The sequence below is a fragment of the Aquimarina mycalae genome, assembly GCF_029906345.1.
Taxonomy (GTDB): Bacteria; Bacteroidota; Bacteroidia; order Flavobacteriales; family Flavobacteriaceae; genus Aquimarina.
On the sequence record NZ_JARYGY010000007.1, the window covers coordinates 288358 to 346028 of the forward strand.

Sequence of the window (57671 nt, forward strand, 5' to 3'; positions counted from 1 at the left end):
AACGGTATTGTTTTCATTTGCCATTTCGGCAGCTTCAAATTGATCTCGGTTCCAAAAGCCCCAAGTCGGAGCAGGAGTGGGAACTGCAGCAATGGCTTGATCAATAAGTGAATCAACAAGTGCAGATGGATCGTTTTGAGTTAAAGCATTTAATACTTCGGTCTTAGTCGCTCCAAAAGCAACTCGGCGGTATAAATGATTTATTCTACTTACATTCCAAGGGTTCTCAGCGGTTGGAACATAGGGGTCTAACGATGCTAAGTTACAAGAAGTATCAGAGATCATAGGCAATAGGTTTTATTAGTGTGTAAAAGGGACGAATTTCACTGTAATATAATAGTTTAGAACGAAAACATTTGTTATTTAGTATTTTAAAATGAAAAAATAAGAAATGTTAACACCAGTTTTTGTAAAAAAAGGGGATAGAATCGCCATAGTTTCCACAGCAAGAAAGATTGTTAAAAAAGAAATTGATGAAGCAATTAAGATATTAGAGCAGTGGGGCTTAGTTCCAGTTATTGGTGCTACAATAGGATTAGAAAAAAATCAATTTGCTGGTACTGATGAAGAAAGAAGGTTGGATTTTCAAAACATGTTAGATGACGAAATGATCAAGGCTATATGGTGTGCTCGTGGTGGATACGGAACTGTTAGAATAATAGATCAACTTGATTTTTCTAATTTTAAAAAGCAACCTAAATGGATTATAGGATATTCTGATATTACGGTATTACATGCACATATTCATAATTTTAATATAGCAACCATTCATGCAGCGATGCCTGTTGATATTCATAAAGGAACTAAGGATGCGATACAATCCTTAAGAGGTATTTTGTTTGGTAAAACGATGAGTTATACTATTCCTGTTTCAAAAGAGAATAGACAAGGAAATTGCAAGGGAAAACTTATCGGAGGTAACTTGTCTATTTTATATTCACTATGTGGATCTGTCTCTTCATTAGATACAAAAGGTAAAATTTTATGTATCGAGGATTTAGATGAGTATCTATACCATATTGATAGAATCCTGCAGAACCTAAAGAGAAATGAATATTTCAATGATTTATCGGGATTGATTGTAGGTGGAATGACCAAAATGCATGATAATAACATACCTTTTGGTAAAAATGCAAAGGAGATTATTCTAGATGTTGTAAAAGAATATGATTTTCCTGTAGTTTTTGATTTTCCGATGGGACATATAGAAGATAATAGAGCTTTAATAATGGGAACTGAGGTTTCTATAGAAATGAATAAGAAAGAAGTTACAGTAACATATAGTTAATAATGGCAGTACATAATACACTTGGAAAAGAAGGAGAAAAACTGGCAGTTGATTTTTTGAAGAAATCTGGATATTCTATCTTAGAACAGAATTACAGATATCTTAAAGCTGAAATTGATATTATTGCAAAAAAAGAAGATGTCATTATTGTAGTTGAAGTAAAAACACGAAGTACTCCTGACTTTGGGAATCCACAAGATTTTGTTAAACCTAAACAAATACAATTGTTGGTAAAAGCAATTGATCATTATGTAGTAGAAAATGACCTGGATGTTGATGTTCGTTTTGATATTGTTGCAATTATAAAGAATAAACAAGGAACTAAAATTGAACATCTGGAGGATGCATTTTATCATTTCTAATAAGATCACCTACATTAAATTAGCTTGTATATATGAAGTATCGTCAACTTGGTAATTCTGAATTAAAAATTAGTGAAATATCCTTTGGGTGTATGTCTTTAAAAGACAATTCCAATACGAATCGAAATCTTATACAAATAGCTATCGACAAAGGAATCAATTATTTTGATACAGCGGATATATATCAAAATGGTCAAAATGAAATAATGCTTGGTCAAGCTGTTAAAGCCGTCCGTGATAAAGTAGTTTTAGGTACCAAAGTAGGAAATCAACCTCGACAAGATGGAAAAGGTTGGGATTGGAACCCGAGTAAGAAATATATTATACAATCGGTTGAGAAGAGTTTAAGCAGATTACAAACAGATTATATCGACCTATATCAATTACACGGCGGAACCATTGATGATCCTATGGATGAAACTATAGACGCTTTTGAAATCTTAAAAAAAGAAGGAAAAATAAGATATTATGGGATTTCATCTATACGGCCTAATGTGATTAGAGAGTTTATAAAACGATCTAATATTTCAAGTGTAATGATGCAATATAGTCTTTTGGATAGGAGACCAGAAGAATCTTGTTTAGAGTTACTAAAAAATAATAATATAGGCGTTCTAACAAGAGGAGCTATAGCCAAAGGATTACTAGCTGGTAAACCTGAAACGGATTATTTAAATTATTCTAAATCCGAAGTGTCAAAAACACTCCACACAGTGAAAGCGATTTCTGCTAAACAAAGAACTATGTGTCAAACTTCTATTGGATTTGTACTAGCACAACCCGCAGTTACATCATCTGTAATGGGTGTCAGGACCGAAGAACAGTTTTTGGAATGCTTAGGGACATTTAATAATAAGCTGTTATCTGATATAGAATTAAAATTACTTCGCCAGAGTAATACACCAGATGTATATATTAAACATCGATGAAATATCTAATCTAAAAAAGCAAATAAAAAGTATTAGTATATCCATTCGGTCGAAAAAAGCACTATTTTAAACTAGCTTTACGAATTAACTCAATATCATTCTATGCTTTCTTTCGAATTTATAGACCTTATTTTATTTCTGGGAATAAGTCAGGGAATTTTTTTAGCAATCACAATTCAGGTGATTCAGAATAAAAACAAACCAGCAAATAAAATACTTAGTATTATTCTTCTGATTTCGGTATTAATGTTAATAGGGAGAATGATCTTTTTAAAGTACCTAACGATTTCTTTATTTCTATATACCATTCTTATTGATTCAGTGATTTTTATCTTTGGACCGCTATGCAATATATATATTAGAAGATTGACCTTGTATGAAGTTAAGAACTACGAACTTCCCTGGTTTCATTATATTCCTTTAGTACTTCATTTGTTTTTCTTTGTTTATATAGCATCTTTCAGTTCTGAAATGTTTGCAAAAAAAGTAACGGATGGAGATTTTAATATACATTTTATTATTATTGAAGGAGCAGGGATTGTTTCGAACCTAGTATACTGGTTTTTAAATGTGAAGCTGTTACAAAAGTACGTTCGAGCAGAAAAACAGAATGTTTCTTTTAGCCAAAATTTAGTTACCTTTCTAAAATACTTTTATGTATCCGTAGGGATTTTTCTAGGTCTTTGGGTGATTAGCTTTATCTCTGCTAAATTCTTTGATCACTCATTATATCCAATAGGCTATGATTGGCTTTGGGTAGGAATTTCGGTTTTTATATTCGTGGTAGGTTATTATAGTCTAAAGGAACCAGAGCTTTTCAGGATTCCATTATCTAATGAAAAGCAGAAGATAAAACGTTTACCCGAAAGTGAGATTTTTTCTATTGGAAATCAACTGAAACATTTGATGGAAAAAGAAAAAATATTCTTAAAATCAGATCTTACACTTCGTGAACTTTCAGAAAAATTAGATACTTCTACTCATAATATTTCCTGGTTTCTGAATAACATTGTAAAGAGCAGTTTTTACGACTATGTAAACCATTATAGAATCAAAGAGTTTTTACAAAAAGTAGCGCAAGGAGCACATCTGCAACATACGATTCTTGCCATTTCTATGGAAGTTGGATTTAATTCAAAATCGACTTTTAATAAAGCTTTTAAGTTGGAAATGAAGGAAACACCCAGTAATTATATAAAAAGGGAAAAAGTAGCTTAGAGATCCCTTTAAAATAAGTTCGAATTTATCCAAAACGTCGATTTTTTAGCATTCTGAATATACTTTTCGGAAAACTTTAAAAATCATACAAATGAAAAAATTTATTAAGAATGCAAGAATTAAAGTGATTACACTTTTTACATTACTAGGGGTTTCTGCAGTATTAATTTCCTGTTATGGAGATGGGTTGGATCCAGACTTAGAAGTAGAGACGTTAGTGTCAGATTTTGCTGGGAATGATGCAATTACTGTAGATAAACAAGGAAATGTTTACGTCTCAGAATATGGACAATTTGTGAATACTGGAGGAAATGGAACCAGAGTTTTTAAAGTATCACGGAATGGAGATGTAACAACATTTTTATCTAATCTATCAGGGCCTTTAGGAAATGTAATTGATCATCAAGGTAATTTCTATGTTAATAATGCAAATAATACAGTAACAGGAGAGGTGCTAAAAGTAGCTCCTGATGGAACGAGAACTGTGTTAGCTGTAATAGATGGTTGGCCATCAGGATTAGCATTAGACAAGCATAATAATGTATATGTTTCTAATTTTTTGTCACCTACAGTGCATAAGATTACCCAAGAAGGAGAAGTAACGGTGTATGCCACTGATCCAAGATTAGCAGGTGGAGTGGGAATCGATTTTGATCGTAAAGGAAATTTAATTGTCGGAAATTTTAGCACCGCCGATATTTTGACCATTGATAAAAATGGAAATGTCTCTTTAGTAGCAAATATACCAGATGTTGTGGTAAATGGTTTTGGAATCGGATACATTACGGTAGTAGGTAATACAGTTTTTGCCACAGGAATTGCAGTGAATAAAATCTTTAAAGTATCTCTAAATGGAGAAGTAGAAGTATTTGCAGGAAATGGTAATGCAGTTTCTGCTGATGGAACATTATTAGAAGCTTCTTTTAATGGACCAAATGGTATTACCTCGGATAAGTATACAAAGTCTCTTTATATATCTGAGTTTGGTGGAACAGGAGCAGTAAGAAAGATTAAATTAAAATATTAATTTCATTTAACGGGGAATTTTCCTCTTTTATTTGTACTTTGATAGTTTAAAAAATTAATCTTAAAACCTAATAGTATGTTACAAACAATTTTAAATCATCAAGGAGTACAACCACTTAACAAAGATCAACAACAATCTATCAATGGAGGAGGAGGATTAAATTCTTTTTGCCATTCTGGAGATGATTGTGATTATCCATATGTTTGCGCAGGATGTATTTGCAGACCAGTAGGTGGACCTGTTTAGTATTAATATATAATTTGAAAGGCTAATTCAAATAATAAAAAGATCGGAGCAATTAATACTCCGATCTTTTTTGTTACTATTCGTTATGATAATGACTTGATCCTAGTATTTTTTCAGAACTATAATTAATCCAAAGCTCAGGTTTGATAGATGTGTCTTTTGATAATCCACTATGTACAATATCATAACCCAAACTATAACCGCCCCACATTGGAAACCTATCAGAACCAAAAATAACTTCAGCCTGAAAAGCAAAATCCTGACTATCTAGATGAGGTTGTAGATTTTTCCATAATGCTTGTTTTTTTTCCTTTGTTAATGCTTCAGTCCATTTTGTTTCAACCTTAGGATATAATAATTTCGCGAAATAATCTCCTCTTCCCTCAAAAACTAAATAATCCAGAAGTGTCCATTTTGTTATACCAGCTAGGTTTTCTTTAGTCCAATACGTATGGTTATATTCATGCGCAATTGCATAAGATAGCGTTTCTTCCCAACCATTAACTGTGGTGTCAATATTAATTAGAATTTGTTTGCTTCCAGCTGTAAATCCGAAAACGCCGTTCATATCCTCACTCATCATTTGTAACTCAGAACTAGGTGGTAAAACATATACTGTGATTCCATCATTTTTAAGCAACTTGTTGGATTTTTCCAATGCTTTTAAAATCTTCTTTTCAATTTGTTTTTTATTAGATGTAATTCCTTCCAACGTTTTTTGAAGATAAGAAATGTCTAATGATGGCCTGGCTAAATCTTCATATACAAAAGGAGCATATTCACTTTTCATAAAGAATTTATTAAAAATAGGTGTTCTTACTTTTTCAAGATAAAGATCTTTTAGGTTTTCATTATTTGCTTTGGCTGCGGTAATGTATTCATTAAAGTATTCTTCCATAAAAACAACTTTATGGTTTTTTTCTTGGGCAATTACCGATGAACAAATCAGTAATGTGATGTAGGTGTAAATAATGTGATTTTTCATGTATTAATTTTTTAAAATTAGACAAAGGATTCCTAGTCATTGAGTATTAACTCAATGATATTTTTAGAGCATTAAATAAAGTTTAGACTAAGAGGTCAATAGTGTTTTTTCTTTAGCTTTGATCATTTCACAAACCTTAAAGAGAAGAATAATTTCTAATAAAATGGTTGGGGTAAGAAATACTAGACCAACAATCGAAAGAAGGATAGTGGTCAAGAATGCATAGGTTATAATTTCGAAAACCGCAGTGACTGTTGCAATGGTTCCCAAAGCATTCTGAAGTCTAAAAACTGATATTCCGAACAAGATTCCTATAATTCCATAGGTCATAGATTCAGCTCCAATTATGATACGATAATCAAAGTCACCAACATATAGAGATATGATGTCAAAACTATAAAATAGTATAGTAACGAATATAAACATGAATGCTGTGATTTTAAGTAAGTAGTTGTTGAAAATTTTTCCTGTAAGCACAAATCCACGCGTAAAAAGCACTATTGCAACTAGTAATGTTATTTTTAGGAAAACATATGCAAATTGATTTATAATCATTTGATCTTCCTCATATCTGTAATAATCTGCAACAATTTCAACAAAACCAAGTAGAAAATATATAATGCCACTAATCCAGGCTATATTGAGTTGTCTTGTTAAAAAACCAGCTTCTTTTTCATCATCTATTTCGAGCAGGAATAACTTTTTGAATTCTTTTGTAATTTTAGGTTCTTCTGTGGAAATTTTTTCGAGATCATAATCTAGAACAGATAGAATTGTTTTTATAGTATAGCTTCTTGGCATTACTTCTCCTGCTTCAATTCGTTGTATCGTTCTTACACTGATATTACATTGTTCTACCAGCTCTTCTTGCGTGAGTCCTTTCGATTTTCTGATTTCAGAAATTTTCTGTCCTAGTTCTGGCTGTTTCATGATTTTACTTGTTTTCATTTTGTTCAGCAATATTAGTTTTCAGAATTAAGTTCTCAAATTTTTTAGTTTGTATTTAACCCGACATTTGCCCGACAAACCAGTAATAGTAATGGTTTTACAAGAATCGTTACTTATTTAAAAATGTATAGATTTCAGATAAATATTCTTCTTTTTTATCTAACCAACCATAATGTCCGCATTCATCTAATAGTACTAATGTAGAATTAGGAAATATTTGATGTGCTTTTATAGCTGTTTTTTGATCGATAATATCTTGTTTTCCTTGAATAATAAGAACTGGCTTTTGAAATGATTTTAGAACTTCAGTGCAGTCATACTTAATACTACGCAAGTTTTGAAAAACCAACATATTGATAGTGCTGTTTCCTTGTGTTAATCGTTCTGCAATGGTAGGAACATGTGTTTTGTCAACTACGTATGCAGGAGCTAATGCTTTTCCTCTTTGTAAACGAGCGGTATAAGTAGTGTCTCCCTGATTAATTTTTTGTGTCCATTTCTGAAGGTTTTTAGTTTCTTCTTTGGAGAGTTTATCTGCTATATTTTGTCCTACATAGTTAAGTAATTCTAAATCTAAACCGCCAGAAGCAGAGAGGATTAATTTATTAATTCTATTTGGATGTTTTGATGTATAATAGGAGGCGAGAATACCTCCGAAAGAATGTCCCATTACTGTCCAATTTTCTAATCGTAAATATTTCCTTAATTTTTCTATATCCTCTATCATCAAATCCATTGTAATGGTTTCACTAGAAACGGATTTTAAACTTGAATCCCCAGTTCCTCTTTGATCGTAAATAATGGTTTGATGATTTTTAGAAAGTAATGTTGCAATCGCTCTAAAACCTCTACTATTCATTCCTGGACCACCATTTATGATAAGTAGCGGGTCTCCTTCTCCAAAAGTTTCATAATAAATCTTAGAAGAATGATTGTCGACATATCCATTGTTTTGAGCTAATAAAACAATCGAATTGAATATTGACAGTACTATAAAAACTAGGTTTTTCATCTATTGTATGTTGAAATACTACCTAAAAATACCAAAAAAAGATATAGTGTTAACCTATAACAACAGGATCTTATTTAGAGCAAGTACGATATCCACCTTGTCGATATTGAATTGTTTTACTTTTTGAATCTGCCCAAACCAATGTTACTGTTTTTCCATCTCCACAGATTGAAATAGGATTATCTGGAACGATATTAACATCATTCATAGACTCTTCCTTTGTCCATCCAGCTTGATCTAATGTTCCATATCCATTTGAAAGTTCATTTGTCGCCGAATAAATTCCTGTGAGACCAAAAACTTCGGTATAAGCATTTGTTATATCTGCATAACCTCCTCCGTGTACTAAATGTATTTCTCCAGATACCGTTGCCATGGTCATTTGCCCAATATTTTGGTATTTATTTCCCAAACTAGCCATTTTTTTTGAAAAATTTCCAACGGGATAATCTGTAACAGACCATTGATGTAACGAAGTATTGTTTTCTGGTGCTGGATTGCCTTGAAAATCTACAGCGTCAAATGCATTGAATGCTCCTACGTTATAAGAAGTCATTCGCATATAACGGGTATTTCTCTCTTTATAGACTAAAAAAAGAGATGCACCTAGTTGTCCTAATGTCATGGGACCATCTGTTAACTGATTTACGGAAATAACGCTATTAGAAAAACCATTTGCATTTCCTTGCATAGATTGTATAAACCCATCAGACGAAACCCAACATAGCATCAATTTATGAGTAGCATCTACCATATCATAATAGGTAGTAATCGCAAAACCTCCTGATGTTTTTTGTTGTAATGATTCCGTCTTTGACCATTTCTTTTTAGAGTAGTTATAGCAGTTTGATAAGATTTCGCCATCGATTCCTGTATGAATCAATACAGTAATATTATCTATAGTAGTCAATGCTATTGTTCCTTTTGTTGTTATTTCTAAAGGATTAGGCTGACTCCAGCCAGATGAGGTAAAAAAACTATCAAATAGTTCACCATTACTATTAGAAAACATCATATGTAAGCCAGTTGTTCCTTGTGTAATTGCTAATGCGTTTCCAGTAGGGAAATCAGTGGCAGTAGGTGGATTCCATTTAAAAGATTCTCCCCAAAGAAAACGAAACCAATTCGCACCATAATCATTCTTATATAATGATTCTAACTGAAAATTCTCTTGTACTGTACGTATGAGGTTGTAGTGATTGTAAGGAGTAGATATTACAGTTCCTGGTGTAATCATATCTCCTAGAAGTACTGTGTATATTTGATTAGGGCCATCATAATTGGTGTCATATCCAACCGCATTAAAATCGGCCTCATCAAAAGTAATAACGATCAATGTTCCTTTAGGTACATTAGATGCTGCCCATGCTTTTTTTGGATCAGTTAGGAGAAGATCTATGTCTAGATTTAAACCCAAAGAATCTAATCCTGTTGAAGTTCCTTCCTGGATATCAGTGGTAGCAATATTGCCTAGAAACACGTGTTCTAACCAGGCAGATAGTTGAGGTACTAATTGTGTACGTGGATCGGTATCAATATGAGTATTATATAGATAATGTCCATCGTTCCATATATCAGGAGTGAACCAACTGTATTCAGGTAGAGATTGATTGGATACATCCTTCCAAAAATCAATATCGCTTACAATCTTATTCCATCTTCTTTCTTTTTTTTGAATTGTATGAAAAGAAGCAAAAGCATTATGCTTACGATAATATCGAGACAATTGTTTGGCTCCTTTTGGTGGATATTGATTGATTGGTTGTTCTTTTTCAGGATATGTAGATTTTGACCATTCTTTTTTCCAAGGTTCACCTGGATAAGCTTCCATATAGGCTTTCCAGGATATATTTTTGGCTTCTAATACATCTACTAGTGTTTGTTGCATTAAGGGAGTCGAAGGAGGTGTGTCATTGGTGACATTGCAGATTTCGCCTGCCAATGAAGCTATGTAATTAGTTTGAGATGGATGAAATGCACCAAAATAATTGGACATTTCTGCTCCTACTTTTGCTAATTTCTTTAAAAAAGGATTTTGCATTACATAGCTTCTGTATTGATTTTCAAACATTACGGTAATGATACGATCAAAAGGTTTTTTCATAGGATTGGTTATTAGCTACTAATTTTATGCTGTTACGACCTTTAATAATTACACATACATATCGGAATGCATATATTATTTAGAATAAAACATACAATAGTTCTCCTATGTGAATTTCAAAATTGTGATTGCGAAGTTCACTTTAGAGAAACCATAAACGTCTATCGTTTAAGCTCAATTATGTACTTGAGATATGGTGGGAGTAAGTTATGCTAAGCTATAAAAATTATCTGAAATTTAAGGTGTGGGGATTAAGTTTTTTAGCTATTTTTTCCCTATAAATTATCTCTTAAATTTATAGAAGTGAGACTTTAATTGTTTCTCTAATTACTTAATCATTTAGCAAACCTTAACAAGAAGAAAGATTATCTACAGATTCATTATTTTGAGTTAAAATGGACAATAGAATTCATGAAAATAATCAGAATACTTATCTTTTTCATTTTGAATAGATTTAGAAAAAGGTTGGAGAATTTGTTTTTTACTTCAATATTTACAAAATGAAACTAACAATAGATCAAACTAATTTTTTAAAAGGGATAGGCATCTTATTAATAATGTTTCATAATTTTTTTCATTTACTGCCTCCATTTATTGGCGAGAATGAATTTGATTGGGATGCTACAAGGGTGTATAAGTTAGGTACTACTTTATTTAATTCACCTTCTGCTTTTTTCAATATTGCCTTTAGTTATTTTGGCCATTATGGAGTGCAAATATTTATTGTATTGAGCGGTTATGGCTTAAGCATGAAATATCTTCAGAATAATGAAAAAATTAAACTAGTTCCTTTTATGATTAATCGAGTTAGTAAATTATATCCAGTATACGTGCTATCAATTATTTTTTTAATAATAACCTTTTTATTAAGAGATTCTAGGGTTTTAAATGTTTACGAGATGCGTGATTTGCTTTTTAATCTTTCTTTCGTGAATAATTTTCTTCCAAACAAAGCACTTAATATTAATGGACCATGGTGGTTTTTCTCTCTTATCGTTCAATTATATGCTGTTTTTCCTTTATTCTTTTTCCTTTTGAAGGAGAAAAAAATGAAGTATGTACATGGAATAATTTTCCTAATCTTATTTTATTTAATATTTGTTTTTCTTCAACCCTTATTACTAAAATATGATTTAAATATTCTTTTTTTATTTCTAGGTCATTTACCAGAATTTGTTTTAGGAATGGTATTGGCTTTTAAACCAGAATTCTATAGAAAAAAATATTTTTTAATACTTCTTTCTATAGCCCTTTTTGTTTTGGGTAATTTTATAGAGTTTTTATTTCCGTTAACCTTTATAAGTATTTCTTTTTTTCTTGTTCGGAGTTTAATTTGGTTGGAGAACTATATTCATAATGCTATTAGAAGAAATATAATAACACTTGGTGAAATAAGTCTATATGTATTTGCTTTTCATGGCTTTTTACGACAACCATTTGCCCAATATAGTCAAGAGGCTTCGGAAACTATTAAAATAGTTTATGCAATTTTATTTTCTATAATAAGCCTACTAATTGCTTTGTTTGGAAAAAGAATAATTTTATTCATTAAAGCAAGAATTAAAATTAACAATAACGAATAACAATTAATTATTCTGTTTGTTATTAAAGATTTTCTCGAATTTTTTATTTTTTTGAATTACCCTAGGTCTTTCAGTAAATTCTGAATTGAAAATACTTCTTCTCTTTTCGAAACGATCAAAAGAGATGTTAATTAGATCAGAAATTGAATGAATTAGATCATCGTTCATATATGGGTATGAGAGATCAAGTTTTAAGTTTTTACGTTCTTGATACTTGGGAGAAGTCCATAAAAGAAACGGTATTTCATACATAGGTTTCGTAGGATTATCTTCAGAGTGACCGAAAAAGTCATTATCCTGATATACTTCTTCCCCATGATCTGAAAAATATAAAACACATGAAGCAATATTCTTAACACGTATTTTTTCTATTATTTCTCTTAGTATAAAATCATTGTACAATACCGCATTATCGTATTGAGCAATTATTTGTTCCTTAGCACTGTTATTATTTTTAAAATGATTGAATTCTTTAGGATATCGTTTATCATAACTTACATGGGTTCCAGCAAGATGAATGAAAATTGCTTTTTTAGAAATGCTATCATTCAAAATTTTTTGAAAAGGAATAATTAGTTCTTCGTCAAAAGGTGTAGTATCTGTATCTATAGCAATATTTATAAACGTACTATAATCAGCAGCAGAGGAAATTTTGGTAATTAAGTTTTCATGGAATCCAACAGGTCTTTGATTTGAGATCCAATAGGTTTTAAAACCTGCTGCATTCATAAGTTGGATTATACTACCATTACTAGTATCAACTTCATTTTCATAATTAAGGAGTGTTAGCGTTTTAGTTAGAGATTCTATTGTAGCGGTATGTGGACTTATTACGTTCTGGAAGACAAAAAGCTCGTTTTTAATTTTATTCAGTCTTGGATTGGTATCTTTTTCATACCCATATAGACTCATTTTGTTTTTTGTAGTCGATTCTCCGATAACAAAGATATATGTTTCCTCTTCGGCAATTTGATTTCTTTGTACGTTGGTAAAAGAACCATTTTGAGTATTCAGTTTAAAATGATCAAATTTTTTGGTTTCTTGTTGATATTGAACCGTTGCTTTTATAAGACGATAGGGAACATTATAAATAATTAATTTGGTGAGTTTTAAGAATACTAGTGACACTAGTAAAATACCAAAGAAACTCCCTAGTCTACGAGTTGTACTAAATTTAGGTAGAAAATTGTAATCATTGACGGTTTCTTTAGTTTTGATATAGCAAAATAATATGGTAACCGAAATTAACAAAGAAAAGCTCACAATGATTTTATCTAAATATGCGGCTATATACTCAGAGGTTTCAATTTGATTTGTTTCAAACAAAATGTATACAGCAGAGGCATTAAAATTAACACTATATAGATAATAAAATACACTCTCAAACCAGACGAATATTCCAAGAATAATATATGCTAACAAAAGAAGTATTTCTTTTGTTTTACTACTTCTGAAAAGACCAAGTATTAGTAATATAAGCGTGTAGAAGATTAAATTTTCAATTAAGTTATATACTCTGCTAATGCTGAATTCCTGAAATATAATTTCAAAAAATAAAGCGAGTACAGCAGGAAAGAAATAAATAATTAAATAAAAATATTTTTTCATTCGCTATGTTGCTTGTTAGTAGATAAAAAACGAAAAGGTTCTAAAGCTTTCATTGCCTTGTTTACTGAATCAATATTTTCGAAGGTTAATAGTAATCTCAATCCATTTCTTGTGTTTTTTTCTTTCATTTTACAAGTACCTGGATTTTGCTGCACGAATTGCAAGACCTTAGTGAAAGCAGGACTTTGATAAAAGCTGGATTGTTGATCACTTATAAAATATCCTATTAATTTATGCTGTTTCATTATGATCTTTTCAAGACCAATAGATGTTGCAATCCATTTTATTCTAACAGAATTCATAAGATCGACAGCTTGATCTGGTAATTCACCAAAACGATCCATTAACCTTTTTTCATAAGCTTGTAATCCATCTTCTTCTTTAATCGTATTGAGTTCAGTATATAGATTAAGACGTTCTGTAATATTATTGATATAACTGTCTGGAAATAATAACTCAAAATCAGTATCAATTTGAGTATCTTTTAAATACACCTTTTCTTTTTTCTCATCTTCATATAATGTTGCAAACTCATTTTCCTTTAGTTCTTCGATTGCTTCATTCAGTATTTTTTGATAGGTATCAAAACCAATTTCATTGATAAAACCACTCTGTTCACCACCTAATAAATCACCAGCTCCACGAATTTCTAAATCTTTCATTGCAATATTAAATCCACTACCAAGTTCAGAAAACTGTTCTAGGGCGGTAATCCGTTTTCTGGCATCTTCTGTCATTGCAGAATAAGGAGGAGTAATAAAATAACAGAAAGCTTTTTTATTACTTCTACCAACTCGACCGCGCATTTGATGTAGATCAGAAAGCCCGAAGTTGTTAGCATTATTAATAAAAATTGTATTGGCATTGGGTACATCCAATCCACTTTCTACAATAGTTGTAGAAATAAGCACGTCAAACTCGCCATTCATAAAAGAAAGCATAAGACTTTCTAACTTTTTACCTTCCATCTGTCCATGACCAATACCAATCTTAGCATCAGGAACAAGTCTTTGTACCATTCCTGCAACTTCTTTAATATTCTCTATTCGGTTATGAATAAAGAAAATCTGTCCACCTCGCTGAATTTCATAGCTTACCGCATCTCTAATAGTTTCTTCACTGAATCGAATTACATTGGTTTCAATTGGATATCGATTTGGTGGAGGAGTAGTGATGGTAGATAAATCTCGTGCTGCCATTAAACTAAATTGCAATGTTCTTGGGATTGGAGTAGCTGTTAACGTTAATGTATCTACGTTTTCTTTGATAGTTTTTAGTTTATCTTTTACAGAAACTCCAAATTTTTGTTCTTCATCAATAACCAGTAACCCCAAATCTTTGAACTTTACATTTTTGTTGACTAATTGATGTGTTCCTATAATAATATCAACTTTACCTGAAGCTAAATCTTCAAGGGTTTCTCTTTTTTGTTTTGCAGTTCTGAAACGGTTTACATAATCCACAACTACAGGGAAATCCTTCAATCGTTCTCTAAACGTTTTTGCATGTTGAAAAGCCAGAATTGTAGTTGGAACAAGTACTGCAACTTGTTTTCCGTTATCTACAGCTTTAAAAGCTGCTCTAATGGCTACTTCGGTTTTACCAAAACCAACATCACCACAGATTAATCGATCCATCGGTCTTTCACTTTCCATATCAGCTTTTACAGCTTCTGTAGCAGTACTTTGATCTGGTGTGTCTTCATAAATAAAAGAAGCTTCTAATTCATGTTGTAAATAGCTATCAGGATTGTATTGAAATCCTTTTTGTAGCTTTCGTTTTGCATATAATTGAATGAGATTAAAAGCAATATGCTTTACTCTTGCTTTGGTTTTTTGCTTTAATGTTTTCCACGCCTTCGAACCTAGTTTGTATATCTGAGGTGGTTTTCCATCTTTACCATTAAATTTAGAAATTTTATGTAGTGAATGAATACTTAGATAAAGAACATCTCTTTCTCCATAAATTAATTTAATGGCCTCTTGTTTTTTGCCTTCAACGTCTATTTTTTGTAATCCACCGAATTTACCAATTCCATGATCGATATGTGTCACATAATCCCCAACTTCTAGATTCGTAAGTTCTTTAAGGGTAATGGCTTGTTTTTTAGCATACCCACTTTTTAAATTGAATTTATGGTATCGTTCAAAAATTTGATGATCCGTATAGCATACGATATTACGATCATGATCAATAAATCCTTGAAATGCTGAAAAAACAATGGTTTCATATTGTTTTACATCAAGATCCGCATCATCAAAAATATCATGAAAACGTTTAGCTTGCTGTTCACTTACGCAAAAGATGTAATTTTTATACCCATTTGCATAGTTTTCATTGAGGTTTTTAATGAGTAAATCAAATTGTTTATTAAAAGAAGGTTGAGGTTTAGTGTCAAATTTAATTGCATAATCAGCTTTGGTCAGTGGTCGATTGCCAATTTCTACTAAGGTAAAATCCAGAAGTTGCTTTTTTATCAATGCTGAATTGGCAAAAAGCTCTTCTGGCGTTCCGTGTTTAATATCTTCAGAAAGTGTTTTAAAAGCCTCTTTGGCTTTTTCAAAATTTTTATCAATTCTTGCAGATAGTAAATCAATGTCTTTGGCAAAAACTACAGTTTTTGCATGAATATATTTTAGGAAACTTTCTCGTGTTTCCTGCATTGCTTTGTTTTCTACATTAGGGATAATAGCAATCTTTTTAATTTGATCAGTAGACAATTGAGTTTCTACATCAAAAGTTCTGATGCTATCCACTTCATCTCCAAAAAACTCTACACGATATGGTTCATCATTGCTAAAAGAAAAAACATCTACAATACCACCTCTTACAGAAAATTCTCCTGGTTCGGTTACAAAATCAACTCTTTGGAAATGATATTCGAACAGTACTTCATTTACAAAATCCAATGATAAAGTGTCACCAATTGTAATTTTTAGAGTATTTTTTTCAAGCTCTTTTCTGGTAACTACTTTCTCGAATAAAGCATCTGGATAGGTTATAATCAGTGCTGGTTTTTTTCTAGAATTGATTCGATTCAATACTTCGGCACGTAATAAAACATTTGCATTATCGGTTTCTTCGATCTGATAAGGTCTACGATAACTACCAGGATAAAAAAGAACATTTTTATCGCCCAATAATTGCTCTAGGTCATTGAGGTAATAAGCCGCCTCTTCTTTATCATTAAAAACACATAAAAATGGTTTTTCTGCTTGGTTAAAGGCATCTTCGATCACAAAGGATAATGAAGATCCAACAAGTCCCTGAAGATGCGTTTTTGTTTCAGATTGGGCAATAGCTTTCCCTAGTTTCTGTAATTGCAGAGACTGTGCAAAAGTTTGCGTGATTACTGTTTTACTCACGTAACAAAGATTTTAAGGGCAAATATAACAGCTATCTAATTGTATCCAAAAGGAGTATGTGATTAATTAAGAGAATTGAGCTATTAATTTCTCGAAATCAATTGAAGTATTATAAACATTACAAGAAACGCGCATCGCATTTCCTCTAAATGAAACAAAAATTTGCTCATCTTTGAGCTTGGTTTTTAACTTTTCTAAATTTAGATGCTCAGGAAGATAAATTCCAAAAAGATGATGTGCTCTGTAGTTGTCATCTTCAATAAAACAATCTAACTCCCTAAGTTTTTTAATAGCATTTTGTGAGATGGTTGAACAGTATTTCTGAATGTTTTCAGGTTGCCATGTAATCAATTGCTCTATGGCTCTGATCATCATTGGAGTTAGTACAAAGTTGCTAGATTCTCCAACTGAGTATCGCGCTGCTTTTTCTTGATATCGATCTTCATATGTTGTGAGACCAGAAAAATCTTCACTATTATATCGATTCATCCAATTATGTTCTATAGGAGTTCCGTTATTAAACGCATCACTGTAATAGGCCATTCCTATTGAATATGGACCAAGAAGCCATTTGTATCCTCCACAGATAAGCGCATCGGGCTCAATTTCTGTTATTGAAAAAGGGAAAGCACCCACACTTTGGGTTCCATCAATAACGAGCATAGCTTGTACCTCTTTGGTTTTTTCTCTAATGGCTTTAAGGTTAAATAAAGTTCCATCTGCCCAATGCACTTGCGGCATCGCTACAACAGCCGTTTTTTTAGTAATTGCGTTTAGAATATTTTCGTTCCATAGCTTTCCTCTGTTCGGTAATTCGACGGGAGGTTTAATAACTTTGATGATCGCATCATTTTTCTTGGCAACCTCTTGCCAGATATAAACATTACTCGGGAATTGTTCGTCTACAAGTAAGATTTCATCTCCTTTTGTGATAGTGATATTATTAGCGGCGTTAGCAATACCATAAGATACAGACGGGATAATTGCAGTATTTTGATAATCAGAGGCTTCAATTAAGGTGGCAAAACGCTGTTTTAGAACTTCTTTTTGATTAAAGAAATCTTCTGGTAATATTTCGTTGGGTTTACCTTTTCTAGTAACAGATTCTATTCCAATTTTAGTTACTGATTGCAGTTGCGGAGACATATAGGCTCCATTTAGGTAAGTAATATTTTCAGAAAGGTCAAAAAGATGTTTTTGATTTTGCATAAAACTTTATTTTGAAACTAAAATTACTTTATCTAAATAGATTGAAAAAGAGTTTGTGAAGATATTAAGAATCCTCCATTTTGAGGACGTAAAAAGGGATCCTAAAAAACCCTGATTTTAAATTTCAAAAGGATTTTAGTTTACTTATATTTGCGGCAAATAAAATAAAAGAATACATGTCAATATCTGATTTATTTGATAGTGGGTTTCAGAAAAGAAACCAGGATCACTTTGCAGCAATCGTAAAAGTGGCGATGAGCGATGGAGTAATTACTGATGGAGAGAAGGCCTTTTTAGATAGGTTGGCTCGTAATTTAGATATTTCTGAAGAACATTATAAAGAAATCCTTAAGAATTATCAATCACATCCTATTAATCCTCCTACAAGTTATGATAGAAGATTAGAGCGTTTATATGATTTATCTAGAATGGTATACGTAGATCATATAGAAGGTAATGCTGAGTTAGTGATTCTTGAGAAGTTGGGTGTTGGTCTTGGATTTAGTCCAGATAATGTAAAATATGTTATCGACAAAGCACTTAAATTGGTTCGCAAAGGTGTGGATAGTGATACTTTTGTTGAAGAAATAAAAAATATGAATCGATAAATTATAGATTATTGATTTCGATTAATATAAAAAAAGCCGCTTTTATGAAGCGGCTTTTTTGGCTATTTGTTTTACTATTTTGTAAATAAGATCTTCTTGTTCAAATGGTTTAGCTATAAAGTCATCCATTCCTGATCGTAAACATTTGTCTCGTTCAACTTCTGTTGCTTTTGCAGTAAACCCAATAATCGGAACTTCAGAAATTACCTTATCTCCATAATTATTCCTGATCATATGAGTAGCTTGATATCCATCTACCTTTGATAGTTTTAAATCCATAAGCACTAAATCATAGTTCCTTCGTTCTAAGTAACTGATTGCTTCTTCACCATTAATTGCTACATCGACAAAGAAACTACCATGACTTATCAGTACTTTCATAATCAAAAACTGAGTTGCTTCTTCATCCTCTACTACCAATACCCTAAACTTCTTTTTAGTATCTGGAAGGTTGTATTTTTTCTTTCTTTTTTGAGGAGTAGATTTTGTGACATCAAATTTAAAAGGCAGTTTGATATCAAAGACAGTTCCTTTTTCGGGTTGACTGGTTACTTTTATTTCTCCGTTAAGCAAGTCAACTAAGTCTTTTACAATAGCTAAGCCAAGTCCGGTTCCTGAGATCTGTTTATCTTCATTAAATCGAGTAAATCTATTAAATATAGTTGCTAGATTTTCTTCTTGAATACCAAAACCAGTATCTTCGATCTTAAAACTTATACTAAGCTTGTTAGTTCGTTGGTAATTTTTGGTTACAGAAAGACGAACGATACCTTGCTCTGTAAATTTAAAAGCGTTATTAAGTATGTTATTTAAAATTTGGTATACTCGAGTTCTATCTCCAATGATGTATTCCTGTATATTAGGATCAATATAAGTTTCAAATTGTAATCCTTTTTCCTCTGCTAACTTAGTGTAGGTTTCTTTAAAACCTTCCATAAGATTTACAAATAAAAATCGTTCATCCACAATTTTTATTTTACCAGATTCAATCTTAGCAATATCGACCATATCTCCAATCAACTCATTTAAATGGAGACTTTGCCTCTTGATAATTCTAGCCAATTCTTCCTGTTCAAAACTTAAATTAGTTTTCTCAAGTATTTCGACAAATCCTAAAATACTGGTTAAAGGTGTTCTAATTTCATGATTAATATTTGCAATAAAACTGTTTTTGAATTTTTCCTTTTCAATCAGAAACTTGTTTTTGAGCTCTAATTCTTTTGTTTTAAGGATAGATTCATTTTTTTGCTGGGCAATTTTATTAAGCTCATAATATTTTGAAGTATAATCAAATAAAATGATTGTAATTTCTTGAGCGTTTAATTTTATTGTAACGTCACAAATTTTTTCAAGTGCTCCATCATCTAGATGGATACAAGGGAAATTATAAGTAGTTTCATCTTTTTCAAAAACCTCGATAAATCCCTTTATAATTTCAAAAAAAGGATGGGCATCATAGATTGAGGATTGAAGGTTCCACTTGAATATATTAGAATCAGTTTCCTGAATAATTCCATCGAGATTAACTACGATACGTTGTGTTTTTTGACTAAATAGTAATTTGTCTTCTTGGTGAGCCATAACACTAGGTGGTTAATTCCTTAGCAAGATCTAAGAAGAAATCTTGCACGTTTTTATTAGTTTTAGCACTAGTTAGGCAATCAAAATTGATATTTTGCTCCTTAAGTTTTTTTATAGTGTCCTTTTCGTTAACCTTATCCAATTTATTACCAATAACCTTGATATTTACTTTTGGGTGGTTTTTAGAAAGGTATGCTAAATCTTGATCCAAATTTTGGTAAGTGTCAATTCTGGTTAGATCAAATACGTAAATAAACGCATTAGATCCTAATAGATATGATTTTCTAGTATCTTCAATATCTGCGTGACCTTCTGTATCCCAAATAATCATTGAGAGTTCTCTGCCGTCAGGCATTTCAACTACTTTCTTTTTAATCTGAACACCAAGTGTAACTTTATAATCTTCAGAAAATTCGTTGTCGATAAAACGTCTGAATAACGACGTTTTTCCAACACCAAAGTGTCCTAAAAGCACTACTTTTTTAGACAATTTCATCTTCAAAATGTTTTTTTAATTTTTTGGTAAAAAGCTCACTATTTTCTATATCTCGTTTGGAAATATGATGTTGAGCAAAATCAATAATTTGATCTTCTAATACTTCCTTAAACATCATATTATATGCTCCAGAAATAACAGCGGCAATATAATACGAATAAAAATTTTGGATATGAATTGTATACAATTCATATTCTATGGCTTCCAGATTTTGATTTCCTCCCTGAAAAGCATCTTCTACAAAACTCTTAATGGCTGTTAGCATACCTGCAACCATATCTTTATCTACAGTACCTTCTCCTAATGGACTATAATCTGTTATGAGTAATCCAGAATCTTTTTCAACCACAAACATTTGGATTAACCTGGGTTTGGCATATTCTGATATGGCCAGATCGCCATCGCTAATTCCTTGTGCTCTGGCTTTGGTTCTTTTAAACCAATTTCTAAAAGAAAATGCTTGTTTGGTTTTTTTGTTAATGTTTTCACTTAAAAGTTTCATTTCATGAGCAATATATTTCTTTATCATCTTACCGATAATAGGAAATAATGCTTCTACAACTGCATCTTGTGAATTCTTAATTTCTTCCTTTAGGGCTTCTGTAATTGTTGGTCCAAGAGTTTTTGGGATTTCTTGAACAAATTCATCCAATTTATCATCTATAATAGGATCAACCTTGTGAGAAAGTTCTTGTTTTTGGTGAACAATTTTACTTAACTCATCTACTTTTCTAGCAATGGAATCTGCATACTCCTTTTCTTCAGTGAGAAGAAGTTCTTTAAGAATTTTGAGTTTATCCTGCTCTTCCATGTTTTTGGATAGATTGGATTACTTTTTATTAATTTTTTCACCCATAGCAATCAAAAGATCACCTAATGTCTTTCTATCTACTTTTTTAGAATCCAGCATTTCTACTTTATCCGCCAGATTATCTTCTAATTCTGTGATTCTAATGTTTATATCAGTACTAAGGTTATCGATTGCTTGATTTAATTCTTTACGAGTATCGTCTATAAAATCTTCCAGCTCTCTTTTTTTAGAAGAAATATCTTTTTTTACTGTTTCGAATTCAGAATTATAAGCAGCAATGTTTTCTCCAAAAATCAGATTTTTTATTGCTTCTATTTTTGAGGATGGATCGTTTACTACTGGTTCTTCAACAGCTTTATTTTCTTTGGCCATTTTGGTTGATTTATATTGTTGTTTTATGAGCTACAGGTAAATTTAATATAAAAACATTAAAAATAGGAGTCATTGACTCATAATGTTATATGTAAGCCACTTTTACTATAAATGTGATACGTTTATTTGCCTTAGAGTTTAAAAAATGGGTATGTAGGGGAAACTCTTATAATTTTGTTTTTTCTCTTACAAGAATACTAAAAATTAAAATTATTTAATCAATTTAAGGGTGATTTTTTGGAAATTCAGACGTCTATAGATCATTAAAAATAAACTCATAAGATAAAAAGAGCATCGATTTCTACAACTGAACAATTATTTTACGCTTCAGAAGATTTCATAAATTCCTCTACTTTTTCAACCATATTTTTGCTACCGCAAATAAACGGAGTTCGTTCATGCAGTTCTGTAGGTTTTATTTCTAAAATTCGCCTGAATCCATCACTGGCAAATCCTCCAGCTTGTTCTGCAATAAAAGCCATAGGATTACATTCGTATAATAAACGAAGTTTTCCGTTAGGAGACTTAGAAGTACTAGGATACATATATATCCCGCCTTTAATCATATTACGATGTATATCACTAACTAATGAACCAATATATCTGGAAGTATAAGGACGATCTTCTTTTTCTTCCTGACAGTATTTTATATAATCCTTGATCCCTTGAGGAAAATGAATATAGTTTCCTTCATTAACTGAATAAATGTTACCATCATCAGGAAATCTCATATTAGGATGTGATAAATAATACGTTCCTAAAGCAGGGTTTAATGTAAAACCGTTCACACCATGACCTGTAGTGTATACTAACATTGTAGAGGTCCCATAAATAATATAACCAGCAGCAACTTGTAAATTACCAGGTTGTAAAAAGTCTTCTATAGTTACAGGTGTTCCTGTTGGGGTAACTCTGCGATAAATAGAAAAAATGGTTCCCACTGAAACGTTTACATCGATATTGGAACTACCATCCAACGGATCCATAAGAACAACATAATTATTTCTATGATCGCTTTTCTGACCTTTTATTGTAATGAAATCATCATTTTCCTCGGAAGCGATACCACATACAATTTCTCTGTTAGTTAGTGTATTGATAAACGTTTCATTAGCAAGAACATCTAGTTTTTGTTGATCTTCTCCTTGGATGTTAGTCTCACCAATAGCTCCTGTAATATCAACCAAACCGGCCTTATTTACTTCATGGTTTACCATTTTTGCTGCTAAACGAATAGAATTGATTAATCTAGAAAGCTCTCCGCTAGCAAATGGAAAATCTTGTTGATTTTCAATAATAAACTCTCCTAAAGTTTGGTTTTTTCTCGCCATCTTGGTAATGTTGATTTTGTGCAAAAGTATTATTTTTTAGATAACTACAACGTTTTCATAACTCTAAATTGTTAAACTTTTTTAAGATTTATAAAAACATAAACAAGAGAAGTATAACATTAGAAAATTGTCTGTATTCTAATACATATTTTATAGTTTTGATAAACTTTAGATCTATGGACTATTTAATTAGAGATGCAGTGGCCAATGATATGCCACAGGTTCTATCACTTATAGAAGAACTAGCAATTTTTGAAAACGAGCCAGATGCTGTAGAAGTTACTACAGAAGAGCTGGTGAAAAATGGTTTTGGAGAACGGCCTCTGTTTCATTGTTTTGTTGCAGAAACAAAAGAGGAAATCGTTGGAATTGCATTGGTATACTTCAGATTTTCTACTTGGAAGGGGCGAACCGTACATCTCGAAGATTTAATTGTTAGAGAATCGATGAGAGGCACTGGTATCGGAATGGCATTATATAAAAGAGTCATGCAGTACGGTAAGGAAAAGGGAGTAAAAAGGGTAGAATGGAATGTTTTGGATTGGAACAAACCAGCAGTAGACTTTTACCTAAGAAGCGGCGCTAAGATTCTGGAAGGTTGGCAAGTTGTACAAATGGACGAGGAAGGGTTGAATACCTTTGTGTCAAAAAATTAAATAGGTTTTCCTAGAATTGATTATGAAATTATTTATTTGATGAGAGTTTTTAAGTTTGGAGGAGCGTCGGTAAAAGATGCTAAAGGAGTAAAAAACGTGATCAATGTATTGCGTAAAGTAGGTAATTCTAATATCATAATCATTGTTTCTGCAATGGGTAAAACTACGAATGCTCTAGAAATAGTAGTAGACCACTATCTAAAAAATAATTCAGAATTAAACAATTCGGTTGATTTTATAAAGAAATATCATAATGAAATTATAGATGAGCTTTTTGAAAATAAACAACATCCAATTTTTGAAAAGATCAATTCGTTTATTTCTGATATGCAAACAACACTTGCAAGAAATAAATCTACACAATATGATTATATATATGATCAAATAGTTTGTTACGGAGAATTAATTTCTACAACAATAGTGAGTGAATATTTGTCTGAAGAAGGCTATGGTAATCAATGGTTGGATGTTAGAGATGTAATAAAAACGGATGATGTATATCGCGATGCCACTGTTGATTGGGAAATCACTCAGCAAAATATTGCTGAAAAAGTTGATAAAAAAGGATTAACTATCACGCAAGGATTTATCGCATCAAATACAAATAATTTTACTACTACACTTGGTCGTGAAGGAAGTGATTATACTGCGGGGATTTTTGCATATTGTACAAATGCTGCTAGTGTAACTATATGGAAAGATGTGCCTGGAGTCCTTAATGGAGATCCAAGAGTTTTTCAGAACACAGAACTTCTTTCCCAAATCTCCTATGAAGAAGCAATAGAATTGGCTTTCTATGGAGCTTCAGTAATTCACCCTAAAACATTGCAACCATTACAAAGAAAGGAAATTCCTTTGTATGTGAAATCTTTTTTAAATCCTGAAGATGATGGTACTTCTGTTAAAAAAGGACAAGGATTAGTGCCGCATATGCCTTGTTATATCGTTAAGAGAAATCAATTGTTATTGTCTCTCTCTTCTTTAGATTTCTCTTTTATTGTTGAAGATAATATTAGTGAGATTTTTAATCTTTTTCATGTATATCAGCTAAAAGTAGATCTTATTCAAAATTCTGCAATAAGTTTTTCTGTATGTTTAGACGATAAATTCAACAATTTTGAGAACCTTTTGAAAGAATTAAAGGCCAGATTTAGGGTTACGTATAATAAAAATGTTTCCTTATATACAGTGCGTCATTTTACTGATGAAGCCATACAGGTTTTGGAGAACGATAAAGATATTTTACTGAAACAAATTACAAGAGAGACCTATCAAGTAGTTGCAAAACAATAAGATACTCTATTCAATGATTTTGCTATATTTGTAGTTAGCACAAAATGTATTTAATGGCGGTAGTCACCTCTAAAGAAGTAGCCAAAGGGCTTAAATTGGATAAACTAGGTTTTATTGGCACTTTTATTGGCTGGATGATTCTAAAAATCACTCGGTTATCAAAAATTAATCGCCAATATGATAGTATTAGCCATCTAAATGGACCTGATTTCGTACAGAAGGTTTTGGATATGTACGGCGTTACTTTCGAGATTCCACCAGAAGATTTAAAAAGATTACCTAAAGAAGGAGCTTTTATTACACTTTCTAATCATCCTTTAGGAGGATTAGATGGCGTACTACTTCTTAAATTAATGTTGGGGCATCGATTAGATTATAAAATTATTGCGAATTTTCTATTACATAATTTTACTCCTTTAAAGGAATATATTATGCCAGTGAATCCTTTTGAAAATAGAAAAGAGGCAAAATCTAGTCTTAAAGGAATTAAAGAAGCTATTTTACATCTTAAAGAAGGAAAACCATTAGGGATTTTTCCAGCTGGTGAAGTATCTACTATTAAAGAAGGAAAACTTCATGTAGATAAACCATGGGAACTAGGAGCAATGCGATTAGTAAAAAAAGCAAAAGTTCCTGTTATTCCGATATATTTTCATGCTAGAAATAGTAGACTTTTTTATAAGCTAGCATCCATAAATGATACATTGAGGACTGCTAAATTGCCAAGCGAGTTATTTTCTCAAGAGAATCGAGTAATAAAAGTTAGAATAGGTAATCCAGTTTCTGTAAAGGATCAGGAAGAGTATAGTGATATAAGTGAATTCACGAACTTTTTACGAATGAAAACCTATATGCTGGCTAATCCTTATGAGAAAAAGACTTTGATGGAGTCTATACCTCAAAACCTAAGGTTGCCAAAATCACCAAAGGAGATTGCTTCTGGAGGTAGTATTAATTCTATAGAATCAGAATTAGAGTATTGTCGCGAAAATGACAAGCGTTTATTGGCAAGTAAAAATTATGAGGTTTTTCTTGCTAAGAAGGAATGTATTCCAAATGTTGTGCACGAAATTGGAAGGTTGCGCGAAATAACTTTTAGGGAAATCGGTGAAGGAACGAATCAATCTATAGATTTAGATCCTTTTGATGATTATTATCACCATATGTTTTTATGGGATATTGGTGCAAAGAAAATTGCGGGCGCTTATAGAATGGGAATGGGTAACGAAATCTATTCTAATTTTGGGATTAATGGGTTTTACTTACAAGATCTATTTAGATTTGAACCAGAACTACATAAAATGATGAGCGAATCCATAGAAATGGGTAGAGCTTTCATCATTAAAGAATATCAACAAAGACCAATGCCATTATTCTTACTTTGGAAAGGTATTGTACATTGCACACTTCGTTTTCCTGATCATAAGTATTTAATAGGTGGAGTGAGTATTAGTAATAAATTTAGTAATTTTTCTAAATCTTTGATGATCGAGTTTATGAAATCTCATTACTATGATCCTTATGTGGCACAATATGTACGTCCTAAAAAAGAATTTAAAGTAAAGCTGAAAGATGCTGATAAAGACTTTGTGTTTGATGAGAGCAGGAGCGATCTTAATAAATTCGATAAGATTATTGATGAAATCGAACCAGGAAGTCTACGTATTCCAGTCTTAATAAAGAAATATATTAAACAAAACGCAAAGGTAGTTGCATTTAATGTAGATCCGTTGTTTAATAATGCAGTAGATGGTCTGATGTATATTCGTATAGCTGACCTTCCTGATAGCACTGTGAAACCTGTTATGGAAGAATTTCAGGCAGAACTAGAACAAAAATACTTTAAGAACGGTGATAATTAATTCTGATATATACCATAGATCAGTTTCTTTTTTTATAATACTTCTATTTTCTCTATGCACATACGCCCAGCAAAAACTTAGTGGTGTTATTTATGATGATAGTACAAAAGAACCGTTAGAAGCAGTTGTAATCTATTTTGACGGAACAACTCAAGGTACGATCACGGATGCAGTAGGGAAGTTTTTCCTAGAAATAAATTCAAATTATAAAGGAAAGGTAATAATTACATACTTGGGTTATAAGACCGTCATTTTAGATCTTTCTACAATGACAGATTATAATAATGTTTTAGTGTATTTAACCGAGGAAATAGAATCCTTAGATCCTATATACCTGAAGACTGATGATTGGAGTAGAGAGAAAAAACTTAGATATTTTAAAAAGTATTTTATTGGAGAACTATGGCTTCAGGAGCAATGTGAAATTATTAATGAGAAAGATATCCGTTTATATTACAGTGCCGCTGAAGAAACGTTATATGCGAGTTCATCGATTCCATTAACTATAAGGAATAATTATTTAGGATATACGGTAACATATTATCTTACAGATTTTGAATTAAAATTTTCGTTAGGAAGTAGTGGATTGAGATTGGTGAATTCAATTTATCTTTCGGGCACAAGTTTTTTTAAAGAGTCACGAAAAAAAATAAAAAAGAAATATATATCAAGAAGAAAGGAATCTTTTGAAGGATCTATGTTGCATTTTATGAGATCTTTAGCACTAAAAGAATTAAAAGAAAATAAGTTTAGAGTTTTTTATAAGGGATTTGCAGGAGATCCTTATAAGTATTTTTCTGTAAAATTAATAGATAATTTTGCTAAGGTAAGCTTAGGAGTTGATCGAGTAAGTATATTGTATAATGAAAAACACCAAACGGATATGTGGATGTCTACGGATTATTTTTTAATAGATGGTTTTGGTAATTATACTCCAACCGATCAACTATTTTTTAGTGGATATATGGCCAATCAAAGAGTTGGAATGATGTTACCTCTAGACTATAATTTATAGTATTGCTCTGATTTGTTATGATCTGTAAAACGGGACAATCTTATAGTTAATTGTTCAAGAATTATAAGGATACACTAAGTAACTGTTTTTTAAAATACTTATAGATGAGTGTAATTGGTAGTTTTTATATGTAGTTAATCGTAATATTCCCTTATTTTTCCCTTTTATTTTTTTCGGTTACTGATATATTTTCCTAATTTGAAGATCAAAAGACCTTTACTGGGATGATACAATATATTTATTTTGCGGTTGCGCTATTGGGCGTTATATTATTTCTCTTTATTAATAAAAGACTTTTTAAGTGGCTACAAAGCAAAATAAGTAAATTAGAAAATAACATCTTTTTTGGGAGAACAAAGTTTTCTCAGTTCTTTAGATTTATTACACCTAGAAGAGAACGACATATTTTGTCATTTATACTTAGGTTATTAAAAATTACAGTCATATTCATTTTTTTTGTGTTTTACCTACCTTTCTTGTTTAGTCTGGTTCCTCAAACAAAAGAATATGCGGATGTTGTTTTAGGGTATATAAAGAAACCTTTACTTTTTTTATATGAAGGTTTAATAGGTTTCATTCCTAATTTATTCTTCATTGTAGTAATCTTTTTTGTAACCAAATACCTTCTTAGATTTTTAAAATATATTACTGCCGAACTTGAAAAAGAAGCGGTGAGGTTAGATGGTTTTCATGCAGATTGGGCAAGACCTACTTTTAATTTATTGCGTGTATTTATCATTGCGTTTGCTCTTATTATTGTGTTTCCTTATATACCAGGTTCAGATTCTCCTGCTTTTAAAGGGCTTTCTATTTTCTTTGGAGTTTTATTCTCTTTAGGATCTACTTCGGCAATTTCCAATATTGTGGCAGGTGTAGTTATTACTTATATGAGACCATTTAAAGTAGGTGATAGGGTAGAAATAGGAAATACTATTGGTGATGTAACCGAAAGAAGTTTATTGGTAACAAGAATTCGAACGATTAAAAATTTGGATGTTACGATTCCTAACTCTTCAATTCTTGGGAATCATATTATTAATTTTACTAAAAATGCTTCAGGAGATGTGGGTGTTATTTTACATACTTCTGTAACTATTGGATACGATGTGTCTAGTAATGAGGTTATCGATGCTTTAAAAAAAGGGGCAAAGAAAACAGATATGGTAATGTCTGAACCAGTGCCCTTTGTTTTAATTAAAAGTTTGGATGATTTTTATGTTAATTATGAATTGAACGTGTATACTAAAAATCCAGAAAAATCCGCTGGGATTTATTCGATACTTCATGAAAATATCAAAAACGAATTGCACGAAGCAGGAATAGAAATTTTATCCCCTCATTACCATGCAGTACGAGATGGAAATGATTTAGCTGTACCGCCATCAAATATCCCCGAAAATTATACTAAACCAGGATTTAACATTCAAAAATAAGATCTTTATTAAAAAGTTTATGTGATCTGCAAAACGCTTTTATTTACAAAATCATTACAATATTCTTTGATCTGATTTCGTGTTTTAGTAAAAGCAGTGTGAATTTCTTCTTCTGTTCCATTTACTTTAGAAGGGTCAAAAAAGTTGTAATGTAATCTTGCTGCCTTACCAGGGAAAAAAGGGCATCTTTCTTTTGCATTGTCGCAAACCGTAAGGATATAATCAAATTTTATATCTATATATTCTTCGAGATTATTAGATGTATGATTAGAAATATCAATTCCATCTTCTTTCATAATGGCAATTGCTCTTGGGTTTACGCCATGAGTTTCTACTCCAGCACTATAGATTGTTGCATTGTCTTTTACAAAATGTTTAAGATATCCTTCTGCCATTTGACTTCTACAGGAATTCCCTGTGCATAATACTAGTATATTCATTACAGTGGTGTTTTTGTGGTTATATTATTTTTTTACTTCTTCGTTCTAATACGGTATTATCATACCAAGTTTGGTTTAACTTACCTACCTTTTCTCTATATCCAATGATTCTAAACCCTAATGAGGTGTGTAATCGAATACTGGCAATATTATTACTAAAAATTCCAGCTTGTAATGTCCAGAACCCTTCTTTTTCACTTACTTCAATAAGTTCTTCCAAAAGTAGTTTTCCTATTCCTAAGTTTCTATATTTTGATGTTATATAAATGCTAACTTCTGCAACACCTCTATACACATCTCTGGTTGAAACTGGCCCTAACGCTGCCCAACCTACAATTTCAGCATTTAAAACTGCTTTAAGCCTGCAAGGTTTGGTGTGTATATTATCCCAAGCGCGCCAAGTGGGTATGGATGTTTCAAAAGTAGCCATACCCGTTTCAATTCCCTCTTTATAGATCCTAGCAATGTCAGGCCAATCGGATTGATTAAAAGGTTGTATGTTGATCTCAGTGTTCATTTAGCAACAGCCACTACCTGGCGCGCAAGATGAAGCTTCTACTGCCGATGTTTCTGGTACACCACAGGTTTCTTTGGCTTTGCAATCTGTAGGTTGAACAGTAAGTTTCAAGATCAATTGTCCTTCTTTAATCTCAAAATTTGAAATATGCAAATGTGCTGTATGAAACATAGTATTGCCATACTCGATCTTTACTGGAGCATCCATCGAGTATTCTTTCATCTGTCCTACTTTTTTAAGAATACCTAATGCCTTATACGTGCTTAGGTAATCGCGTTTTCCCAGTTCACTTGGACTCTCCCATAATTGAATGATGGTTTCCTTCCAAGAATCTGTTCCTGCTCCGCAATCAACAGCGTCAATTGAAACATGTTTGACTTCTGTAATATGATAATTTGCGCCTACTAACATTCCTGGAGCATACTCGAATAGTAAGGATTTATCTTGATGTTCTCCTAATAGTGATATAAATTCTGATGTATTCATATTTTTTGTGTTTTAGTAAATTCTTTTTAAGGTTTAACAACAATTTTGTTTTGTGGTATTGAAAAATGAATTCAGGTTTTTCTGTAATTCATTCCATTGATCGATATTAATACAGTAACACATACTTTTGCCTTCAATTTCACCAGATAACAACCCTATGCTTTTTAATTCTTTTAGGTGTTGCGATATAGTGGCTTGTGCTAATCCAATTTCTTCAACTAAATCATTACAGATACAAGCATCTTGTTTGCTAATGTATTGCAGTATTGCAATGCGGGCTGGATGACCTAGTATTTTGAATAATTGTGCTAGTTCATTTTGCCTTTGATCAAATATTTGAGTTTTGGTAATTCCCATATTAATATTTTAATATCGCAATATTACGATATTAAAATGAAATAAAAAAGCCGAATAATGTTTTTTCGGCTTTTGAAATATTTAGAACCAAGGTTTTCTTCCTACTTGATAGGTTTGGTAAAACTCTTCATCAGATTTGGTCAAATAGATGATACCTTCTATCAGACCTATTATTCCTGCTGCACCACAAGTAACTACGGATATGATAATTTGAATAAGTCCTTCTTTATTGTAACCTAGAACAAATTTGTGGATTCCTAAAGAGCCGAATAAAATACCCAAAATCCCAGCTAATACTTTTTTGTTTTCTCCAGTAACTTCATTAAAAGTTTCTTTGGCCTCTGTTGCAAATTCACTGGCTGCTTCTTTAGCGTCATCAGCAAACTCACCAATGGCATCTTTAGCATCTTCTGCAAATTCACCTGCTTTTTCTGTAGCCTTTTTAGCAGCATCTTTAGCACTGTCCAAAGCGTCTTCTGCTCCTTTTTTTAGATCGTCACCCAGATTGTTGTTTTCTTCACTCATAATTATGATTTATGTTCAATTGATTAGTGTGTAGAAAGTTACAAAAAAATATGATTGTACAGCATCATTATAAAGAGGTAACATTATCGCAATAATGTTTTTTTGGTAATGAGTGTCAGATAGCTTTATTTGCTGTAAACAATAGTTTTTTAAGTAACGATACAAGTTGTTTTTGTTCTTTTTCAGAAAGACCATTAATGGCTTTATCGATTATGTCAACTCCTTTTTCTTTGAGCTCTGGAGAGCGATAAATAAGTTCCATTTTTTCTATAGAAATAAGGATAGAAATGGAAGGGTTTCAAACTCTTACGAATTGGATTTTTAAAATCAAAAGATGTTTAGCTTATTGAAGTAGACAGTGATCACTATAATATCTGGGAAAACTATGATTGATATGATTAAGTCTGGCGAAATTGCCCTGTACGATTAGAACTCTTATAAAAAGGCTTTATCGATGGGTTCCCAGAGTTCAATTTTATTTCCTTCGGGATCCACAATCCAGCCAAATTTACCGTATTCATATTCTTCGATTTCACCAACTATTGTGACACCTTCTTTTTTTAGAACTTTGAGTAACTCTACCAAATTCTCTACTCTAAAGTTCATCATAAATTCTTTTTTACTTGGAGCAAAGTAGTTGGTGTCTTCTTTAAATGGACTCCATTGTGTAGAACAATCATTACCTTCTTTATCTTTCCACCAGAAAGTACAACCGTAATCATCTACTGGTAACCCTAAATGTTTGCCATACCATTCTTTCGTTGTTTTTGGATTCTTTGTTTTAAAGAAAAACCCTCCTAATCCTGTTACTCTTTTCATATATAAAATCTTTATTTATTTTTTAATATTCGTCTCGTATATTTCTATCCATTTTTCAGGAGTCATTTTAGAGGCTAACTCACCAATTAATTTTAAAGGGATTTGATCTATTTTTTTAAAACGAATACAGCTTTTACCCATATCTAACTTGGTTTTTACATATTTTGGGTATTCACCCACAAACCAATCCATTAATTCCTTATCCGCATAAATTCCCATATGGTATACTGCAATAAAATTTTTCTGAGACGCAATATTCATAAAAGGAAGTGGTAATTTTGGGTCACAATGGTATCCATTAGGATATGTTTTATGGGGAATAACATACCCTATCAATCCATAGTTCATTTCTTCTGAGAACCCTTTAGGTAGATTGTCCAAAATCACCTTTCTTAGATGTTGCATTACTTCTCTGCGTTCCTCGGGAATTGCCTCGATATATTCATCAGGTGTACTTGCTTTATATTGCATTGTCTATGTTGTTTAAATTAATTTAATTCTATTGATTGATTACAGATTTACGTTGTAGAATAAGTCCTGAAATTAGTGAAATTATAAACCCAATGATTAATACCGTAGCAGACATTAACAAAAAGTTCATCAACGGACTAGAAAACAGTTCTTTTTGAGTTTCTAATTCCGCAAGTTTCACTTTAAATTCTGCTTCGGGAAGAGAGCTACGCATTTGTTCTACCATATGTGCATAATATTCTGTCGTAAAATCTGGATTGATATATTTTATATAAATAACATCTAATAATCCAAATGCTATTGCAGCTAATAAAGAAATTAGCATTCCGATCACTAATGCTTTCCCAAAAGAAACGATGCCGTTATTCTCTTTATCTCGATAATGCTTTATACCAAAGAAGACAAAAATTAATGAAACCACCATACTGGTATAGCCTATAACTTCTTGGGTGAAATATGAGAGGTTTTTGCCAAGAGTTAATGCGAGTATGAATAGTACACATATGGTTATTGCACCATATATTCCGTAACGTAAAACAGTATTTTTCATGTGTAAGTTTATTTATTGATTTAAGTCAAAAGTAGTTTTGAGCATCAAAAAAGTACTCATACTAAAGTATGAATTGTATAGGACTTTTGTACTAAATGCCTTTAAAAAGGGATGATTTGGAGTTCTTTGGCAATCTGTATCGCTTGAGTACGACGTTTTGCGTCTAATTTTACTAATACATTAGAGACGTGGGTTTTGATAGTACTTTCTGAAACAAAAAGTTTATCGGCAATCTCTTTATTAGATAATCCTACAGCTATTTCACATAATACCTGATACTCACGTTTACTAAGTCCTAAGGATTCTATTTTTTTGTGATCTACTTCTTTGGTATTGACCTTATTTTGTTGCAATACTTTTTTATTAATAACTACGCCAATAATAAAAAACACAAGAGCAATTCCCGCAATAATAAATTCTATAGAGGTGTCTCCAGAAATAAGACTGTACTTACTTAATTGAAAAAGAATAAGTAATGCTATAACTAAAGTTCCAAAGATTAGGATGGTTTTCCTCACGATATAAATGTAATAAAACTGAATTATATTGCCTTATAAATCAATTACGAAATGATCTATTTAGAAAGTAAATTGATTTCTTGCAGGAGATTACTTTTAGCTTGTTTTTCGTATTTATTGTAGAAATATGTGGTTTTAAAAATTCGAGGCATATCTATAAAATGTTGTAATACTTGTAGTCGACCTTTGTGGTAGATAAAATCTGGATAATATTTGTACTCTTTTCTTACATTCTTATAATAATCTTTATAATCTGGCCAATTGCTTCCCAGAATAGATAGATCGGCATCTGTAAAATAATTAATATCATTATTTTCTGAGATTTGGTGTCCTTTGGTAGCCATAATCATTTCTTTACACAGCCCTATTCTTTGCTTACTTACGGATAGAATGTCGAGAACAGTTACAGCCTTTTGTGCGCTTCGTTCTTCGTTATCTTTTTTTAAAATATTGTAGTAATAATCATGATAGAATAGGGCAAACAAAGTTATATCCCAATCCTTTATATCTGATTCGATGGATAACAGGTTTTGATATAAGTTTTCTAGATGTGTTATGTTGTGATAATATCTATTTTTCTTATGATGATTGTTATAAACTCCATTCCAGAGTGAAGTAATGTATTCTGGGTCTTCAGAATATTTAGAAAGAAGTGGTATAAAAATATCTCTTAGCAAAATTCGGCTTTGATTTTATCCACAATGGTTTGCGCTAATTTTTCTTTAGATTCTACTGTCCAACCAGCGATGTGTGGACTTACTATTACATTATCTAATTGTAACAATTCTTTTAGAGGTTCTGGCATTTCTTTTTTAGAGCTAAATAGATTTTCAAAAGATAATTTTTCATATTCTAATACATCCAGTCCTGCACCCAAGATTTTACCTGATTTTAGTGCTTTTACCAAATCTTTTGTGATCACACTTTTGCCTCTTGCAGTATTTATAAACCAAAAAGGTTTTTTGAACTTATTGATAAATTCGGTACGGATCATTTTATCGGTTAACGGAGTCCAAGGTGTATGTAAACTTAATACATCAGTTTTTTCAAAAAGTTCCTCTAGCATTACCTGAGTGGCATCGCTATTTTCTACATCTGCTTTGATATCATAGCATAACACTTCAACATCAAAACCTCTAAGTTTACGAGCAAAAGCTTTACCCATATTTCCATAACCTATAATTCCAACAGTTTTTAAATCAAGTTCGACACCTCGATTTTCTTCGCGTTTCCATTGACCATTTCTTACTTCATTGTCTGCAGTATTAAGTTTGTTAAATAATGATAGTATCATACCTAACGCGTGTTCTCCCACCGCATTACGATTTCCTTCGGGTGCAGAGAAGAGTTTAATTCCTTTTTTTTCGGCATAATCAGTATCAATACTTTCTAGTCCTGCACCGACGCGACCTATAAATTTTAAGTTTGTAGCTAGATCTAAAAAGGTTTTATCTATCTTAAAACGACTTCTTATAATAACACCGTGATATTGGTTGATTTTAGCTTCAATTTCGGATTTTGTAGCAGTATAATCTTCTTCATTTTCAAATCCTAAATCACTTAGCTGATTGATCAATAAGGGATGATTTGCATCTATGTGAAGTATTTTCATGAGTAACAATATAAGTACTCAAAAGTAACTAATAATAGCTGAAATGCTTGTCCTCAAAGTAAAATTATATTTTATATAACTTTTTATACTCTTCCAAAAAATGTTGTCTATTTTGTAATCCATTATACCCTCCATTAATAAGTTTAGTGACCATATGGATATCATCAGCATCTGCATATTTATTGATATTCCTTTTTTGCCAATACCAGCAAGCTGAAGTTAATGCCCATTCTGGAGTTGCAACCTGATCAGGGCTGGATATAAAATCTTGATTAGTAGCCTTAGAAAGTGCTGTGTAATTAGATTTCCCTGTTAATTGTATTAATCCTCTTCCTCTATATTTCCATCCATCTCCACTAGTTTCGGGCCCGTTATCCATTCTATTAGCATACACTCGGTTAGCAATTTTTTCTGGCTGTCTGGCATAGGAATCTGCTGCTTCCAGTGTTGAAAAATATTTTCTAAAAACCCCATAAAGTGCTTTTGCAGAATAGTTTAGATTTTCTTTTACATATTTAAACCCACCACTTTCGTGGGTTACTTGTGCTAGAAAATGTGCTTTTCGTAAAGGAGTATTTATATCGTACTTTGGTAATACAGTATCAAATAGAGATACGTATTTGTTTGCATAGTTCCAGTTTACATCTGGAATTAAGGTTTTAAAATTCTCTTCTGTGATCATGTTGCTGAATTTGATGGAATGAAAATGGTTTTGATTCTGTCAATGATTCCTTGTAGAATACTAAAAATAGCATCCGAAGAAAAACCACCAATAAGGGCCATAAGACCTTTGTTGAATAAGTCAATATCTTCGGCATCTTTTTGATAAAAAGAGATAATTTCTGAAGAAATAAGCCCTGCAATAACTCCTAAAATGATCAATGCGACATAGTATATTGTATCTTCTGGAACCAGTGTGCCGTTTTTTACTGCAGCACTTACATTTTTAAGTAAATAGAAAAGAACTCCTAAACCTGATATTGCCGTTAGAAACCCAAGATTTAATAGTAATGAGATTCCCTGATTATCCATAATGCCTTTGTCTAATGAATTGTTGTTTACTTCTGGAGAAAGGCCTGTAATAATAAAGGCGATAAGGAAAAATAATGATAATAGGATTAAATTTCTCACCAAAGGAAGTTTACTAAATAATGTTTTGCCTTTTTCTTCTTCGCGTAGCTTTTTGGTGTATTCAATAGATTTTGGCGTAGCAGGCGCGATATTTTTACATAATAGATTATGTGCATTTATCAGATCATCCACAGAGCTATTTTGAATTAGCGCATTTACCTCAGTATTTATGGTGATACCATTAAAAATAGCGTAAGACAGCATGTTATTTATCTCATCACTAAGCTTAGTAATGATTTCTTTAGAGATTCCCGGAACTATTTCTGGTTTAGGGGAAATTGCTTTCGTTGTTTTAGCTGCAGTTTTACTTGCTGCTGTAGAAGTAGCCATAGTCTTAAGATTTTGAACATAGTTGTTTATGTGCCTTAAAACTATAAAATTAATATCAGTAAAAACATAGTATTTATACCTGTTTTTAAACGATAAATAGAATAATTAAGCAAGTATTTAAGTTATTTTACAATGCAATAAGAATATCGGGATATGCAATCTTATAAGATGTGTTAGCTTGTAAGTTTTTTAGTGTATAAACTTCTCCGTTACTCCATCTAACTTCAATAGAAGCTTTAGTATCATTACCTAATCCAAAATGCTGAATTTTTGGGTGAACGGATAAATAACCTATTGTACTGTGTACTTCACGCCAGATATTCTTATGGCTTTTGCTATTTAATACCATAGAAGAGCCAATCGCATCTTTATTGATTTGAGCTGTAGGGTCGCCAATGAGTTTTATCTTGATCCAATTATTGAGAGTAGATGTTTTATTCTCCAACATATTAACTTTATCGTGATAGTTATTGATAATAATATCCAGATCCCCATCATTATCATAGTCAAAATAAGCTGCGCTTCTAGCGTTACTATGAATATCAACTCCTAGCTCGGTAGCTTTGTTAAGAAGTTCTCCGCCTTCATTAACAAAGAACACATTCTTTTCTCGACTACTTTTGGCATAAGTAATCGTCTTTGATTGTTCTTTTCTTTCAAAATAAAATGGATTTTCACTAGAGTATACACTAAAGTCATTCATACCATTAAGGCAGTATAAATCTTCATCTCCATCATTATCATAGTCGAAGAAGTCAGCATCCCAAGACCAACCCGTTGCAGAATATCCTCGGCCTACATTTGTTGACAATTGATAAGTTTTTAGTGTATTGTTTTCTGTTTTAGATAGAAAAAGATCATTAGCCTCTACAGTCCTGATGTTGGCCATTTTTTTTGGATCAAACTTCATTTCAGTATCTGCATTGGGATTCACATATTTTTCATCCTTTTGCATTACCACAATATTAGAAATATACAAATCTGGATATAGGTCCCGATTTAAATCCGTAATTCCTACATTCATTGTATAAGAAGGTTTGTCAGTTCCTAATTTCTTACTAGCTTCAGTAAAGATGCCTTCTTTGGTATTCAGATAATATTTGTTGACTCCAAAATCATTTCCAACAATGATATCCTGCAATCCATCTTGATTGATATCAGTATGACCCAATGCTTGAGTCCAACCAGAATTAGAATTTATAGCATCAGTAAAAACAACTTCTTCAAATTTGAAATTCCCTAGGTTCTTAAATAATTTATTTGGCATTCCATTTTGATTATCCCTGCTCAATGTTGGTAGAGTACCTTCAATATAGTTCCCAAAATATCCAATAAAAATATCCAATAAACCATCATTATTATAATCAATAGCAGTTGCAGGACCCGCTACCGCATTCTTACCTCCAAGGTTTGCAGTAACACTAACATCTTCGAATTGAGTATCACCCTTGTTTTTATAAAGCTTATGAATGTCGTTTACATAAGTGATAAAAATATCTTGCGTTCCGTCGTTATTAAAATCAGCTATAATTGGTTGTCTTGGTTCTCCATAAGAGTTGAGGTCATTATTCCAATTATTGATATTACTTACATCTGTTATATCGGTAAAGAAATTTCCATTAGGAGAATTTAGAAATAATTTATTCCCGAAACCACCTAATAAAAGTACATCAATTAATCCATCATTATTAATATCTTCACAAGCTACACCAGATCCTCCAAAAGCAGGCGGAATAGATAATTTAATCGATTTTTCCTGCTGAGAAGTCGTGTAACTTCTGATCAGACGGTTTAACCAATCAGAAGATTTATGTTCAAAATGAATTGCTGTTTTGTTATTTACTTGTTCAAAACCTGAAGTATTACCAGAATGCGAGGTGGATACTATAGAAGTGTTTTCAGTAAAAGGAGCATAAGAAGCATAGGAATCAATCAACTTTTGAATTTTTTTAAATCCTTCAGTAATATCATCTATTTCTAATACTTTTTTTTGTTGTTGGTGAGAGTGTTCACCAGCCAAACGCAACACCAGGACACCCATTTGGGCGATCCCTTCTACTGTGAGTTCTGCAGCGTTAGGATCTAAGCTTTTAATATTGTTTTCATTCTCATCTTCTAAGGCATATTTTAATATGTTCCAGTGAAAACCACTATCTCGGTATGAATCTAGGTCATAAGATTCTAGGGTTACTTTTTTATCCGAATTATTTGGGAAAAAGGTAACATCCTCAAAGGTATTAGTATAAGAAGGAAGAAACTCGTTTAAGGCTGATTGTACATTAGCAACTCGAATTAGAGATTTTTCGTTTTTAACGGCATATTCATGCGATTTTATGATTAAAGCCTTTGAAAACTGAATTAAAGACTCTAAATAGTAATTTTTTAATTTGGAGGATTCGATGGAATCAGTGGGCCATTTTTGTCTTGCAAAATACACTTGAATATTTCTTAAAAACACACTGGTATTTACCTGATTGTATTTTTGATAAGAGGCTAATTTTTGCTGGATAATTTCTTTTACAATCAAATTATCATTTGAATTTTGAGAGATAGAAGAATCTAGTTTTGGGTAAGCAAAAGAAGCAGCTTCTTCCTGTTTTTTTGACTGTTTAAGCACTGCAATCCAACTATTTTTTATCAACCCCTTTGATATCTGTTGCTGATTTTGCTTCCTGGCAGAGTTGTCAGCAATTTTTAAAGTGATTAACGTTACAAGGTTGATATAATCATTTATAAGAGGAATAACTTGCTGATCAAAAGGTAGAATATCTGAACTAGAGAAGAATAAAAAATCTTGTTCTACAGATAATAAAGATCGATATACATAAGAAACAGACGAATATTGCTCAAAATCGCGTTTTGCAATTGGAATGTATCCTTTACCAAACTGGTATAAAAAATCTCCTTCTTTGTTTTTCCCAAAAGAAGAAATAGCATCTATGACAGGAGTTAAGTGTTTTGGTTTGATAGTTTTAGAACTTTCTTTAATAGCTTGTTTTGAACCATTTTTCCTGAGATATAGAATTAATGCTTTCTGAATTTCAATTTTGAAATTTCTAGCATCTTCACTTAAAGGTGTACCATACATAAAATCTTCTAAACGATTTGCCGTGGCATAACATTTAGGGTCTTTATCTTTTTCGAGTTCCTCAATTTGTTTGATAATATAAGCAATGCCTGAGTTTTCCTGAGAAGACAGAAATGATGGTAAAAAAAGTGGTATCAAAAAAATAAAAAAACGAAACTTAATCATGTTCTTTAAAGAAGGTTTAAACTAAATACAAAGATACTACAAAAGAAAGATGGGATTGAGCAGGATTTTGTAATAGATTAGAAAAGTATATCTCTGTTTATATAATTGTAACTAAGTAAGTTGTTGAAAAAAATACTATTTAAAAGAATGTGAATACCATAATTAATGTCTATTTTTGGCACCATTAATAAACCATTTACCCAAAGTATGAAAAAACAATTACTCTCGATTGCGATTTTTACGACTACAATTTCTACACTTTTAGCACAAAATGATCAGGATGTTCAGACGAAGGATCAGGTATTTGCGGATGACTTGATTGTACAAGGTTCTATGCAAGTTGGTACTGATGCTACAAATGGATATAACTTTGGTTTTGATACTTTTGTGATGGCGGAGAATAATCTAAGAATGTATTTTGACGATACTTCTAATTCTGCATCCTTTGCACAAAATGATTGGAGATTTACCTTTAATGAAACTACCAATGGAGGAGCTAATTATTTTTCTGTTGATGATGCAACAGCTAATACGGTTCCATTTAGAATAGATGCAGGAGCTGGTAACAATGCGATGCGTATAGAAGCTGGAGGTAATGTAGGTATTGGTACTGCTGATCCAGCAGTTAAGTTTCAGATTACAGATGGTAACAGTCCAGTGTTACGTTTGGAGCAAGATGGTTCAGACGGATTTACTGCGCAATCTTGGGATTTAGCAGGTAATGAAGCTAATTTCTTTATTAGAGATGTCACCAATGGAAGTAAACTTCCGTTTAGAATTCAACCAAATACTCCTGAAAACACACTCTCGTTACGAAGTAATGGAGCGATTGGTGTTGGAACCAATGGACCAAATGGTAATGCTTCAATACATCTTGCATCAACAACAAAAGGACTTCTGATAAATAGAATGACCACTGCACAACGTACTACTTTCGAAGGTAATTTGAGTGCAGGATTAAATGGTATGATGGTATTCGATAGTGAAGAGAATGAATTATACGTTTGGAATGGAACTGCCTGGGTATCCACAATAAGTGCTAGTGTATTATCTGATTTAGAAACTAGAGTAGCAGCATTAGAAACTGTAACTGCAGCGTCAGGAACGGATCAAACACCACAGATATTTAATTATCAGTCAGTAATAAGAGATAATACTGGAAGTATTTTAACAAATCAAAATATAGGTTTTCAGATTAGCATTTTACAAGGCAGCAATGCAGGTGCATCAGTGTATACAGAAACACACTCAATAACTACTTCTGATAATGGAGTGGCAACTTTTATGGTGGGTAATGGAGCTTTAGTTAGCGGCGATTTTACAACTATTGATTGGGGATCTAACACGCATTTTGTTCAGATAGAAGCTGATATAACAGGAGGAACAACCTACCAATTAGTAGGAACTTCTCAATTAATTAGTGTTCCTTATGCGATTCATGCTAGATCTGCGGATTACCTTTCGGGAACCAGTGCAAAGTCGTTACTAAAATCTTCTGATGATAAGACTAAAAGAATCCAATCTCTGGAAGCAGAGGTAAAAGAATTAAAAATAATGGTTCAACAGTTAATGTCTGGAAAGCAATAGCTGAATTAAAATAAACAAATAGAAAAAGCTCAGATATTCATTATGAATATTTGAGCTTTTTTGATTTGGAAGCTCAAGAGAAAATAGAAAGTTTATTAGTAAGTTTGTGTATCATGAACCATCTCCTCACAGCCTTTATTGTCTTTATTTCTGTATATAGTTTTGGTCAGGAAGCTGATACTACATTAGTTCGGTTACAAAAAGAAGTGTCTCTTGCAAAAAATGATTCTTTAAAAATAAATGCGATTTTATCTTTGGCAGAAGTCCAATACGATAAAGATTTTAGAATGGCTAAGCAATTAGTTGATGAAGCATTAGTAATGATTAGGTCTGATGCAGGTTATCTCAATCAACAACAGTTAGCAAAAGCGTATGTTGTAAAAGGAGTTATAAATAGGCGAGAAGGAAACTATCCAAAAGCACTGGAGTTTTATTTAAAAGCAAAAGAAATCTACGAAGCAGAAAAGGATATCTGGCATGTATCTGATGTATATCATAATATGGCTATGATGTATCGATATCAAAAAGCACACGATAAAGCCATTACATTATATAAAAAATCCATAGAAATTAAAGAGCCTCTTAAGGATACTCACGGTATTGCTGCAGGTTATAATATGATGGGAGTTTCGTACAGGCAGTTAAAAAAAAATGATTCTGCCATGGTGTATTATGCTAAGGCAAAAGAACTGTTTATATTCATCAGTAGTACAGATGATGTGCAGCGAGTGAATAATAATTTGGGGGTTTTATATAGAGAACAAGGAAATATTAAAGAAGCGCTTAGGTTAGGGTTTGAAAATATTGATTACGCCAAAAAATTTGAAAAAGCATATTCTTTGAGTACGGCTTATTACAATGTTTCTAATACTTACAAAAAGATCAAAGACTACGATAAATCTCTTAGATATGCTGATTCCTCATTACACATAGCAATTAGAGAAAAATTTAGACCACTTATAGCAAAAGCATATCGTAGAAAAAGCTATCTATATGCTCAGATAGGAGATTACAAAAAAGCGTATAATGACTATCGTACCTTCAATAGGCATTCGGATTCTATTTTTAATATCGAAAATATAAAGAAGATCCAAGCGCTAGAATTGAATCATAAATTTAACCAGGAAAAACTAGCGGATAGCCTGGAATTTGCACAAGAAAAAAAAGAGGTAGCATTGTTCGCAGAAACTGAGTCTTCTAAAAAATGGCTTTATTTTATATTATTCATTGTTTCTTTGATCGGAGGTTTAGTAATAGGTTTATTGATTCAGCGTAATTATAAGAGTAAGGCACGAGTCATAGAGCAGACCCTAGAAAAAGAAAAAGCACAAAAAGCATTATTAGATCAACAAATTGCTGCCAAAGAAGGAGAAATAAAACGGTTAGTAGCTGATAACACGATGCGATTAAATTTTAAGGAAGAATTGTTGGATCAACTAAAAAAGCAACTGTTAGAAAAAAAACCTGAAGAGTTGAAAGCCTCTCTTTCATCATTAACAAAAGAATTAAAATCACAGATCAATACAGAAGGGAAGCTTTCAAACCTTCAGTATAAAATAGAGGAGATCAATCAAGGGTTTGATGCTAAACTTTTGAAAACATATCCCCAATTGACTAAAACAGAACGAGAAATTTGTGCCTTGTTACGATTAAATTTATCCATCAAGGAAATTATGACGATACGAAATGCTTCGCAGGATGCAATTAAATCCGTAAGATATCGAATCCGAAAAAAACTGGGATTATCATCTGGGGAAGAACTGGAAAGTTTTATTCAAAACCTTTAAAAAGTAATTTTGCCACTTTTTATCACTTAAAAAAGTTTTATACCCAACTTTGAACTGTTATCATTGCACTAAAATCCCCTTATTCATGAGAAAAAATATCCCCTTAGTTTTTCTATTGTTCTGTATTTCTTCAATAGGTATTTCCCAAACAAAGATAGATAGCTTACAACAGAGATTAAAAAATGCACTTTCAGAAAAAGCACAATTAGGCGTTTTGGATACGTTGACAAAGGAAATGATACGAGATAATCATCCTGAACAAAGAAAGTATTTGGATCAGACAATTGCATTAGCAAAGAAACAAGGAGATTATGATTTGGCAGCGTCAAAAACTCGATTTGTTGCTCAAAGCTATATTTATAATAGTCAACCTGATTCTGCTATTTATATAGCAGAAGAAATGTTAAAACATAAACCAAAGTTTACTACTCCAAAATCCGAAGCACACTTATTACTGAAACGTGCTGGGGCATATTTTAATAAAGAATTATTAAAAGAAGCTTCTGAAGATTATGATGCTTCGGCTGAACTGTTTTTGTCTTCAGGAGATTCAATTTTTGCTGCGGACGCTCGTTTTTTTGCAGGTCAAGTATATACGAATCTAAGAGATTTTTTGTTATCTGTCGATCGATTTGAAGAGGCATATAAGCTGTATGATATATTAGGAGATACTACATACGCAAATTATGTGTTAGGAGAATTAGCTGGTATATATGGAAGGAATAAGTTCTTTGATAAAGCAATTTTTGAAAGAAAAAAAGCACTTGAAGGATTATTAAAAGCCAAAGATTATAAAGGAATAGGTATCGTTTATGCGCAACTAGCAGGAAATTTCTATAGTAAAAAGGAATATGAAACCTCAAAAAAATATGCAGATTCAGCTCTAAAGTGTATTGATAGTATTTCGAGTAAGATTAACAGAGCATTAGTTAGAATGCATGCAGAAAGAATTAATACGGATTATTATTTGCAAAAAAACGATTTAGAAAAAGCTAAAAAACATCTGGATATTGCAGATAATCAAAGAATGCTTACCGATGCACCAGAATATTATAATACAAACTTATTATTACTTAAAGCAGCTTATTATAAAAAAACAGGGGAGTATAATACAGCAAAAAATGCATTAGAAGAACTATTGGCGAAAAAAGAAAAAGTCAATGATTTAGATAGATCTGTTAGAGCAGCACGACAAATAGCCGAAATATATGCAATTCAAGGTGATTATAAAAAGGCATATGATCATAGCATGAATTATATAATAAGTAAAGATTCCCTTAATAGTTCGATAAAAACGAATACTTTTCTATATTATCAATCACAATTTGAAGCAGAAAGAAAAGACAATGAGATTTTTAAGAAAAAAGCAAAAATTGAAATTCTTCAAAAGAATAAGGAGATCGAAGAAGGAAAACAAAAAGTATTGTGGATTGCATTATTGTTTATTATCATCATAACATCTGCAATTAGCTATTTCATATGGCAAACAGGTAAACGTAAACGTAAAGCTTTATTTGAGAAAATAAAACAAGATAAAACTGCTTTAGATGAGTTCACAAGTCAATTGTTAGATAAAAGTAAAATACAAGAAGAACTTACAAGAGAATTAGAAGAGTTAAAAACTAATATTGGGGAGAAGGATACTTTAAAAAAACTCCAGGATTTGGCAGCCTTAAAAATTCTTACTCAAGATGATTGGTATACGTTTAAGCATAAATTTACGATGGTATATCCTACTTTTTTTAAAAACTTAAAAAAGAAAAATTACGAGCTTACTAAATCTGAAGAACGTCTGTTAGCCATGGAAAAACTCGACTTAGACAATACCGAAATTGCAAATATGCTGGCTATTTCTCCCGATAGCGTCATTAAAAGTCGTTCTCGTCTTCGTAAAAAGATCAACGCACCTAAAGGAACGCCTATTTTGAAGTATTTAGAAGCGTCATAAAAGTTGATGTAAAAGGATAAGTAAGAAACAACTTCCTTAATTAACAGGGTTTTATATAGGATTTATTTTGAATGCTAAGATTAATGAATTCTTCTCGAATTAACATTTCTGCCACTTTTTGTCACCATTAAAATTCTTAAAGAAACCTTAAAGTATTGTATTATTGCAGCTGCAAAATATCGATAGAGATTTAATGTTTTACAAGGCGTAAGTGCTTTTAAAACAATTGTTTGTGAATATTGTCTGGTTTTTGTCCAGCACTTTTTACTTGAAATTTTAATACAAATCGGTTTATTTGCTACAACTTTGATAAAGCCCCTTATATGAAAAGAAAACTACACCTACTAGTATTCACTTTATTTGTTGGAAATTACCTAACGCTTACAGCACAAACGCAAAACTATGTTGCTGGAGGTGCCCCGACACCAATTGAATCCACAACGACTAATACCCCTGCTCCTTATGATGGAACACAAACTTTTGCACCAGGTTCTTCGTTGACTACTGGTGATTGGAATGTTTTTCTAGGATCTGGAGCAGGAGCTTCTGTGGATAGAGCTAGTTACAATATATTTATTGGTCCTATGGCAGGTGCTGCTTATAATTTGAGTCCAACTGGCAGTAATTCAGATAATATTATCATAGGAGCTTTTGCAGGAGATCAAATCACATCAGGTGTTGATAATGTATATATTGGCAAATTTGTGGCACGTACTGCATCTGGAACGGATAACGTAGTGATTGGTGCGGAGGCAGGGTTGTCCTTAACCAGCGGATTTGATAGTGTAATTATTGGAGAACAAGCTGGGTACTCATTAACTACTGGTGGTGACAATGTAATCATTGGAGAAGATGCTGGATATAATTTAACCACAGGTTCAGATAACTGTTTTATAGGAAGTAGAGCTGGAGTAGAAAATACCACGGCAAGAGGTAATACTTTTGTTGGAGGAGAAGGAAATAATTCTGTTCCTAGTTCTTTAGGTGATGGAGTGACATACTATTTTGATGTCTATTCAAATGCAGTTGGAGAAGACAATACAACAGGAGAGGCTAACACTTTTATTGGGTCTGGAGCTGGAGCTGATAATGAAGATGGTTTTGCTAATACTTTTTTAGGATATGGTTCTGGATCTAATAATGAATTTGGTGATGGTAATACGTTTTTAGGATATGCTGCAGGTTTTGATAATAATCGTACTAGATCTTCAACTAATGCCAATAGAAACACTTATGTAGGAGCATTAACAGGAGGGACGAATAGAGAAGGTTCAGACAACGTAGGTATGGGATGGAAAGCTGATTTTATAGATAATGGAAACTTAGCAAATACCATAAATCATAGAAATGTTTTTATTGGAGCAGAAGCGTCAGTATTTGGAAATGATCAGGTTGTTATTGGTAATCAGGCTAGAGCTAGAGGAAATATAGGATCAATTACTATAGGATCTCAAAGTAGTACTACTAAAGCATATGCAGCAGCTATAGGATATGACGTGGATGTAACAACTGCAAATACTATGGCTTTAGGCGGCAATACAAGTACAAACAGAATGAGTGTAGGTATTGGTACTGTATCTGCAAATCAAAATGCTTCTTTAGAATTGGCAGATACAGATAAAGGTTTTTTGATCAATAGAGTAACCACAGTACAACGTACAGCAATGGAAACGTCTGCTGCTAGTGGTAGTGCACTTACAACTACAGATGCAGGATTGATGGTGTATGATACTGATTTAACTTCTATTTTTATATGGAATGGTACGGACTGGATAAATTCTACCCAAGATATCGATACGGATACTGACAATCAAATCATTGATGTTTTTCAACTTGATGGAAATAACTTACAATTGTCTTTACAGGATGATGCAGAGGATACTAAAAATGTAGATTTATCTGGATACTTAGACAATACAGATGAGCAGGCAATTTCACTATCTACAAACACATTAAGTATCACAGGAAATTCATCTATAGTTGATCTTTCCGATTATTTAGATAATACAGATAATCAAGATTTAGAGTTGTCTAATAATACTTTGAGTTTAAGCAATGATACTACCAGTGTTGATCTTTCTAGTTATTTAGACAATACAGATAATCAGGATTTAGAGTTGTCTAATAATACTTTGAGTTTAAGCAATGATGCTACCAGTGTTGATCTATCTACTTACTTAGATAATACAGATGCTCAAAGTATATCTTTAGCAACAAATACGTTGAGTATTTCTGGTAATGTTTCGACTGTTGATCTTTCTAGTTATTTAGATAATACGGATGCTCAAGATTTAGAACTTTCAAATAATGAATTAAGTTTGACTAATGATGCAAGCAGTGTTGATTTGTCGAGATATTTGGATAACACGGATGCACAATCAATTACATTGGCAACAAATACGTTGAGTATTTCAGGAAATGCTTCTACCGTAGATTTATCAGGATATCTTGATAATACGGATGCTCAAGATTTAGAACTTTCAAATAATGAATTAAGCTTGACTAATGATGTAAGCAGTGTTGATTTGTCGGGATATTTGGATAACACGGATGCTCAATCAATTTCGTTGGCAACAAATACGTTGAGTATTTCAGGAAATGCTTCTATCGTAGATTTATCAGGATATCTTGATAATACCGATGCTCAAGAGCTTTCCTTAAATGGTACTACCTTAAGTATTTCTGGAGGAACAAATATTATTGATCTTTCACCTCTTCAAGATGGATCGGGAACCGATAACCAAACATTGGATTTAAACAACAATAGGTTGAGTATAAGTGATGGTAACGTTATTGATCTTACGGCATATGTTAATACCGATACTCAAAATCTTACTGCTGCAACTTTAACAGGAACAGATCTTACTATAGAAATTCAAAATGGAAATTCGGTATCTGTAGATTTGACACCACTTATTTCTAATTTACAAGCGGATCTAAATACTGCACAAAATCAGGTAGCCACCTTGCAAAGTCAAATGACGGATGTTTTGGAAAGATTGCAAACACTAGAAGAATGTGCTTGTGAGCCACTAGGAGTAGAAGATGTTCCAGATGGAAAAGCAAATACTCCTAAGTTATATCAAAATATTCCTAATCCTTTTAATGGAACTTCTTCTATAAAATACTACCTGCCTTTAAACACAAATAAAGCTGCAATGGTATTTAGTGATGGAAGCGGAAAAGTAATTTCTAATGTACCATTATATGATCGTGGTGATGCAGAATTGGATATTAATAGTGAAGGTCTTACCGCTGCAGTATATTATTATACACTTTATGCCGAAGGACAAAAGGTAGCAACCAAACGTATGGTAATAGAATAAGTAATTCTTACTTAGAATTGCTATTGTTAAAAAGATGATTTTTAGAAATAAGATATATACGTATAAACTCGAATTAACATTTTTGCCACTTTTTGTCACCATTAAAACTCTTAAAAAAACCTTAAAGCATCGTATTATTGCAGTTGCAAAATATTGATAGAGATTAAGTATTTTAAAAGTTGTAAATGCTTTTAAAACAATTGTTTGTAAATATTGTCTGGTTTTTGTCCAGGACTTTTTACTTGAAATTTTAATACAAATCGGTTTATTTGCTACAACTTTGATAAAGCCCCTTATATGAAAAGAAAACTACCTTTCGTTTTTTTATTGTTACTTAATTGTGCATTAGTTGCACAGGAAACCGCCATTCCAGACGTAAACTTTGAAAACTATTTAGAAACCCATGATGCAGATGGAAACACAGTTGCTGTTGGAGATGTTAATAGTTTAGGAAATGGTGTAGAGTTTGATGGTCTAGTAACTACAGCTAGAATAGCGGTGGTAACTTCCTTGGATATTTCTGTGAATTTTATAGCTGACATCACAGGAATCGAAGATTTTACCGCTTTAGAATCTTTAGATTTTTCTGCCACAGGAGTTGGTGATTTCGATCTTTCTAATAACATAAATTTAAAGCATTTAAAGTGTTCTTCGGTAGGTTCTAGTAATATTGATGTAAGCTCAAATGTTAATTTAGAAACCTTGGATGTATCTAATAATAGTATGCTTTCAATTGATGTAAGTGCTAACATCAAGTTGAAAGAACTTAATATTTCTACCAATGGTACAACTTCTTTAAACTTAGGAAGTGTTTCTACCCTAGAAAACCTAAATGTTAGTAATAATAACTTAAGTAGTCTCGATGTAACTAATCTTTCAAATGTTACTGATTTAAATTGTGATACAAATTATGTTTTAAATATTTCTGATTTTAGCCCATTGACAAGTCTAGTCAATCTAAATTGCAGTAATACCAACTTGGGGAGTTTAGATGTATCTAATAATGTATTGTTAGAAACGCTTACAATTAATTTTATGTCAGGTTTTCATTTAGATCTTTCTAGTAATACAGCGTTAACAAGTTTATCGGCTAACAGTAGTGATTTAAATAGTTTAAATATTCAAAATGGAAATAATGCCAATATCACTTCTTTTGATGCTCGTTTTAATCAGTTTACATGTATACAAGTAGATGATCCTAACGCCGCTTATTTAAGTTCCTGGCAAAAAGATAACACAGCTTTTTTTCAATTAGATTGTAGTGAAACTAATATTCCTGATGAAAATTTTAAATATCATTTAGAAAATCATGATGCTAATGGTAATGTAGTTGCTGTTGGAAGCCCAAATAGTATGGGGAATGGAATTTTGGATGATGGAAAAGTTTTCACTTCGAGAATCAAAGATGTTACGTTTTTAAATATCTCAGGAAATAGTATTGACGAACTAGACGGATTAGAAGCCTTCGAATCCCTTGAAATATTAGATTGTTCGGATAACAATTTTAATGAGTTTGATTTTTCTCAATTACCAGAATTAAAAGAACTATATATACATGATCTGTTTTTCGCAGTATTAAATTTATCGAGCAACTTGAAAATAGAAAAGTTGATCTATAACAATGCAAACAGTACCTCTTTAAACCTAGGAAATAATAATGTAATTAAAGAGTTAGATATCAGTAATAATAACATCAGCTCATTAGACATTCCTTCGTATCCATCTTTAGAGATTTTGAATATAGCAAACAATGGGCAACTTTACAGAATCGATGTTCGTCTTTTAACAAACTTAAAGTACCTTAATGCTAACGAAAATGGCTTGTTTAGTTTAGATGTTCGTCAGAATGTGTTATTAGAAACACTTGCTATTGATAGTGCTTCAGGGTTTTATTTAGATCTTTCCAATAATACTGCATTAACCAGTTTTTCGGCTAATGAAAGTGACTTGAATAGTCTAAACATGAAAAATGGTAATAATGCTAATGTTACTTTTTTTGAAGCAAGACTAAATCAATTTAGTTGTATTGAAGTAGATGATCCTACAGCATCCTATTTGAATACTTGGGATGTGGATAATAATGTAGAATTTCGTTCAGATTGTAGAGAGACCAATGTTCCTGATGATAATTTTGAAAATTATCTAGAAACTCATGATGCAGATGGAAATGTAGTTTCTGTTGGTGATGCTTCTAGTATGGGAAATGGTATTGCTAATGATAATACTGTGTATACTTCAAGAATAGAAAGTGTTATAGAATTAGATATTTCGGGATTAACCATCACTGATGCCACAGGTATTGAAGATTTTGTAGCATTACAAACGTTAAACTGTTTCAATAATTCAATATCTAGTATCGATCTTTCACAGAATGTAGCATTACAAACCATAGCTATAGGAAGAAATAACCTTACAAGCTTAGATTTATCACAAAACCCAGCATTAACTTTTGTAAGTTGTTTACGAAACCAAATTACAAACTTAAATGTTTCCCAGAATACAATGTTGGAAACTTTAGGATGTAGTAATAACCAGCTCAATAACCTTGATGTTACCAATAACCCAGCATTAAAAACACTATCATGTTACACTAATCTTCTTGGTAGTTTGGATGTAACACAAAATCCATTATTAGAAGATTTGGATTGCGTAGATAATCAGCTTACCGTTCTGGACGTTTCTCAAAACTTAGAATTATTAGAATTACAGGCTTATGAGAATTCGTTAACAAGTCTTGATGTAAGTAATAATGTAAAGCTAGTCGAGTTATTTATAGAAGATAACCAAATTACGAGTTTAGATGTTTCAAAAAACACAGTTCTAGAAGATTTATCTTGCGCATACAATGCATTAACTTATCTCAATATAAGAAACGGGAATAATGCGAATTTAAACCCTAGCGATTTTGACATTCGCAATAATCCAGGATTAACATGTGTATCAGTAGATGATGTAACATATGCTAATACAACATTTACCAGAAAAGATGTTCAAACTGAATATAAACTGTTTTGCTCGGAAACCTATGTACCTGACGATAACTTTGAAGCATATTTAGAAACACATAACGAATTTGGTACCGTAGTGCCTGTTGGTGATCCAACTAGTTTAGGTAATGGTATTGCTAATGATGATTATGTAGGAACGGAAAGAATACAAAACGACATCATTTTAGATCTTAGTAATCAAGGAGTCGCTGATTTTACGGGATTAGAAGATTTTGAAAACGTAGAAAGATTGTATACAAATAGCAATACAATTTCCAACTTAGATCTTACGGCAAATACAAAACTAATTGAAGTAAGCTGCCAGTCTATGGGACTTACCAGTTTAAATATTTCAGGATTAACTTCATTAGAAATAGTAAGAGCTAGAGATAACAATTTATCAATGATAGATGTAAGCTCTAATGTAGCATTGCATACCTTAAATTTAGATGATAATAATTTTAGCAACATAGATTTAAGTGCAAATGCTGCACTAATTGATTTTAGAATAAGAGAAAATACGATAAGCACCTTAGACCTTTCAAGCAATATTAATTTAAAGAGTTTATATGTAGATGATAATTCACTATCCACTCTAGATGTATCAAATAATACGCTAATAGAAACATTACGATGTGGAGGGAATCAATTTACAACCATTGATATAGGTTTACTTACTAATCTTGATAGTTTTTCTATAGAAGATACACCAACACTTACGGTATTAGATATTACTAATAATACTAATCTCGAAGATATCGATGTTAGTAATACAACATTATCTGTATTAGATATTACGAATCAAATTAGCCTAGTAGAGCTTTATACAAACAATACTACAATTACTGATTTAGATTTTAGTAATAGCCCAGATATAGAATATGTAGAGTGTCAAAATGGACAATTAATATCCTTAAACTTTAAGAATGGAGCTAATAATAGTGGGATGGAAGTATATGCTACTGGAAATCCAAATTTAGTATGTATACAAGTTGATGATCCTACAGCTAGTTATTTGAGTAGTAGTAGCTGGGAAAAAGATGCTACTGCTAGTTTTAGTGATGATTGTAATTGGACTTATGTGCCTGATGATAATTTTGAAAATTATTTAGAAACCCATACCGCTACAGGAGGATTCGTTTCGGTTGGAGATCCAACAAGTATGGGTAATGGAATTGCCAATGACAATTATGTAACTACTGCTAATATTGAAAATGTAATAACCCTATTTTTAAATTTTCAAGGAATTACAGACTTTACAGGAATTGAGGCTTTTGCTTCTTTAGAGTTTGTAGTGTGTTCTGGTAATGTAATAAATACAAGTTTAGACTTTACTAGTAACACAAGTCTGAAAAGAATTGATGCTTCTGATATGGGATTAACCAGCATTGATATTACAGGATTGACTCTTTTGGAAAGAATTGATGTTTCACGAAATAATTTTACAACGATTGATCTTTCCACAAATACTGCTTTAAAAGAATTAATAGTTTCTTCTAATGAGTTATCTGGTTTAGATCTAAGTAATAATATCTTATTAGAAGATTTACAAATTCATGAAACAACATTAAGTAGTATTGATCTAAGCGTCAATGTGAATTTAACCAGAATTATAGCTTCTTTAAATCAATTTACTTCGTTAAATACTCAAAATAATACATTATTAGAAACTTTAAATTTAGTAGGAAACCCATTCACTTCTTATGATGTAAGTCACTTGCCAAACCTTCAAGATTTAAATTTAGGCGAAACCAATATTACTTCAATTGATATTAGTAAGAATGCTAATTTGGTAGAATTTGATGCAAGAGATATTAATGAATTAGTAGAGCTGAATGTTAAAAATGGGAACAATAACAACTTTACAGAATTTAGGGTAACGGGTTGTCCTAATTTAACTTGTATTGAAGTAGATGATCCAACTGCAGGTTATTTGTCGGGTTGGGAGAAAGATGCCACTGCAAGTTTTGCCGAGTATTGTCGATTTACAACGATTCCTGATGCTAATTTTGAAGCCTATTTAGAAACTCATAACGAATTTGGAGGAACTGTTGCTTTAGGAAGTGCCAATAGCTTAGGAAATGGAATTATTGATGATAATTTAGTACCTACTGGAAAAATTGAAGCAATTCAATTGTTAACTCCAAGAAATGAGGGGATACAAGATTTCACAGGAATTGAAGATTTCACAAATTTAATTCGTTTTTGGATCGATGATAATCCACTAACGAATACCGATTTAGATTTAACGAACAATCTACTATTAGAAACTGTAACTGCTGAGAATACAGGGATTACGAGTATTAATATAGCAGGGTTAATCGTATTAAGAGGTTTAGGAGCACCAAATAATAGTCTTACTACTATAGATATCTCTACCAATACAGGCTTAAAGTTTTTAAACCTAGCAGATAATGATCTAACTACTATAGATGTAAGTAATAATGATTTGACAAGCTTAACAGTTACCAATAACAGATTAGGTACGATTGATGTTAGTGGTCAAACCAATCTAGTCTCTTTATACTGTGAGAATACCAATATTACTACCTTAAATATTCAAAATAATGCGTTGTTAGAAAACTTAGAATGTGGTCTGAATCCATTGAGTAACCTAGATGTGACTCATCTTTCTGAGCTTCGCTATTTATCATTTAATACTACGAGTATTTCAGAGATAGACTTAAGTAATAATACTAACTTAAGTAGATTAGAATGTGATAGTACGCCGCTCACCTATTTGGATTTAAGTAATCAGAATACTTTGGATAATTTATCGTGTAAAAATGCACTTCTTACAGGTCTGAATTTAAGAAGTGGTAACAATACAGATTTGGATAATATAGATGTTACGGGTAATCCAAGTTTATCTTGTATTTCTGTTGATGATCCAGCTGCTGCAGTATTATTAGGAACTTGGTTAAAAGATGCTACTGCTAATTATGCAGAGTTCTGTAGGTTAACTTATGTGCCTGATGATGCTTTTGAGACTTTTTTAGAAAACCAAGGGTATGGTAACGGAGTAATTGACGATTATGTATATACTGCATTAGTAGAGGTCTCAGAAGGATTTAACCTGCATAATGGATTAGTTGCAGATATGACAGGTATCGAAGACTTTAGAGATATGTGGTTCTTAGGATGTCGTAACAATACGAATTTAACAAGTATTGATTTAAGTAAAAATACGAAGTTAACTACAGTTACTTTAGCGAATAATAATCTAACAAGTTTAGACTTAAGTAATAATCTGTTACTAGAAAAAATATATATAGATGGCAATGCTAATTTAGGACCTGTAGATGTTTCTATGCTTAGTAGTTTAAATACACTTAGTATCTCCAATACGGGTATTAACTCAGTAGCTATTTCTAATAATCCATTATTAAGATTATTGAATGTTAATGATAATAATTTTACAGAATTAGATATCTCTGCATATCCAAATATTATTCAATTAAGAATTGCCAATAATCAATTAACCTCGTTGAATGTTGCAAATGGAAATAACGATAATTTCACGTGGTTTGATGCTTTAGGAAATCCTGATTTAACTTGTATTAAAGCTGATAAAGTAGTTCAGTTATATCCAGATATTTGGCAAAAAGATGCTACAGCTAGTTTTGCATTATATTGTGATCTAACGTATATCGCAGATGTAAATTTTGAAAACTACTTAGAAACCCATGATGCTGATGGAAATGTAGTTACAGTAGGTGATCCTTTAAGCATGGGTAATGGAATCGTTAACGATAATGAGGTACCAACATCAAAAATAGAAACGGTTGTTGAGTTAAATGTTGAAAGCCAGGATATAGCGGACCTTACAGGAATAGAAGATTTTACCACGCTAGAATCACTGAATGTAGATTATAACGATTTAACAACTTTGGATATAAGTAGTATTGTTAACTTGAAAATTTTAGATGCAGCAGAAAATGATTTTATCTCACTAGATTTTACAGGTCACCCTAGCTTAGAAGAAGTGGAGTTAAGATCAAATTCGATAACTAGTTTGCTGGTGGATAATAATCCGACTTTGAGAGTTTTAGGGGTTGGTAAAAATGCTTTGACCAGTCTTGATGTAAGCTCTTGTATACAACTCGAAGAACTTGCTGCTCATCAAAACCTGTTAGAATCATTGAATGTTCAAAACGGTAATAACAATTTAATAACTGACTTTTTTGTTCTTTATAATCCTGATTTAAGCTGTATCCAGGTAGATGATGCTAACGCAAGTTATTTATCTAGTTGGGAGAAAGATGCTACTGCAAGTTTTAATACCAACTGTAGTTTTGTGACGATATCACCAAAAGTATTTCTACAAGGAGCGATGCTCAATCCCAATGCTGGCGAAGAAAGCTGGATGCGCGATGATCTTAGAGTTACAGGGTATATTCCTAATGCTTCTCCTACAGAGCCTTCTTTTATAAATGCAGGAGTATTAGACGTTACGGGAGCAGATGCTATTGTGGATTGGGTAATTATAGAACTTCGAAATTCAACAGATAATACAAATATTGAAGGCCTTGTGGGAGCATTGTTACAAAGAGATGGCGATGTAGTGGCTTTGGATGGTGTGTCTCCAGTAATTTTATACGAACTACCAGGCGACTATTATGTAGTGATTAAACACCGTAATCACTTAGGTGTTATGTCAGCCAATACAGTATCATTATCACAATCCACAACCAGTATTGATTTTACTGATGGTAGTGTTACTACTTATGGAACTAATGCGCAAACAACTTTTGGGATGCCAACAGGAGTATCAGCGATGTGGGCAGGAGATGCTAACGATGATGGTAAGATAAACCTGATCGGAAGTCCTAACGATAGTAATGAGATCGTAAATGCAATACTGAATGATCCACTAAATATTTTTGGCCTTTATGGATATAATATTTCGGGATATACTGCTGTGGATATGAATCTAAGTGGGAATACTCAGATCATAGGAGCTAATAATGATGCGAGTTTGATCAATAATAATATCCTGAATCATCCATCTAATATTTTTAATCTATATGGATTTATAATTACAGAACAATTGCCAGAAATGATTAGTACCAAACAAATGACAAGGGATAAAGCTTTATCAATAAAGGCTAAGAGCTTAAGCAAAGAACAATAAAATCCCTTATTAAAGAAACTTTAATGTTGTAAATACCAATTACAGAGATAAGGGGCTGTGAAAGGATATAAAATTTACAACTATATAAACCATCTAAGCAATTAGGTGGTTTTTTTATACCATTATCTGGATTTTAATGTTGAAAAAGCCTCTGGATAAACAATTCTAGCTCTTCTCCTTTAGGAACATTCAGTTTTTTTCGAATCCGATAACGTGTAGATTTAATAGAAGGCATTGAGGTATTTCTGATATTCATGATTTCCTTAAGACTTAGATTAAGATACATCATATGACACACTTCTCGTTCTGATTTTGTGAGCTGAGGAAATTGTTCAGTGAGCCTTAACAAGAAAGCTTCATCTGTAAGCTCTAATGAATCGGATACACTATCTAGTCGTTGTTCTGTTTGTATTTGATTTTTTAACTGAACCAAAATTGATTGATAATCTTCTATTACACCAATACTTTTTCCTTGCTCTTGTAGTGGTTTAATTTTTTGTAATAATTCTTCTTTAAAATCAGCACGTAATTTATTATCAGCCATCAAACGT

At 32.0% G+C, this 57671-nt stretch carries 47 protein-coding genes (2 of these 47 only partly in view); 18 read left to right on the top strand and 29 right to left on the bottom strand.

Features of this window, described 5'->3' with window-relative positions; genetic code table 11:
- A protein-coding gene (locus QBK95_RS17705) for a DUF1800 domain-containing protein (RefSeq protein ID WP_280935885.1) crosses the window boundary here: on the bottom strand, positions 1 to 285 show its 5' portion. It extends 1260 nt beyond the left edge of the window; only the first 285 of its 1545 coding nucleotides appear in the window; the start codon lies at positions 283 to 285; its stop codon lies beyond the left edge, outside the window.
- A 106-nt stretch (positions 286 to 391) separates the two neighbouring features.
- Here QBK95_RS17705 and QBK95_RS17710 point away from each other — a divergent pair, with 106 nt between their 5' ends.
- The 6 genes from QBK95_RS17710 (at position 392) to QBK95_RS17735 (ending at position 5070) form a co-directional block, all read left to right on the top strand.
- Positions 392 to 1288 carry a S66 peptidase family protein gene (locus tag QBK95_RS17710; protein WP_280935886.1) on the top strand — a complete coding sequence of 299 codons (897 nt, stop codon included), beginning with the start codon at positions 392 to 394 and terminating at the stop codon, positions 1286 to 1288.
- Between the two features lie 2 nt (positions 1289 to 1290).
- A complete protein-coding gene (locus QBK95_RS17715) occupies positions 1291 to 1650 on the top strand; it encodes a YraN family protein (RefSeq protein WP_280935887.1) in 360 nt (119 codons plus the stop codon).
- 32 nt (positions 1651 to 1682) lie between these two features.
- Positions 1683 to 2579: an aldo/keto reductase gene (locus QBK95_RS17720; protein WP_280935888.1), complete on the top strand. Its 897-nt coding sequence runs from the start codon at positions 1683 to 1685 to the stop codon at positions 2577 to 2579.
- A gap of 102 nt (positions 2580 to 2681) precedes the next feature.
- Positions 2682 to 3797, top strand: coding sequence for a helix-turn-helix domain-containing protein (locus QBK95_RS17725; protein WP_280935889.1), 1116 nt, complete (start codon positions 2682 to 2684; stop codon positions 3795 to 3797).
- A 91-nt stretch (positions 3798 to 3888) separates the two neighbouring features.
- Positions 3889 to 4824: an NHL repeat-containing protein gene (locus QBK95_RS17730; RefSeq protein ID WP_280935890.1), complete on the top strand. Its 936-nt coding sequence runs from the start codon at positions 3889 to 3891 to the stop codon at positions 4822 to 4824.
- Between the two features lie 75 nt (positions 4825 to 4899).
- Positions 4900 to 5070: a hypothetical protein gene (locus tag QBK95_RS17735; RefSeq protein WP_280935891.1), complete on the top strand. Its 171-nt coding sequence runs from the start codon at positions 4900 to 4902 to the stop codon at positions 5068 to 5070.
- Between the two features lie 76 nt (positions 5071 to 5146).
- On the opposite strand, the gene QBK95_RS17740 is transcribed toward QBK95_RS17735, so the two are convergent.
- The 4 genes from QBK95_RS17740 to QBK95_RS17755 form a co-directional block, all read right to left on the bottom strand.
- Positions 5147 to 6055, bottom strand: a complete 909-nt coding sequence (locus QBK95_RS17740) for a DUF2268 domain-containing putative Zn-dependent protease (RefSeq protein ID WP_280935892.1) — start codon at positions 6053 to 6055, stop codon at positions 5147 to 5149.
- A gap of 87 nt (positions 6056 to 6142) precedes the next feature.
- Positions 6143 to 7003, bottom strand: coding sequence for a helix-turn-helix domain-containing protein (locus tag QBK95_RS17745; protein ID WP_280935893.1), 861 nt, complete (start codon positions 7001 to 7003; stop codon positions 6143 to 6145).
- Between the two features lie 109 nt (positions 7004 to 7112).
- The gene (locus QBK95_RS17750; protein WP_280935894.1) at positions 7113 to 8015 is read right to left on the bottom strand and encodes an alpha/beta fold hydrolase; all 903 of its coding nucleotides are present in this window, start codon (positions 8013 to 8015) and stop codon (positions 7113 to 7115) included.
- 70 nt (positions 8016 to 8085) lie between these two features.
- Positions 8086 to 10119, bottom strand: a complete 2034-nt coding sequence (locus QBK95_RS17755) for an alkaline phosphatase family protein (RefSeq protein ID WP_280935895.1) — start codon at positions 10117 to 10119, stop codon at positions 8086 to 8088.
- 500 nt (positions 10120 to 10619) lie between these two features.
- Here QBK95_RS17755 and QBK95_RS17760 point away from each other — a divergent pair, with 500 nt between their 5' ends.
- Positions 10620 to 11702 carry an acyltransferase family protein gene (locus tag QBK95_RS17760; protein WP_280935896.1) on the top strand — a complete coding sequence of 361 codons (1083 nt, stop codon included), beginning with the start codon at positions 10620 to 10622 and terminating at the stop codon, positions 11700 to 11702.
- 3 nt (positions 11703 to 11705) lie between these two features.
- Here the strand turns inward: QBK95_RS17760 and QBK95_RS17765 are convergent, their stop codons facing one another.
- The 3 genes from QBK95_RS17765 to QBK95_RS17775 all read right to left on the bottom strand — a co-directional run bounded on the left by QBK95_RS17765 (position 11706) and on the right by QBK95_RS17775 (position 17884).
- Positions 11706 to 13310, bottom strand: a complete 1605-nt coding sequence (locus tag QBK95_RS17765) for a sulfatase-like hydrolase/transferase (protein ID WP_280935897.1) — start codon at positions 13308 to 13310, stop codon at positions 11706 to 11708.
- The gene (gene mfd, locus QBK95_RS17770; RefSeq protein ID WP_280935898.1) at positions 13307 to 16675 is read right to left on the bottom strand and encodes a transcription-repair coupling factor; all 3369 of its coding nucleotides are present in this window, start codon (positions 16673 to 16675) and stop codon (positions 13307 to 13309) included. The genes QBK95_RS17765 and mfd overlap by 4 nt, the downstream gene beginning before the upstream one ends.
- Positions 16676 to 16741: 66 nt before the next feature.
- Positions 16742 to 17884 (bottom strand): aminotransferase class V-fold PLP-dependent enzyme, encoded by a 1143-nt coding sequence (locus QBK95_RS17775; protein ID WP_280935899.1) that lies wholly within the window; start codon positions 17882 to 17884, stop codon positions 16742 to 16744.
- Between the two features lie 176 nt (positions 17885 to 18060).
- Here QBK95_RS17775 and QBK95_RS17780 point away from each other — a divergent pair, with 176 nt between their 5' ends.
- Positions 18061 to 18492, top strand: a complete 432-nt coding sequence (locus tag QBK95_RS17780) for a tellurite resistance TerB family protein (RefSeq protein WP_280935900.1) — start codon at positions 18061 to 18063, stop codon at positions 18490 to 18492.
- 42 nt (positions 18493 to 18534) lie between these two features.
- Here QBK95_RS17780 and QBK95_RS17785 read toward each other — a convergent pair whose 3' ends face one another.
- From QBK95_RS17785 to fbp, 5 genes are all read right to left on the bottom strand, one after another.
- The gene (locus QBK95_RS17785; RefSeq protein WP_280935901.1) at positions 18535 to 20073 is read right to left on the bottom strand and encodes an ATP-binding response regulator; all 1539 of its coding nucleotides are present in this window, start codon (positions 20071 to 20073) and stop codon (positions 18535 to 18537) included.
- A 4-nt stretch (positions 20074 to 20077) separates the two neighbouring features.
- Positions 20078 to 20569 (bottom strand): Rab family GTPase, encoded by a 492-nt coding sequence (locus QBK95_RS17790; RefSeq protein ID WP_280935902.1) that lies wholly within the window; start codon positions 20567 to 20569, stop codon positions 20078 to 20080.
- Entirely contained in the window at positions 20556 to 21380 is an 825-nt protein-coding gene (locus QBK95_RS17795; protein WP_280935903.1) for a cell envelope biogenesis protein OmpA, read from the bottom strand. The genes QBK95_RS17790 and QBK95_RS17795 overlap by 14 nt, the downstream gene beginning before the upstream one ends.
- An 18-nt stretch (positions 21381 to 21398) precedes the next feature.
- Positions 21399 to 21752, bottom strand: a complete 354-nt coding sequence (locus QBK95_RS17800) for a fructose 1,6-bisphosphatase (protein ID WP_280935904.1) — start codon at positions 21750 to 21752, stop codon at positions 21399 to 21401.
- A gap of 320 nt (positions 21753 to 22072) precedes the next feature.
- A complete protein-coding gene (gene fbp, locus QBK95_RS17805; protein WP_280935905.1) occupies positions 22073 to 23083 on the bottom strand; it encodes a class 1 fructose-bisphosphatase in 1011 nt (336 codons plus the stop codon).
- A 176-nt stretch (positions 23084 to 23259) separates the two neighbouring features.
- On the opposite strand from fbp, the gene QBK95_RS17810 reads away from it, so the two are divergent.
- The 5 genes from QBK95_RS17810 to QBK95_RS17830 all read left to right on the top strand — a co-directional run bounded on the left by QBK95_RS17810 (position 23260) and on the right by QBK95_RS17830 (position 29342).
- Complete coding sequence (locus tag QBK95_RS17810; RefSeq protein WP_280935906.1) at positions 23260 to 23739, top strand: GNAT family N-acetyltransferase; 480 nt, start codon at positions 23260 to 23262, stop codon at positions 23737 to 23739.
- Between the two features lie 39 nt (positions 23740 to 23778).
- On the top strand, positions 23779 to 25032 hold the full coding sequence (locus QBK95_RS17815) for an aspartate kinase (protein ID WP_280935907.1): 1254 nt from the start codon (positions 23779 to 23781) through the stop codon (positions 25030 to 25032).
- Positions 25033 to 25085: 53 nt separating this feature from the next.
- Positions 25086 to 26894, top strand: a complete 1809-nt coding sequence (locus QBK95_RS17820; RefSeq protein WP_280935908.1) for a GNAT family N-acyltransferase — start codon at positions 25086 to 25088, stop codon at positions 26892 to 26894.
- Positions 26884 to 27909: a carboxypeptidase-like regulatory domain-containing protein gene (locus QBK95_RS17825; protein ID WP_280935909.1), complete on the top strand. Its 1026-nt coding sequence runs from the start codon at positions 26884 to 26886 to the stop codon at positions 27907 to 27909. The genes QBK95_RS17820 and QBK95_RS17825 overlap by 11 nt, the downstream gene beginning before the upstream one ends.
- Positions 27910 to 28133: 224 nt before the next feature.
- On the top strand, positions 28134 to 29342 hold the full coding sequence (locus QBK95_RS17830; protein WP_280935910.1) for a mechanosensitive ion channel family protein: 1209 nt from the start codon (positions 28134 to 28136) through the stop codon (positions 29340 to 29342).
- A gap of 17 nt (positions 29343 to 29359) precedes the next feature.
- Here QBK95_RS17830 and QBK95_RS17835 read toward each other — a convergent pair whose 3' ends face one another.
- The 15 genes from QBK95_RS17835 to QBK95_RS17905 form a co-directional block, all read right to left on the bottom strand.
- Positions 29360 to 29782 (bottom strand): arsenate reductase ArsC, encoded by a 423-nt coding sequence (locus QBK95_RS17835; RefSeq protein ID WP_280935911.1) that lies wholly within the window; start codon positions 29780 to 29782, stop codon positions 29360 to 29362.
- A 19-nt stretch (positions 29783 to 29801) separates the two neighbouring features.
- Positions 29802 to 30299 (bottom strand): GNAT family N-acetyltransferase, encoded by a 498-nt coding sequence (locus QBK95_RS17840; protein ID WP_280935912.1) that lies wholly within the window; start codon positions 30297 to 30299, stop codon positions 29802 to 29804.
- Positions 30300 to 30785: a DUF6428 family protein gene (locus QBK95_RS17845; protein ID WP_280935913.1), complete on the bottom strand. Its 486-nt coding sequence runs from the start codon at positions 30783 to 30785 to the stop codon at positions 30300 to 30302. It lies immediately after the preceding gene.
- 33 nt (positions 30786 to 30818) lie between these two features.
- On the bottom strand, positions 30819 to 31142 hold the full coding sequence (locus tag QBK95_RS17850) for an ArsR/SmtB family transcription factor (RefSeq protein ID WP_280935914.1): 324 nt from the start codon (positions 31140 to 31142) through the stop codon (positions 30819 to 30821).
- Positions 31143 to 31223: 81 nt separating this feature from the next.
- Positions 31224 to 31667, bottom strand: coding sequence for an NINE protein (locus tag QBK95_RS17855; RefSeq protein ID WP_280935915.1), 444 nt, complete (start codon positions 31665 to 31667; stop codon positions 31224 to 31226).
- A 115-nt stretch (positions 31668 to 31782) separates the two neighbouring features.
- The gene (locus QBK95_RS17860; RefSeq protein WP_280935916.1) at positions 31783 to 31929 is read right to left on the bottom strand and encodes a hypothetical protein; all 147 of its coding nucleotides are present in this window, start codon (positions 31927 to 31929) and stop codon (positions 31783 to 31785) included.
- Positions 31930 to 32102: 173 nt separating this feature from the next.
- Entirely contained in the window at positions 32103 to 32486 is a 384-nt protein-coding gene (locus QBK95_RS17865; RefSeq protein WP_280935917.1) for a VOC family protein, read from the bottom strand.
- Between the two features lie 15 nt (positions 32487 to 32501).
- On the bottom strand, positions 32502 to 32957 hold the full coding sequence (locus QBK95_RS17870) for a DUF1801 domain-containing protein (RefSeq protein ID WP_280935918.1): 456 nt from the start codon (positions 32955 to 32957) through the stop codon (positions 32502 to 32504).
- A 28-nt stretch (positions 32958 to 32985) separates the two neighbouring features.
- Complete coding sequence (locus QBK95_RS17875; RefSeq protein ID WP_280935919.1) at positions 32986 to 33507, bottom strand: DUF4199 domain-containing protein; 522 nt, start codon at positions 33505 to 33507, stop codon at positions 32986 to 32988.
- 101 nt (positions 33508 to 33608) lie between these two features.
- On the bottom strand, positions 33609 to 34025 hold the full coding sequence (locus tag QBK95_RS17880) for a response regulator transcription factor (protein ID WP_280935920.1): 417 nt from the start codon (positions 34023 to 34025) through the stop codon (positions 33609 to 33611).
- 56 nt (positions 34026 to 34081) lie between these two features.
- The gene (locus tag QBK95_RS17885) at positions 34082 to 34702 is read right to left on the bottom strand and encodes an HD domain-containing protein (protein WP_280935921.1); all 621 of its coding nucleotides are present in this window, start codon (positions 34700 to 34702) and stop codon (positions 34082 to 34084) included.
- On the bottom strand, positions 34696 to 35637 hold the full coding sequence (locus QBK95_RS17890; protein ID WP_280935922.1) for a 2-hydroxyacid dehydrogenase: 942 nt from the start codon (positions 35635 to 35637) through the stop codon (positions 34696 to 34698). The genes QBK95_RS17885 and QBK95_RS17890 overlap by 7 nt, the downstream gene beginning before the upstream one ends.
- 64 nt (positions 35638 to 35701) lie before the next feature.
- A complete protein-coding gene (locus QBK95_RS17895) occupies positions 35702 to 36319 on the bottom strand; it encodes a glycoside hydrolase family 19 protein (RefSeq protein ID WP_280935923.1) in 618 nt (205 codons plus the stop codon).
- Positions 36316 to 37098, bottom strand: a complete 783-nt coding sequence (locus QBK95_RS17900) for a hypothetical protein (RefSeq protein ID WP_280935924.1) — start codon at positions 37096 to 37098, stop codon at positions 36316 to 36318. The genes QBK95_RS17895 and QBK95_RS17900 overlap by 4 nt, the downstream gene beginning before the upstream one ends.
- A gap of 127 nt (positions 37099 to 37225) precedes the next feature.
- The gene (locus tag QBK95_RS17905) at positions 37226 to 40351 is read right to left on the bottom strand and encodes a CRTAC1 family protein (protein WP_280935925.1); all 3126 of its coding nucleotides are present in this window, start codon (positions 40349 to 40351) and stop codon (positions 37226 to 37228) included.
- 207 nt (positions 40352 to 40558) lie between these two features.
- Here QBK95_RS17905 and QBK95_RS17910 point away from each other — a divergent pair, with 207 nt between their 5' ends.
- From QBK95_RS17910 to QBK95_RS17930, 5 genes are all read left to right on the top strand, one after another.
- Positions 40559 to 41938 carry a phage tail-like protein gene (locus tag QBK95_RS17910; protein ID WP_280935926.1) on the top strand — a complete coding sequence of 460 codons (1380 nt, stop codon included), beginning with the start codon at positions 40559 to 40561 and terminating at the stop codon, positions 41936 to 41938.
- 113 nt (positions 41939 to 42051) lie between these two features.
- A complete protein-coding gene (locus QBK95_RS17915) occupies positions 42052 to 43725 on the top strand; it encodes a tetratricopeptide repeat protein (RefSeq protein ID WP_280935927.1) in 1674 nt (557 codons plus the stop codon).
- An 85-nt stretch (positions 43726 to 43810) separates the two neighbouring features.
- Complete coding sequence (locus tag QBK95_RS17920; protein WP_280935928.1) at positions 43811 to 45673, top strand: tetratricopeptide repeat protein; 1863 nt, start codon at positions 43811 to 43813, stop codon at positions 45671 to 45673.
- A 323-nt stretch (positions 45674 to 45996) separates the two neighbouring features.
- A complete protein-coding gene (locus QBK95_RS17925) occupies positions 45997 to 48999 on the top strand; it encodes a beta strand repeat-containing protein (protein ID WP_280935929.1) in 3003 nt (1000 codons plus the stop codon).
- Positions 49000 to 49296: 297 nt separating this feature from the next.
- Positions 49297 to 57120, top strand: coding sequence for a hypothetical protein (locus QBK95_RS17930; RefSeq protein ID WP_280935930.1), 7824 nt, complete (start codon positions 49297 to 49299; stop codon positions 57118 to 57120).
- 133 nt (positions 57121 to 57253) lie between these two features.
- Here QBK95_RS17930 and QBK95_RS17935 read toward each other — a convergent pair whose 3' ends face one another.
- Positions 57254 to 57671: the 3' portion of a tetratricopeptide repeat protein gene (locus QBK95_RS17935; protein ID WP_280935931.1), read on the bottom strand. 1253 nt of this gene lie beyond the right edge of the window; 418 of the gene's 1671 nt are visible here — the last part of the coding sequence; the start codon falls outside the window, past its right edge; its stop codon occupies positions 57254 to 57256.

Excerpts from the sequence above, each read along its gene's own strand:
- QBK95_RS17710 (WP_280935886.1), top strand. The coding sequence starts at position 392 with ATGTTAACACCAGTTTTTGTAAAAAAAGGGGATAGAATCGCCATAGTT.
- QBK95_RS17715 (WP_280935887.1), top strand. The coding sequence starts at position 1,291 with ATGGCAGTACATAATACACTTGGAAAAGAAGGAGAAAAACTGGCAGTT.
- QBK95_RS17720 (WP_280935888.1), top strand. The coding sequence starts at position 1,683 with ATGAAGTATCGTCAACTTGGTAATTCTGAATTAAAAATTAGTGAAATA.
- QBK95_RS17725 (WP_280935889.1), top strand. The coding sequence starts at position 2,682 with ATGCTTTCTTTCGAATTTATAGACCTTATTTTATTTCTGGGAATAAGT.
- QBK95_RS17730 (WP_280935890.1), top strand. The coding sequence starts at position 3,889 with ATGAAAAAATTTATTAAGAATGCAAGAATTAAAGTGATTACACTTTTT.
- QBK95_RS17735 (WP_280935891.1), top strand. The coding sequence starts at position 4,900 with ATGTTACAAACAATTTTAAATCATCAAGGAGTACAACCACTTAACAAA.
- QBK95_RS17740 (WP_280935892.1), bottom strand. The coding sequence starts at position 6,055 with ATGAAAAATCACATTATTTACACCTACATCACATTACTGATTTGTTCA.
- QBK95_RS17745 (WP_280935893.1), bottom strand. The coding sequence starts at position 7,003 with ATGAAAACAAGTAAAATCATGAAACAGCCAGAACTAGGACAGAAAATT.
- QBK95_RS17750 (WP_280935894.1), bottom strand. The coding sequence starts at position 8,015 with ATGAAAAACCTAGTTTTTATAGTACTGTCAATATTCAATTCGATTGTT.
- QBK95_RS17755 (WP_280935895.1), bottom strand. The coding sequence starts at position 10,119 with ATGAAAAAACCTTTTGATCGTATCATTACCGTAATGTTTGAAAATCAA.
- QBK95_RS17760 (WP_280935896.1), top strand. The coding sequence starts at position 10,620 with ATGAAACTAACAATAGATCAAACTAATTTTTTAAAAGGGATAGGCATC.
- QBK95_RS17765 (WP_280935897.1), bottom strand. The coding sequence starts at position 13,310 with ATGAAAAAATATTTTTATTTAATTATTTATTTCTTTCCTGCTGTACTC.
- QBK95_RS17775 (WP_280935899.1), bottom strand. The coding sequence starts at position 17,884 with ATGCAAAATCAAAAACATCTTTTTGACCTTTCTGAAAATATTACTTAC.
- QBK95_RS17780 (WP_280935900.1), top strand. The coding sequence starts at position 18,061 with ATGTCAATATCTGATTTATTTGATAGTGGGTTTCAGAAAAGAAACCAG.
- QBK95_RS17785 (WP_280935901.1), bottom strand. The coding sequence starts at position 20,073 with ATGGCTCACCAAGAAGACAAATTACTATTTAGTCAAAAAACACAACGT.
- QBK95_RS17790 (WP_280935902.1), bottom strand. The coding sequence starts at position 20,569 with ATGAAATTGTCTAAAAAAGTAGTGCTTTTAGGACACTTTGGTGTTGGA.
- QBK95_RS17795 (WP_280935903.1), bottom strand. The coding sequence starts at position 21,380 with ATGGAAGAGCAGGATAAACTCAAAATTCTTAAAGAACTTCTTCTCACT.
- QBK95_RS17800 (WP_280935904.1), bottom strand. The coding sequence starts at position 21,752 with ATGGCCAAAGAAAATAAAGCTGTTGAAGAACCAGTAGTAAACGATCCA.
- fbp (WP_280935905.1), bottom strand. The coding sequence starts at position 23,083 with ATGGCGAGAAAAAACCAAACTTTAGGAGAGTTTATTATTGAAAATCAA.
- QBK95_RS17810 (WP_280935906.1), top strand. The coding sequence starts at position 23,260 with ATGGACTATTTAATTAGAGATGCAGTGGCCAATGATATGCCACAGGTT.
- QBK95_RS17815 (WP_280935907.1), top strand. The coding sequence starts at position 23,779 with ATGAGAGTTTTTAAGTTTGGAGGAGCGTCGGTAAAAGATGCTAAAGGA.
- QBK95_RS17820 (WP_280935908.1), top strand. The coding sequence starts at position 25,086 with ATGGCGGTAGTCACCTCTAAAGAAGTAGCCAAAGGGCTTAAATTGGAT.
- QBK95_RS17830 (WP_280935910.1), top strand. The coding sequence starts at position 28,134 with ATGATACAATATATTTATTTTGCGGTTGCGCTATTGGGCGTTATATTA.
- QBK95_RS17835 (WP_280935911.1), bottom strand. The coding sequence starts at position 29,782 with ATGAATATACTAGTATTATGCACAGGGAATTCCTGTAGAAGTCAAATG.
- QBK95_RS17840 (WP_280935912.1), bottom strand. The coding sequence starts at position 30,299 with ATGAACACTGAGATCAACATACAACCTTTTAATCAATCCGATTGGCCT.
- QBK95_RS17845 (WP_280935913.1), bottom strand. The coding sequence starts at position 30,785 with ATGAATACATCAGAATTTATATCACTATTAGGAGAACATCAAGATAAA.
- QBK95_RS17850 (WP_280935914.1), bottom strand. The coding sequence starts at position 31,142 with ATGGGAATTACCAAAACTCAAATATTTGATCAAAGGCAAAATGAACTA.
- QBK95_RS17855 (WP_280935915.1), bottom strand. The coding sequence starts at position 31,667 with ATGAGTGAAGAAAACAACAATCTGGGTGACGATCTAAAAAAAGGAGCA.
- QBK95_RS17860 (WP_280935916.1), bottom strand. The coding sequence starts at position 31,929 with ATGGAACTTATTTATCGCTCTCCAGAGCTCAAAGAAAAAGGAGTTGAC.
- QBK95_RS17865 (WP_280935917.1), bottom strand. The coding sequence starts at position 32,486 with ATGAAAAGAGTAACAGGATTAGGAGGGTTTTTCTTTAAAACAAAGAAT.
- QBK95_RS17870 (WP_280935918.1), bottom strand. The coding sequence starts at position 32,957 with ATGCAATATAAAGCAAGTACACCTGATGAATATATCGAGGCAATTCCC.
- QBK95_RS17875 (WP_280935919.1), bottom strand. The coding sequence starts at position 33,507 with ATGAAAAATACTGTTTTACGTTACGGAATATATGGTGCAATAACCATA.
- QBK95_RS17890 (WP_280935922.1), bottom strand. The coding sequence starts at position 35,637 with ATGAAAATACTTCACATAGATGCAAATCATCCCTTATTGATCAATCAG.
- QBK95_RS17895 (WP_280935923.1), bottom strand. The coding sequence starts at position 36,319 with ATGATCACAGAAGAGAATTTTAAAACCTTAATTCCAGATGTAAACTGG.
- QBK95_RS17900 (WP_280935924.1), bottom strand. The coding sequence starts at position 37,098 with ATGGCTACTTCTACAGCAGCAAGTAAAACTGCAGCTAAAACAACGAAA.
- QBK95_RS17905 (WP_280935925.1), bottom strand. The coding sequence starts at position 40,351 with ATGATTAAGTTTCGTTTTTTTATTTTTTTGATACCACTTTTTTTACCA.
- QBK95_RS17910 (WP_280935926.1), top strand. The coding sequence starts at position 40,559 with ATGAAAAAACAATTACTCTCGATTGCGATTTTTACGACTACAATTTCT.
- QBK95_RS17915 (WP_280935927.1), top strand. The coding sequence starts at position 42,052 with ATGAACCATCTCCTCACAGCCTTTATTGTCTTTATTTCTGTATATAGT.
- QBK95_RS17920 (WP_280935928.1), top strand. The coding sequence starts at position 43,811 with ATGAGAAAAAATATCCCCTTAGTTTTTCTATTGTTCTGTATTTCTTCA.
- QBK95_RS17925 (WP_280935929.1), top strand. The coding sequence starts at position 45,997 with ATGAAAAGAAAACTACACCTACTAGTATTCACTTTATTTGTTGGAAAT.
- QBK95_RS17930 (WP_280935930.1), top strand. The coding sequence starts at position 49,297 with ATGAAAAGAAAACTACCTTTCGTTTTTTTATTGTTACTTAATTGTGCA.